At 66.6% G+C, this 57,235-nt stretch carries 49 protein-coding genes (1 of these 49 cut by a window edge); 15 read left to right on the top strand and 34 right to left on the bottom strand.

Annotated features, from left to right (window positions below):
* Both ACQR1F_RS27270 and ACQR1F_RS27265 read right to left on the bottom strand, forming a co-directional pair.
* Positions 1-1,506, bottom strand: the 5' portion of a protein-coding gene (locus ACQR1F_RS27270) for a regulator (protein ID WP_315802471.1). The gene continues 150 nt to the left of window position 1, outside the view; only the first 1,506 of its 1,656 coding nucleotides appear in the window; the start codon lies at positions 1,504-1,506; its stop codon lies beyond the left edge, outside the window.
* Positions 1,507-1,578: 72 nt separating this feature from the next.
* Positions 1,579-2,265, bottom strand: coding sequence for a cysteine hydrolase family protein (locus ACQR1F_RS27265; RefSeq protein ID WP_316218347.1), 687 nt, complete (start codon positions 2,263-2,265; stop codon positions 1,579-1,581).
* A gap of 125 nt (positions 2,266-2,390) precedes the next feature.
* On the opposite strand from ACQR1F_RS27265, the gene ACQR1F_RS27260 reads away from it, so the two are divergent.
* Entirely contained in the window at positions 2,391-2,657 is a 267-nt protein-coding gene (locus ACQR1F_RS27260) for a hypothetical protein (protein ID WP_316183523.1), read from the top strand.
* A gap of 773 nt (positions 2,658-3,430) precedes the next feature.
* On the opposite strand, the gene ACQR1F_RS27255 is transcribed toward ACQR1F_RS27260, so the two are convergent.
* Positions 3,431-4,468, bottom strand: a complete 1,038-nt coding sequence (locus ACQR1F_RS27255) for a S1C family serine protease (protein ID WP_316218344.1) — start codon at positions 4,466-4,468, stop codon at positions 3,431-3,433.
* Positions 4,469-4,815: 347 nt separating this feature from the next.
* Between ACQR1F_RS27255 and ACQR1F_RS27250 the strand changes: the two genes are divergently transcribed.
* Complete coding sequence (locus tag ACQR1F_RS27250) at positions 4,816-5,583, top strand: thermonuclease family protein (protein WP_315802468.1); 768 nt, start codon at positions 4,816-4,818, stop codon at positions 5,581-5,583.
* A gap of 43 nt (positions 5,584-5,626) precedes the next feature.
* Here ACQR1F_RS27250 and ACQR1F_RS27245 read toward each other — a convergent pair whose 3' ends face one another.
* The 3 genes from ACQR1F_RS27245 to ACQR1F_RS27235 all read right to left on the bottom strand — a co-directional run bounded on the left by ACQR1F_RS27245 (position 5,627) and on the right by ACQR1F_RS27235 (position 10,309).
* Positions 5,627-6,955, bottom strand: coding sequence for a PQQ-dependent sugar dehydrogenase (locus ACQR1F_RS27245; RefSeq protein WP_315802467.1), 1,329 nt, complete (start codon positions 6,953-6,955; stop codon positions 5,627-5,629).
* A gap of 81 nt (positions 6,956-7,036) precedes the next feature.
* Positions 7,037-8,824 carry a chloride channel protein gene (locus ACQR1F_RS27240; RefSeq protein WP_316218342.1) on the bottom strand — a complete coding sequence of 596 codons (1,788 nt, stop codon included), beginning with the start codon at positions 8,822-8,824 and terminating at the stop codon, positions 7,037-7,039.
* Between the two features lie 252 nt (positions 8,825-9,076).
* Positions 9,077-10,309 carry an acetyl-CoA C-acetyltransferase gene (locus ACQR1F_RS27235; RefSeq protein ID WP_434914179.1) on the bottom strand — a complete coding sequence of 411 codons (1,233 nt, stop codon included), beginning with the start codon at positions 10,307-10,309 and terminating at the stop codon, positions 9,077-9,079.
* Positions 10,310-10,876: 567 nt separating this feature from the next.
* Between ACQR1F_RS27235 and ACQR1F_RS27230 the strand changes: the two genes are divergently transcribed.
* The 7 genes from ACQR1F_RS27230 (at position 10,877) to ACQR1F_RS27200 (ending at position 21,338) form a co-directional block, all read left to right on the top strand.
* Positions 10,877-11,848 carry an amidohydrolase family protein gene (locus tag ACQR1F_RS27230; RefSeq protein ID WP_315802464.1) on the top strand — a complete coding sequence of 324 codons (972 nt, stop codon included), beginning with the start codon at positions 10,877-10,879 and terminating at the stop codon, positions 11,846-11,848.
* Between the two features lie 46 nt (positions 11,849-11,894).
* Positions 11,895-13,208, top strand: a complete 1,314-nt coding sequence (gene dctA, locus ACQR1F_RS27225; protein WP_316218340.1) for a C4-dicarboxylate transporter DctA — start codon at positions 11,895-11,897, stop codon at positions 13,206-13,208.
* A 244-nt stretch (positions 13,209-13,452) separates the two neighbouring features.
* The gene (locus ACQR1F_RS27220) at positions 13,453-14,373 is read left to right on the top strand and encodes a PepSY domain-containing protein (protein WP_434893371.1); all 921 of its coding nucleotides are present in this window, start codon (positions 13,453-13,455) and stop codon (positions 14,371-14,373) included.
* A 345-nt stretch (positions 14,374-14,718) separates the two neighbouring features.
* Positions 14,719-16,299, top strand: a complete 1,581-nt coding sequence (locus tag ACQR1F_RS27215; RefSeq protein ID WP_316183261.1) for an efflux transporter outer membrane subunit — start codon at positions 14,719-14,721, stop codon at positions 16,297-16,299.
* Positions 16,299-17,414, top strand: a complete 1,116-nt coding sequence (locus ACQR1F_RS27210; RefSeq protein ID WP_434914178.1) for an efflux RND transporter periplasmic adaptor subunit — start codon at positions 16,299-16,301, stop codon at positions 17,412-17,414. Before ACQR1F_RS27215 ends, ACQR1F_RS27210 begins: the two co-directional genes overlap by 1 nt.
* A gap of 34 nt (positions 17,415-17,448) precedes the next feature.
* Positions 17,449-20,526 carry an efflux RND transporter permease subunit gene (locus ACQR1F_RS27205; RefSeq protein ID WP_434914177.1) on the top strand — a complete coding sequence of 1,026 codons (3,078 nt, stop codon included), beginning with the start codon at positions 17,449-17,451 and terminating at the stop codon, positions 20,524-20,526.
* Positions 20,527-20,648: 122 nt separating this feature from the next.
* Positions 20,649-21,338, top strand: coding sequence for a PadR family transcriptional regulator (locus ACQR1F_RS27200; RefSeq protein WP_315802458.1), 690 nt, complete (start codon positions 20,649-20,651; stop codon positions 21,336-21,338).
* A 412-nt stretch (positions 21,339-21,750) separates the two neighbouring features.
* Here the strand turns inward: ACQR1F_RS27200 and ACQR1F_RS27195 are convergent, their stop codons facing one another.
* On the bottom strand, positions 21,751-22,587 hold the full coding sequence (locus tag ACQR1F_RS27195; protein ID WP_316239007.1) for a class III extradiol dioxygenase family protein: 837 nt from the start codon (positions 22,585-22,587) through the stop codon (positions 21,751-21,753).
* Between the two features lie 5 nt (positions 22,588-22,592).
* Positions 22,593-22,946: a protocatechuate 4,5-dioxygenase subunit alpha gene (locus ACQR1F_RS27190; protein ID WP_315782786.1), complete on the bottom strand. Its 354-nt coding sequence runs from the start codon at positions 22,944-22,946 to the stop codon at positions 22,593-22,595.
* A gap of 122 nt (positions 22,947-23,068) precedes the next feature.
* On the opposite strand from ACQR1F_RS27190, the gene ACQR1F_RS27185 reads away from it, so the two are divergent.
* Positions 23,069-24,001 carry a LysR family transcriptional regulator gene (locus tag ACQR1F_RS27185; protein ID WP_434839742.1) on the top strand — a complete coding sequence of 311 codons (933 nt, stop codon included), beginning with the start codon at positions 23,069-23,071 and terminating at the stop codon, positions 23,999-24,001.
* A gap of 24 nt (positions 24,002-24,025) precedes the next feature.
* Here the strand turns inward: ACQR1F_RS27185 and ACQR1F_RS27180 are convergent, their stop codons facing one another.
* The 3 genes from ACQR1F_RS27180 to ACQR1F_RS27170 form a co-directional block, all read right to left on the bottom strand.
* A complete protein-coding gene (locus ACQR1F_RS27180; protein ID WP_434839743.1) occupies positions 24,026-24,412 on the bottom strand; it encodes a VOC family protein in 387 nt (128 codons plus the stop codon).
* A 74-nt stretch (positions 24,413-24,486) separates the two neighbouring features.
* The gene (locus tag ACQR1F_RS27175; protein ID WP_434914176.1) at positions 24,487-25,764 is read right to left on the bottom strand and encodes a flavin monoamine oxidase family protein; all 1,278 of its coding nucleotides are present in this window, start codon (positions 25,762-25,764) and stop codon (positions 24,487-24,489) included.
* Positions 25,757-26,476 (bottom strand): RibD family protein, encoded by a 720-nt coding sequence (locus tag ACQR1F_RS27170; protein ID WP_316218333.1) that lies wholly within the window; start codon positions 26,474-26,476, stop codon positions 25,757-25,759. Before ACQR1F_RS27170 ends, ACQR1F_RS27175 begins: the two co-directional genes overlap by 8 nt.
* A gap of 165 nt (positions 26,477-26,641) precedes the next feature.
* On the opposite strand from ACQR1F_RS27170, the gene ACQR1F_RS27165 reads away from it, so the two are divergent.
* Positions 26,642-28,168: an alpha/beta hydrolase gene (locus ACQR1F_RS27165; protein ID WP_434914175.1), complete on the top strand. Its 1,527-nt coding sequence runs from the start codon at positions 26,642-26,644 to the stop codon at positions 28,166-28,168.
* Between the two features lie 65 nt (positions 28,169-28,233).
* Positions 28,234-28,587 carry a DUF2200 domain-containing protein gene (locus ACQR1F_RS27160; protein ID WP_315802451.1) on the top strand — a complete coding sequence of 118 codons (354 nt, stop codon included), beginning with the start codon at positions 28,234-28,236 and terminating at the stop codon, positions 28,585-28,587.
* A 38-nt stretch (positions 28,588-28,625) separates the two neighbouring features.
* On the opposite strand, the gene ACQR1F_RS27155 is transcribed toward ACQR1F_RS27160, so the two are convergent.
* Positions 28,626-29,543 carry a PaaI family thioesterase gene (locus tag ACQR1F_RS27155; protein ID WP_434884464.1) on the bottom strand — a complete coding sequence of 306 codons (918 nt, stop codon included), beginning with the start codon at positions 29,541-29,543 and terminating at the stop codon, positions 28,626-28,628.
* Between the two features lie 310 nt (positions 29,544-29,853).
* On the opposite strand from ACQR1F_RS27155, the gene ACQR1F_RS27150 reads away from it, so the two are divergent.
* Positions 29,854-30,522, top strand: a complete 669-nt coding sequence (locus ACQR1F_RS27150; protein ID WP_315802449.1) for a hypothetical protein — start codon at positions 29,854-29,856, stop codon at positions 30,520-30,522.
* A 56-nt stretch (positions 30,523-30,578) separates the two neighbouring features.
* Here ACQR1F_RS27150 and ACQR1F_RS27145 read toward each other — a convergent pair whose 3' ends face one another.
* The 11 genes from ACQR1F_RS27145 to ACQR1F_RS27095 form a co-directional block, all read right to left on the bottom strand.
* Entirely contained in the window at positions 30,579-32,126 is a 1,548-nt protein-coding gene (locus ACQR1F_RS27145; protein ID WP_434898301.1) for a L,D-transpeptidase, read from the bottom strand.
* Positions 32,127-32,423: 297 nt separating this feature from the next.
* Entirely contained in the window at positions 32,424-33,302 is an 879-nt protein-coding gene (locus ACQR1F_RS27140; RefSeq protein ID WP_434898300.1) for a bifunctional helix-turn-helix transcriptional regulator/GNAT family N-acetyltransferase, read from the bottom strand.
* Between the two features lie 131 nt (positions 33,303-33,433).
* Positions 33,434-34,369: a sugar-binding protein gene (locus ACQR1F_RS27135; protein WP_434898299.1), complete on the bottom strand. Its 936-nt coding sequence runs from the start codon at positions 34,367-34,369 to the stop codon at positions 33,434-33,436.
* Between the two features lie 82 nt (positions 34,370-34,451).
* The gene (locus ACQR1F_RS27130; RefSeq protein ID WP_434898298.1) at positions 34,452-35,549 is read right to left on the bottom strand and encodes an ABC transporter permease; all 1,098 of its coding nucleotides are present in this window, start codon (positions 35,547-35,549) and stop codon (positions 34,452-34,454) included.
* Entirely contained in the window at positions 35,549-36,334 is a 786-nt protein-coding gene (locus ACQR1F_RS27125; RefSeq protein WP_434898297.1) for an ATP-binding cassette domain-containing protein, read from the bottom strand. The genes ACQR1F_RS27130 and ACQR1F_RS27125 overlap by 1 nt, the downstream gene beginning before the upstream one ends.
* Before the next feature lie 16 nt (positions 36,335-36,350).
* Complete coding sequence (xylA, locus tag ACQR1F_RS27120; protein WP_434898296.1) at positions 36,351-37,673, bottom strand: xylose isomerase; 1,323 nt, start codon at positions 37,671-37,673, stop codon at positions 36,351-36,353.
* Positions 37,670-39,127 carry a xylulokinase gene (gene xylB / locus ACQR1F_RS27115; protein WP_434898295.1) on the bottom strand — a complete coding sequence of 486 codons (1,458 nt, stop codon included), beginning with the start codon at positions 39,125-39,127 and terminating at the stop codon, positions 37,670-37,672. Before xylB ends, xylA begins: the two co-directional genes overlap by 4 nt.
* 116 nt (positions 39,128-39,243) lie before the next feature.
* Positions 39,244-40,272, bottom strand: coding sequence for a LacI family DNA-binding transcriptional regulator (locus ACQR1F_RS27110; RefSeq protein ID WP_315802441.1), 1,029 nt, complete (start codon positions 40,270-40,272; stop codon positions 39,244-39,246).
* A 101-nt stretch (positions 40,273-40,373) separates the two neighbouring features.
* Positions 40,374-41,588: a sensor domain-containing diguanylate cyclase gene (locus ACQR1F_RS27105; RefSeq protein WP_434898294.1), complete on the bottom strand. Its 1,215-nt coding sequence runs from the start codon at positions 41,586-41,588 to the stop codon at positions 40,374-40,376.
* A gap of 881 nt (positions 41,589-42,469) precedes the next feature.
* Positions 42,470-43,642 carry a 4-hydroxybenzoate 3-monooxygenase gene (gene pobA / locus ACQR1F_RS27100; protein ID WP_315802439.1) on the bottom strand — a complete coding sequence of 391 codons (1,173 nt, stop codon included), beginning with the start codon at positions 43,640-43,642 and terminating at the stop codon, positions 42,470-42,472.
* Between the two features lie 171 nt (positions 43,643-43,813).
* Positions 43,814-44,734: a helix-turn-helix domain-containing protein gene (locus ACQR1F_RS27095; protein WP_316183242.1), complete on the bottom strand. Its 921-nt coding sequence runs from the start codon at positions 44,732-44,734 to the stop codon at positions 43,814-43,816.
* A gap of 133 nt (positions 44,735-44,867) precedes the next feature.
* On the opposite strand from ACQR1F_RS27095, the gene ACQR1F_RS27090 reads away from it, so the two are divergent.
* On the top strand, positions 44,868-46,031 hold the full coding sequence (locus ACQR1F_RS27090; RefSeq protein ID WP_316183241.1) for a cytochrome P450: 1,164 nt from the start codon (positions 44,868-44,870) through the stop codon (positions 46,029-46,031).
* Between the two features lie 242 nt (positions 46,032-46,273).
* Here ACQR1F_RS27090 and ACQR1F_RS27085 read toward each other — a convergent pair whose 3' ends face one another.
* The gene (locus ACQR1F_RS27085) at positions 46,274-47,392 is read right to left on the bottom strand and encodes an NADH:flavin oxidoreductase (RefSeq protein WP_316183240.1); all 1,119 of its coding nucleotides are present in this window, start codon (positions 47,390-47,392) and stop codon (positions 46,274-46,276) included.
* 180 nt (positions 47,393-47,572) lie between these two features.
* Between ACQR1F_RS27085 and ACQR1F_RS27080 the strand changes: the two genes are divergently transcribed.
* Positions 47,573-47,896 carry a winged helix-turn-helix transcriptional regulator gene (locus tag ACQR1F_RS27080; protein ID WP_409997925.1) on the top strand — a complete coding sequence of 108 codons (324 nt, stop codon included), beginning with the start codon at positions 47,573-47,575 and terminating at the stop codon, positions 47,894-47,896.
* A gap of 20 nt (positions 47,897-47,916) precedes the next feature.
* Here ACQR1F_RS27080 and ACQR1F_RS27075 read toward each other — a convergent pair whose 3' ends face one another.
* From ACQR1F_RS27075 to ACQR1F_RS27030, 10 genes are all read right to left on the bottom strand, one after another.
* A complete protein-coding gene (locus ACQR1F_RS27075; protein ID WP_316239048.1) occupies positions 47,917-49,413 on the bottom strand; it encodes an AMP nucleosidase in 1,497 nt (498 codons plus the stop codon).
* A gap of 117 nt (positions 49,414-49,530) precedes the next feature.
* Positions 49,531-50,490 carry a Gfo/Idh/MocA family oxidoreductase gene (locus ACQR1F_RS27070; protein ID WP_315802434.1) on the bottom strand — a complete coding sequence of 320 codons (960 nt, stop codon included), beginning with the start codon at positions 50,488-50,490 and terminating at the stop codon, positions 49,531-49,533.
* Positions 50,491-51,354, bottom strand: a complete 864-nt coding sequence (locus tag ACQR1F_RS27065; protein WP_315802433.1) for a class III extradiol dioxygenase subunit beta — start codon at positions 51,352-51,354, stop codon at positions 50,491-50,493.
* Positions 51,355-51,744, bottom strand: a complete 390-nt coding sequence (gene ligA, locus ACQR1F_RS27060) for a protocatechuate 4,5-dioxygenase subunit alpha (RefSeq protein ID WP_257168873.1) — start codon at positions 51,742-51,744, stop codon at positions 51,355-51,357.
* A 12-nt stretch (positions 51,745-51,756) separates the two neighbouring features.
* On the bottom strand, positions 51,757-52,671 hold the full coding sequence (locus ACQR1F_RS27055) for an amidohydrolase family protein (protein WP_434906957.1): 915 nt from the start codon (positions 52,669-52,671) through the stop codon (positions 51,757-51,759).
* A gap of 8 nt (positions 52,672-52,679) precedes the next feature.
* The gene (locus tag ACQR1F_RS27050) at positions 52,680-53,603 is read right to left on the bottom strand and encodes a DUF1932 domain-containing protein (RefSeq protein WP_316183235.1); all 924 of its coding nucleotides are present in this window, start codon (positions 53,601-53,603) and stop codon (positions 52,680-52,682) included.
* 6 nt (positions 53,604-53,609) lie between these two features.
* On the bottom strand, positions 53,610-54,305 hold the full coding sequence (ligK, locus tag ACQR1F_RS27045; protein ID WP_434895982.1) for a 4-carboxy-4-hydroxy-2-oxoadipate aldolase/oxaloacetate decarboxylase: 696 nt from the start codon (positions 54,303-54,305) through the stop codon (positions 53,610-53,612).
* A gap of 17 nt (positions 54,306-54,322) precedes the next feature.
* Complete coding sequence (locus ACQR1F_RS27040) at positions 54,323-55,348, bottom strand: amidohydrolase family protein (RefSeq protein WP_316183233.1); 1,026 nt, start codon at positions 55,346-55,348, stop codon at positions 54,323-54,325.
* Positions 55,349-55,391: 43 nt separating this feature from the next.
* Positions 55,392-56,768: an MFS transporter gene (locus ACQR1F_RS27035; protein ID WP_434914174.1), complete on the bottom strand. Its 1,377-nt coding sequence runs from the start codon at positions 56,766-56,768 to the stop codon at positions 55,392-55,394.
* Between the two features lie 218 nt (positions 56,769-56,986).
* Positions 56,987-57,235 (bottom strand): hypothetical protein (locus ACQR1F_RS27030; RefSeq protein ID WP_434914173.1); only part of this gene is annotated, 249 nt, incomplete at its 5' end.

Here is a 57,235-nt window from a genome sequence, read left to right as displayed (position 1 = left end):
CTCACCATGCATGAAGCCGAAATAGGTCATGACCGCACCGGCGAGCGCGAACGCCGCCGCCTTGGTGAAGTCGCGCTCGATGACGAACACACCGATGGCGCCCAGCACGAGGCCGGCGAGGATCGAGCCGCCACCCATCACTTCCAGGCCGTGATACAGCACGCCCTGCTGCGGCAGCGCGGCGATCGCGGCGGTCTTCACCGCGTCCACCTTGTCGGCAGCGAGCCCGCCGACAGCCTGCGCCGCCGTCACCGTCGAGGCCAGCATGGTGTCGATCTGCAGCTTGGCCCAGGCGGCGAGATGCGGCGTGAACGCGAGCACGATCGCCGGCGCGTGCTTGACCGGCGTCGTCTGGAACGCCTGCGCGCCGATCAGCATGCCGATGTAGAGCAGGATCGGCGAGATCGCGACCACCGGCACCAGCGCCAGCAGCACCGAGATGATGCCGAGCCAGGACAGCACGATCACCATCAGCCCGGTCGCCGCGGAGTAGCCGATGCGGCCGCCCATCGCCTTCCAGCCGGGATGGCCGATGTAGACGGCGTTGATGAAGGGATTGCCCATCATGCAGCCGATCAGGCTGACGACGCCGTCGGCGGTCAGCACGCGCGTCGTCGGATACTCGTCGCCCGCGGCTTCCGCGCTCTCGACATTGTCCATGGCCTCGACGAGGTCGTAGATGCCGAACGGGATCGCGGTCACCAGGATCACGCCGAGATATTCGAAGCCGGAGAACACCGTGCCGAACGCCGGCAGCGGCACCGAGAAGCCAAAGTTGGCGAAGGCATCGCCGACGCCCTTCACGCTGAGCCCGCCGAGGCCGAGGCCGAACAGGTTGGAGCCCCAGGCGATGACCATGCCGACCGCGATCGCCACGAGACCGGCCGGCAGGCCTTTCGGATATTTCACGCCGCCGAACCAGCTGACCAGGATGATCGCGAAGCACACCAGCCCGATCTGCGGCGTCATGTACATCTCGAGCGCCGGCCGCATCGAGATGAAGGTGACCGAGACGCCGGCGAGCGTGCCGAGCAGCGCCGCCCTCGGCGTGATCTTGCGGATATAGGGCGCGACGAAACCGCCGATCATCAGGATGAAGCTCTGGAAGAACACCCAGACGAGGCCGGCCGACCAGCCCTTCAGGGGATCGCCGGTCTTCAAGGTGACCGGCAGCATGATCACGAAGGTCACGATGAACATGTGCGGGACGCTGACGCCCGAGGGCAGCGCGCAGACGTCGCTGCGTCCGGTCTTCTGCGCCAGCCGATAGGCGAGGAACGCGTAGTACAAGGTCGACAGGCACATCATCAGGCCGAGCGCCGGCAGGATGCGGCCGAACACCAGGCTGTCCGGCATCTTCAGCACGAAGCGCAACAGCCCGGTGAGGACGAGCATGTTGACGAGGATGTTGGTGCCGAAACCGAAGAACGCGTTCCAGTCCCCTTGTGTCCAGAGCACCGGTTTGAAATCCGCACTTGTCGAGCTTGCCGTCCCGCTTCCGCTCATCGCCTTGCTCCCCTGTTGCCTGCAGCGACTACATGATCAAACTCATCCGTCTCAGATCTTTCAGCTCGTCTCTCAGATCATGGCCTTCAGCACCGCGGCCGAGTCCGCGACCCAGCCGAAGATGCCGCCCTGGGCCTTGATCATCTTCAGCCCCATCTCGTGGAATTCCGGGAAGTAGGACGCGCAGCCATCGGAGATGACGACGCAGCGATAGCCGCGGTCATTGGCCTCGCGTACGGTGGTGTTGACGCAGACCTCGGTGGTGACGCCGCACACCAGCAGATTGGCGATGCCATGGAGCTTCAGCACCTCGCCCAACTCGGTCGCGTAGAAGGCACCCTTCCCCGGCTTGTCGATCACGACCTCGCCATCGACGGGATAGAGCGCGGGAATGATGTCGTGCCCGGCCTCGCCGCGGATGAGGATGCGCCCCATCGGACCGGGATCGCCGATGCGAAGCGACGGCGCGCCGCGCTCGACCTTGGCCGGCGGCGCATCCGACAAATCCGGCTCGTGGCCCTCACGGGTGTGAATGACCAGCATGCCGGCCTCGCGTGCCGCCGCCAGCACATTCGCGATCGGCTCGACCGCGCGGGCAAGCTGCGACACGTCATTGCCCAGTGTCTCGCCGAACCCGCCCGGCTCCATGAAGTCGCGCTGCATGTCGATGATGACCAGCGCGGTCTTGGACAGATCGAGCGTGATCGGCTCCGGCTCGGCGATGATCGTCGCGGTTGCCGCTGCAGATGAGTTCGCCATGTCAGCCGCCTGCCTCCCCGCGAGAATGTCTCGCAACTGATGAAGCAAGCGGTGTGCCATTGTGTACAATGCGGCGAGGCGCGACGGCCCTGGCGAAGCACGAACTAATTCAAGGGGTTGAGAAGATGGCCGACATTGCCCGGTTGCTGGGCAGGCTCGTTCGGCGCGAACTCAGCCCATTTCATGAGCGATCATTGCATGCAATGATCGCCATGCTGCATCGCCTTGCGCCAAGGAAGGAGATTGAGCTTCACCTCGTCCCGCCTGTGCGCAGCATGACCACCGATCGCGCCAAACCGACAAATGTCGGGTCAAGCCCGGGACGACGGCGGGAGAACGTCACATCACCTTCCGATAAAAATAATCTTCTTGCTATTTTTCGGAAATCATGATTGTCTATGCGCATCCCGCCTCATCGCAGAGGGGCGTAGCGCGCGATCGTCACGACACGCGAGGCGGGGAAGCGATGGCCGCGAGAGATCGCAGCGTCCTCTTTCGAGGGCGCGGACGAACGATGGCTTGCGGACGTGAAGTCGCAGCGTCCTGACACCCCGACGCTGGTGTCACCCGCGCAATGCGCAAGCATTGTCGCGGCATGGTGGCCAACAAGCCCGGCGCACCAGGGAGACTGCGTATAAGCGTGAAGACCGTCGCGCAGGGAATGCCGGAGTGTTCGGCTTTGCCTGTGGTACCTGCCGCCTGCATTTTTTTCGCAGGCGGGCCATGGGTGAGGCCTTCACCCGGCATTCCCTGCGCCCTCTGCATGATTTGCGAGGGGCGAATTGAATGTAGAACTCGGGCGCGACGCGCCGCGAGGCTGAGATGTCGTGTCCCGTGCTGTTTGAGACTGTGAATTAGATGAACGGAGACACCTCTGCCGTGCAACAGCTGGATTCAATAGCGCCGCTTGACGACGGAGAAGATGCGACATGCTGATGACTGCGCCCTCTCCCCTTGTGGGAGAGGGCATGTACGACAGTGTGACAAGGACGGTCGGGTGAGGGGTATCTCTCCAAAAACGCCAATCGCGGAGAGATACCCCTCACCCGAACGAGTATGCGGAGAGGCTATACATGCCCTCTCCCACAAGGGGAGAGGGCACTATATCACACAGCTCGACTTGTCGAGCCAATCGTCGCCAGCACTATGCGCTCATGTAGCAAGCTTATCCAGCCGCCTGCCGCGCCGCAGGCTTGCGCTCCACCGGGTGGATGTCGATGCCGCGCAGCCTTCCCAGCCGCAGCACATCCATCGCGACGGTGCGGCCGATGCGATCGCGGTCGAGCACGCGGATCAGGTCGTCGACGCCGTTGATGTCGGCGCCGTCGAGGCTGATCACGACATCGCCCGGCAGCAGGCCGGCACGCGCCGCCGGGCCATCCGGCTCGATCTGCATCAAGAGCGCGCCCATCTTGTTCTCGACGCCGGCGAGCAGCGCGTGACGCCGCGGCACCGGCGCGGTCTGCCCGGAGACGCCGATATAGGCGCGGCGGACATAGCCGTGGCGGATGATTTCCGACAGCACGAACTGCGCGGTGTTGCTCGCGACCGCAAAGCAGATGCCTTGCGCCCCCTGGATGATGGCGGTGTTGATGCCGATCACCTCCGCGGCCGAGGACACCAGCGCCCCGCCGGAATTGCCGGGGTTGAGCGCCGCATCGGTCTGGATGACGTCCTCGATCATCCGGCCCGAGACCGAGCGAATCGAGCGCCCCAGCGCCGACACCACGCCGGCCGTCACGGTCGATTCGAAGCCGAGCGGGTTGCCGATCGCGACCACGAGCTGGCCGCGCCGCAGGCTCTTGGAGTTGCCGAGCGCGGCGTAGCGCAGGTCGCGCGCGTGATTGGCGCGCAGCAAAGCGAGATCGGTGTCGGGATCGACGCCCAGCACCTGCGCATCGGTGACGACGCCCTCGACGTCGCGCAGCCGGATGGCCTTCGACGAGCCGACCACATGGCTGTTGGTCAGCACCAGCCCGTCGGGCGAGATCACGATGCCCGAGCCGAGGCCGCCGCGCTCGGCGCGGGAGCCGGCTTTGGGGCCAGTCTCGACACGCACGACCGCAGGGCCGACGCGCTCGGTGACGTCGATGACGGCATTGGAATAGGCGTCGAGCAGCGCCCGGTCATCGGCCGGGGCAGCAGACGACGCTTGCGCCGGCGACAGCGCGTCGCCGGCGAGATCGGAGGTAAAGTCCAACATGGCAAGATTTCCTTCGGCCGCTCAGATGGGTAGCAGCCTGCCCCGGCGCAAGGTGGCGGTCTGTCCCGTTCGCAAGGCGGGCGAGCTGATCCGCACTTGCGGCCGTCGTTCGAGACGCCCGCCTCCGGCAGGCTCCTCAGGACGAGGACCGGCTGCGCGGCAATATCTCAAACCCTCATGGTGAGAAGCGCCGCACGCCAAAATGAGCCAAGCAGTCGGTCCAGATGGCGGTGCGTCTCGAACCATGAGGCCGAGACGCCGGATCCCAAGCCGCACTTGCCGTGACTCACGAGCGATGTGATAGGACTGGACGCGGATATTTGATGCAATTGATTGCGGGAGAAAACATGCGGCTGCGAGACCGGCTGTTGTCGTTGTGTGGGGCCATTGTGCTGGGAGCCGGCATGACCGGCGCATCGCTGGCGGCGAGCGCCACGGTGCGCAGCGGCGACACGATCCAGCTCGGCGACACTGTGTTCCGGCTCGACGGCATCGATGCGCCGGAGGTCGACCAGCTCTGCATCGACGATCACGCCGATTCCTGGAGCTGCGGCGTCGAGGCGCGCGAGCAGCTCGGCAAGCTGATCGGCGGGCGCTCGGTGCGCTGCGACGATCTCGGTCCCGACAAGCCGCTCAAGACCCGCAGGATCGGCCTCTGCACCATCGACGGCGACAAGGTCAGCCTCAACCAACAGGTCGCGCGCGCGGGCTACGCCATGAGCGCGGATCCGGCGATCAAGTATCGCGCCAAGGACGATGTCGCCGCGGCCAAGGAGGCGGTGCGCGGGCTGTGGAAGGGATGCTTCGTCGCGCCCTCAGAGTTCCGCGCCGACAAGAAGGACGGCGCCCTGCTCGGCGCCGCCTGCCGCGCCGACCGCGACCGCGAGATCCGTGCGGTGCTGTTCCCGGACGCGCCGAGCGCGCCGCCGGGCTGCAGCATCAAGGGCAAGTTCGCGGTGCGCGCCCGCGTGACCGGCAACATCGGCATCTACCATCTGCAGGGCTGCCCGAGCTATCCCGCGACCACCGAGCCCGACCGCTGGTTCTGCTCGGAGGACGACGCACGCGCCGCCGGCTTCCGCCGTGCGTTCAACTGCCGCGCACCGAAGAAGTGAGGACGGCCCGCTCGTGCTTCTCAATGCCGCATCAGCTGGTCCATCAGCGGCTGACGCGCCAGATCGTGCCGTTGCCGTCTTCGGAGATGAGCAGGCTGCCGTCGCGCGCCACGGTGACGCCGACCGGCCGCCCCCAGACCTCGCGATCGTTGACGACGAATCCGGTGACGAAATCCTCGTATTCGCCGGTGGGCGCGCCGTCCTTGAGCCTGATCCGGATCACCTTGTAGCCGGTGCGCTTCGACCGGTTCCACGAGCCGTGCTCGGCGGCGAAGGCATCGCCGCGATACTCCGGCGGAAACAGATTTCCGTCGTAGAACGTCAGACCGAGCGATGCCGAATGCGGCTGCAGCAGCACGTCGGGCACGGTGATCCTGCCCTTCAGGTCGGGGCGCTCGCCGGCATGGCGCGGGTCGGGGTTGTCGCCGATGTAGTACCAGGGCCAGCCATAGAAGCCGCCCTCCTTCACCCGCGTGACATAATCCGGCACCAGATCGTCGCCGAGCCCGTCGCGCTCGTTGGTCGAGCACCACGGCGCTCCGGTTGCCGGCTGGATGGCGAGGCCGACGCAGTTGCGGATGCCGGTGGCGAACAGGCTGCGGTTCTGGCCGTCGGGATCGAATGCCAGCACGCCGGCACGGTCGGTCTCTCCGCCCCAGCCCGCGCCGAGCGGATGCGCCTTGATCCAGGCACTGATTCCGCCGGCTGGCTCTCCCAGCGCTTCGCCGACATTGCCGGCGGAGCCGACCGACACCAGCATGCGCTTGTCGTCCCTGGTGAAGACGATATCGCGCGTCGAATGGCCGTAGCCGGCCGGCAGATCGGCGATCGTCTGGGCCGCGGCCGACGCCTTCATGTCGCCAGCCCGATAGGGAAAGCGCATGACGCGCTCGGTGCTTGCGACATAGACCCATTGCGGATCGCGGCTCGGATAGAACGCGATGCCGAAGGGATGGCCGAGACGGTCGGCAAAGATCTCGCTGGAGGCGACCTTGCTGCCGTCCTCGCTCGGGCGCAGCACGCGGACGCGCCCGGCCCGGGTCTCGGCGACGAAGATGTCGCCATTCGGCGCGGTGCGGAGGATGCGCGGCCCGTTCAGCCCCTCGGCGAACAGCGCGACCTTGAAACCGTCGACGACCTTCGGCACGGCGGAGGCCGGTCGTTGCACCACGCGGGACACGTTCGCGGCGGACGCCGTCGCCCCCGGCTTGGGCAGGTCTTCAGGGCGGATCAGCCTGATCGTGCCCGGTGCATCACCCTGCCAGCTGCCGAACGCGTCCTTGCCTTTCAGCACAGCAGGTTCGGCTGCGGCGGCGGTCGCCGCCAGCGCGCTCAAGGTCGCCACGACAGCCGTGCTCATCAGTCTCGTCATGCAGTCCTCGCGCGTCTCGAACAGCCGGCAGTCTACCCCGGTCGAGGACCGGCGATCACGTGTCGCGGCGATGGGACGCGATCACGACAGCGCCCCGAGCACACCGCGCGTCGCCTGGTCGATCTCCTCGACATAACGTCGGCGCGCGAAGGACTCGGTCAGGAAGCCGATCACCTTGCGGCTGTTCTCCGATTCCAGCACCGCCAGCTCTTCCGCGCCGGAATCGTCGAAGATCTTCATCGCCGTCTTGACGTTCATTTCGGGCAACAGCGCGACCTCGAAATATTTAGCGAGCTCGACCACCTGGATCTCGTCGGCAATGGAGTCCAGTTCGCCCGAGAACAAATCGGGCAAGGAGACCAGCCCGCAATAATCGTCGCTGTTGTTCACCACCACCACCGCCTGGCGCGTGCCCAGCGCGAACTCGCGCCGGCAGGCCGCGATGCTGGTCGTGGTCGGCACCTTGGCGACGTCGGAGCGCATCAGCCGCTCGACCGTGAGGTTGCGCAGCCAACCGACGTCATTGGCGCTGCGGATGGTCTCGCCGCGCAGATGCAGTCGCCAAGTCGAGAACGAGTGGCCGAACAGGACGCGGACGCACACCGACGTCACGATGCAGGCGCCCAGCACGACGGCCGTGACGTCGACGCTGCGGGTCATTTCCAGCACCAGGAACGACATCGTCAGCGGCCCGCCGACGATGGCGACACCGAGCGTCGCCATGCCGGTGAGCATCGCCACCAGCGGGTCGATCGCGAGCCCGAGGCCGGCCAGCGCGAGCAGTCCCGCAAACAGCTTGCCGAGCAGGCTGCCGACGAACAGCGAGGCGAAGAACAGACCGCCGCGGAAGCCCGAGGCCAGCGAGATCAGGCAGGCGGCGAGCTTGAGCACGATGATGGTGGCGATCATGCCGACCGCCATCTCGCGATGCAGATCGAGCAGCATCGCGCCGTGGCCAGCCGCCAGCACCTGCGGCGTCACGATCGCCATGGCGCCGACACAGACCCCGCCGATCACCGGGCGCAGCCAGACCGGGATGCGGACGAACAGCCGCTCGACCGCCGGCGAGGCGCGCATCACCACGATGCCGATGCCGGCGACGAGGAGCGCCAGCACGAACAGCGCGATATATTGCTCGAAGCCGACCGCGCCGACCTTGGCGATCTCCAGCGAATACGGCGCGCCGGCGAGATATTGCGAGGTCAGCGCACCTGCCAGCGACGCCGCCAGAATCGGCGCCGCGCTGCCCACGGAGTAGACGCCGACGATCAGCTCACAGGCATAGAACGCGCCGGTGATCGGCGCGCCGAAGGCGGCCGCAATGGCTGCCGCCGCACCGCAGCCGAGGATGAGGCGCAGATCGTTGCGGCGGAGTGTGAGATACTGCCCGAGCAGCGAGGCGACGCCGGCGCCGATCTGGGTGTAGCCGGCCTCAAGCCCGACCGACGCGCCGGAGCCGTTGGAGACCAGGGTCTGGCCGCTCACCACGATGCTGTCCCGCATCGACAGCCGTCCGCCGCGCAGCGCATTGGCCTCGACGGGGTCGACCGCGGCCGCGATCTTCCAGCGCCGCCGCAGCCATTCCATGATCCCGAGCGCGAGGCCGCCGCAGGCGGGTGCGATCAGCGCGACCGCCGGGTTGACCCAGGTATGAGCGCTGAGCCGGACATCGATCGGAATGCCATAGATGACCACATGCGCGACCTGCGCGATCAGGCTCATCACCGTCACGATCGCACCCGTCGCGACGCCGATCACCAGCGCCAGCGGTATCAGGTAGAACTCGTTGCTGCGCAGCAGGGCCCGCAGCCGCGTGACCACCCGGTTCGAAGCCTTGCGATCGATGATATGCGACAGCGTCGACAGCACGGAGAGCCATTTCTTCTACGATGAGGCCTCGCCGTGGCAATAACCTGTCGCAACTAGCGGAACAAGCGCGAATTCCTGTCCAGTCGAAACGTGGTTGACCGGTCCGGAAAGTGGAACCGCCGCGGCCCGCGCGATCCTACGCCTCCGCGCGGCACCGCTGAGGTCACAAGCAGCCCAAGTTTAAAACGACGGCGCCCGCCACGGGAGACTCCGCAACGGGCGCGTGCAACTCAAATCGAGGAGATCGACCGTTCAGACCCGCTCGATGATGATCGCGGGTGCCATGCCACCGGCCGCGCACATCGTGACCAGGCCGCGCTTGAGATCGCGCCGCTCGAGTTCGTCGAGCAGCGTCCCGATCAGGATGGAGCCGGTGGCGCCGATCGGATGTCCGAGCGCGATCGAGCCGCCGTTCACATTGACCTTGGCGCGATCGAGCTCGAGGTCGCGGATGTACTTCTCGGCGACGACGGCGAACGCCTCGTTGATCTCGAACAGGTCGATGTCATCAAGCTTGAGCCCGGCCTTGGCCAGCACCTTGCGCGTCGCCGGCACCGGGGCGTTCAGCATCAGGGTCGGGTCGTCGCCCATGTTGGCCATCGCCACGACGCGTGCCCGCGGCTTCAGACCATGAGCCTTGGCATAAGACGGCGACGCCAGCAGGATCGCTGCCGCACCGTCGACCACGCCCGAGGAGTTGCCGGCGTGATGGACGAAGTCGATCTCGAGGTCGGGATAGCGCTGCAGGATCAGGTTGCGATAGGTCGTGCCCTTCTCGTCAAGCGCGTAGTCGGCGATCGCCGGAAACGCCGGCTTCAGCCCGGCGAGCGCCTCCGCCGTGGTCTGCGGCCTGGGATATTCTTCGTGGTCGAGCGCGAGGCTGCCGTCCTCGCGACGTACCGGCACCAGGCTCTTCTTGAAGTGGCCGGCAGCGATCGCCGCCGCCGCGCGCTTCTGGCTCTCCAGCCCGAGCGCGTCGACGTCGGCGCGGGTGATGCCTTCCATCGTGGCGATGGCGTCGGCACAGACGCCCTGGTGCGACTGCGGGTGCAGCGCGCGCAGATGCAGATTGCCGGCATCCATCATCAGCGGCCCCTCGCCGCGCCGGCCCTCCATCGACATCATCTCGCAGCCGCCGGCGACGACGAGATCCTCCTGCCCTGCCATGATCGAGGCGGCGGCGATGTTGACGCTGGTGATGCCGGAGCCGCAGAAGCGGTCGAGCGTGACGCCGGAGGCGCGGATGTCGTAGCCGGCATCGAGCGCCGACATGCGGCCGAGGTCGCCGCTCTGCGGGCCGCGCTGCGACGAGCAGCCCCAGATGATGTCGTCGACATCGCCGGTGTCGATGCCGGTGCGCTCGGCCAGCGCACGCAGCACGGTGGCGCCGAGATGCTGCGGATGCAGCCCGGCGAGCGCGCCCTTGCCGGCCTTGCCGATACCGCGTGGCGTCCTGCAGGCATCGATGATGAGCGCGTCGACCATGGTGTTTCCTTTGCCCGATGTTGCTGTGCGCTGACAGCGCGCAGCGTCTCGGCGGCCGCACGCTCTCTTTGTTGTCGCATAGCATTGCGCATGCGGTCTTCACAACGGCGCTTGAAGCTGCCGGCGCATGACCAAAACGCACGCCATGTCGTTGATGCAACTCACCTTTCCGTCGCACGAACAATTCCGCGGATCTGCGCGCTCACGCGGCCTTCTCGCAGACTGGTTGAAGAGCAGCCGATCTCGCCCAGCCGCGCTGCAACGCAGCTCGAACGGAGGGTCTCGGCAACGTTGGCAGTTGGACTGCGGAGCATTGTCCAAGCAAGCGAACTGTCCGTTCACCCAATGCTTCTTGTCGTGCCGCAGAGGCTGCAAGATCCTCGATCGGGAACGACCGGGATCACAGCGATCCGCCGGCTCCGGATCCGGAGCACTCATGATCACGACGCCACGTTGAAATGTCGCCTGACCTCGCCATTGTGGCGTGACGATAGCAAACACGAACGATGCCGGCGCCTGGCAGGCGACGCCTGCCGTGACCGCGGCCATCCCGAGGAGGACGCTCTGATGTTGAGACGAGACCTGCTGGCCACCATGGCCGGACTGGGAGCGGCGAGCGTGCTCGGCGCGGTCCCCGCGCAACTCTCCGCCGAAGAGGCCAAGATCCCCAACATCGCCGGGCCGGATCCGGCACCGAAGACCCCAAGCTTCAGGGCGCCACCGGGCAGCGTCGATACCCACACCCATATCTTCGGACCGGCCGCGACCTATCCGTTCTCGCCCACCCGCCCCTACACGCCGCCCGACGCATCGCTGGAGATGTTCCGGGCGCTGCACGCCAAGATCGGCGTCGAGCGCGCCGTCATCGTCAACGCCACCGTCCACGGCACCGACAATCGGGTCGTGACCGATGCGATCGCGCAGAGCAACGGCAACTACAAGGGCGTCGCCAACATCAATGCGGCGATGTCCGATGCCGACCTCGCGGCGCTCGGCAAGGCCGGCATCTGCGCCTGCCGGTTCGCCTTCCTCCGCCGCCTCGGCGGCGTCGGCGACATGAACGTCTTCCGCAGCCTCGTGGACCGCGTCGCGGCGATCGGCTGGCACGTCGACATCTATCTCGAGGCCGGAACGATCCAGGAATTCGTGCCGATCCTGAAGGCGCTGCCGGTCACCTATGTGATCGACCACATGGGCACGATCAGCGCCGCCAAGGGGATCGACGATGCCGGGTTCAAGGCGCTGCTCGACCTGCAGGCGAGCGACGACAAGTGCTGGATCAAGATCACCGGTCCCGAGCGCGCTTCGGCCTCCGGCCCCCCATTCCACGACGCGGTCCCGTTCGCCCGCAAGCTGATCGACAACGCGCCGGATCGCGTCATCTGGGGCACCGACTGGCCGCATCCGAACGTCAAGATCATGCCCAATGACGGCGATCTGGTCGATCTGATCCCACTCTACGCCCCGGATCCGGCCATGCAGCGAAAGCTGCTTGTCAGCAATCCCGAACGGCTGTTCAAGTTCGAGCCCAAGAGCTGAGTCACCGCCAGCTGCGACTTCGAACCTTTCAGCGACAGGACCGATCATGACCGCCACGACCCTCACCGCCGACAGCAAGCCAGGCGCCCGCCGAGGCTGGTGGAAGGAGCTTTGGGTCCAGGTCATGATCGCGATGGCAGCGGGCATCCTGCTCGGTGCCATCAAGCCGGATCTCGGCGCCCAGATGCAGCCGCTCGGCGACGCCTTCATCAAGGCGATCCGGATGCTGATCGCGCCGATCATCTTCTGCACGGTGGTCAACGGCATCGCCCACATGGCCGACATGGCCAAGGTCGGCCGCGTCGCGATCAAGGCGCTGATCTATTTCGAGGCCATCACGACGCTGGCGCTGATCATCGGCTTGACCGCGGTGAACCTGTTTCAACCCGGCGTCGGCATGAACGTCGACCCGGCAACGATCAACTCCGCAACGATCGAGCCCTATGTCAAGCAGACCGCTGCGGTCGGCTTCGTGCCGTTCCTGCTCAACATCATCCCGCAGACCTTCGTTGGCGCCTTTGCCGAGGGCAATATCCTGCAGGTGCTGTTCATCTCGGTGATGTCAGGCTTTGCGCTGATCTGGCTCGGCGATCGCGCCAAGCCGGTGACGGACGTGATCGAGGTCGCCGGGCAGATGATCTTCGGCGTCGTCCGGATCGTGATGTGGGCAGCGCCGCTCGGCGCCTTCGGGGCAATCGCCTTCACCGTCGGCAAGTTCGGCATCGGCTCGCTCGCCAAGCTCGGCCTGCTGCTCGGCAGCTTCTACCTGACCTGCCTGATCTTCATCGCCGCCGTGCTCGGACCGATCGCCGCCTTCACCGGCTTCAGCCTGTGGAAGCTGATCCGCTACCTCAGGGACGAGGTGCTGGTCTGCATCGCCACCACGTCATCGGAGACCGTGCTGCCGCGCATGCTGGCGAAGCTCGAAGCCGCCGGCTGCGAACGCAGCATCGTCGGTCTCGTCATCCCCACCGGCTATTCGTTCAATCTCGACGGCACCTGCCTCTACCTCGCCACCGCCGCGGTGTTCCTGGCGCAGGCGACCAACACGCATCTCGACGTCAGTCACCAGATCGGGCTGCTGCTGATCCTGCTGGTGACGTCGAAGGGCGCAGCCGGCATCGCCGGCGCCGCTTTCGTCGTGCTGGCCGCAACGCTGGCCGCGACCGGAACGATTCCGGTTGCCAGTGTCGCCTTGGTGCTGGGCATTCACCGGCTGATGTCGCAGGGGCTGACGCCGACGAACCTGATAGGTAACGCGGTCGCCACCATCGTCATCGCGAGGTGGGAGAATGGCTTGGACGCGACGCGCCTGCGCGAGGTGCTCGATGGCGTCATGACGGCATCTGATGCAAATTGAAATCATTGAAGCAGACGTGAAGCGAGTCTCGCCGCATTGACGCCGATCAAACGGCGCATGACCTAAAATTAATAGTTGTCTTCTTTCGTCTCGCTGCTGTGCTCAGCTAATGAAGCGCAGCGGACGACGTGTCGATATCCCCGCGTCGTCCAGCAAGAACGATCAGAAACGTTCACGGAGCAAGCGCCTGAGGACCACCGGTCCCGCATGACACGGTGCGCGAGACGATCAATCGGAGACGATCATGAACAAGCAGCTTCTGCTCAAACTTCACCGTTGGATCAGCCTCGTCTTCGCGCTGCCATTGCTTGTCATCATCGTGACCGGGATGATCCTCTCCTTCGAGCCGATGGCACAGGTCGCCGCCGTCAAGCCGCACAGCGTCGATCCGGCGCGCGTGGTCGCGCTGATCAAGCAGTACGATCCCGACGGCAAGGCACGCGGCCTGTCAATCGACGCCTCCATGCAGCACCTGACCTTGCAGGGGGTGCCAGGCACCGAGGTCGACATGACGACCGGCGCCGCGGTCGAGAGGCCGGCGATGGCCAGCGTCTTCTCGTGGGCGCGCAGGACCCACGAGCATCTGATCGGAATCCCCGGCCTCACCCTGATCTCGACCGTCGCCATGGTCGGCATCATGATCATCGGCATCCTGATGGGACTGCCGCGGCTACGCAACACGCTGTCCGGCTGGCACAAGGGCACGGCCTGGTTCACGCTGCCGCTGATTTTGCTCAGCCCGCTCACCGGACTCTGCCTCGAGCTCGGCCTCACCTTCGCAGGCAGCGCGCCGCCCGCAGCGGCCAAGCGCATCTCGCTGCCTGAGGCCGTCAGCATCGTCTCCAGGGACCACGACCTGTCGTCGGTGAACTCGATCGGCAATCGCGGCGGGCGGATGATGGCGAGGATCATCGAGGACGATGAGCTCAGGGCCTATGCGGTCACGTCCGACGGGCTCTCCGCATTGCCGCGCAACTGGCCGCGCCTGCTGCACGAAGGCAACTGGTCGCTGATCGGCAGCGCGGCCAACGTGCTGATCTCGGTCGCGCTGTTCGCGCTGCTGGTCACCGGCGTGCTGATCTGGACGCAGCGCCGGCTCCGGCGTCCGAGCCGCGCGCGCAGCGTGCCGTCGAAGCCGGTGGTCGCATCCTCGATGCCGTCCTGACGACCGCGGTCATCGCGTGGAGCCGGCTCGCTCTGCGGGCCGGCTCAGTTACGACCTTGCGCGCGATCTGCGCGCTGCTTCGCGACAACATGGGCTCGGCAGCAGAGCTCTCCCGATCATTATGACGAGCGACGTCGGCCCCCGCCAATACGGGACGAGCAGCGGCGTTCTCGGGGTTCGTCGCAGAACTGTCATGCGCGAGTCCGGCGCAGGCGGGCACCGACGCCGCGCGGACGGTGCCCGAGACGTCAAGGTGTGAGCAAGCCCGTCCTGTCATCAACGTGACTTGACCTGATCGGCACCGCCACGCATCGTCAGCAACAGAAAACGAAACGGTTTAGTTTCATGTCTGATGATGTCCAATTGTTTCACGGCTGTTCGGGACCAGTCCCAAGACGCAGCGCATTGCCCTTGCGGCTCGGCCTGCTCGGCTGGAGCATGCTGCTCGCGTCCTGCGCCGTCGGTCCGGACTTCATGTCTCCCGACGCGCCGGCCGCAACCGGTTATGTGGCCGAACGTCGGCTCGCCGCGACCGCCAACGCCTCGACACCGGGCGGCAATGTGCAGAGCTTCGCGCCCGGAGGCGATCTGCCCGGCACTTGGTGGGCGCTGTTTCATTCCCGGCAGATCAACGCCTTCGTCGAGGAGGCGATTCGCAACCACCCGGACATCGAGGCCGCACAATTGGCGCTGCGTGCTGCGCGCGAGAACGCTCTGTCGCAGCAGGGCGCGCTGTTTCCGCAGCTGAGCGCGAGCGGGTCGGCCGAGCGTACGCAGGCCTCCAGCACGCAGCAGGGACAATGGCCTGGCCAGACGTCGCTCTACACGCTCTACGGTAGCTCCGTCAGCGTCAGCTACGCGCTCGACCTATGGGGCGGTACGCGGCGTCAGGTCGAGGCGCTGCAGGCCCAGGCCGACTACCAGGGGTTCAAGATGGAGGCGACGTATCTCGCGCTGACCGCCAATGTGGTGACCGCCGCGATCACCGACGCCTCGCTGCGCGACCAGATCGCGGCGACCGAGGAGATCATCAGGGCCGAGACCGATCAGCTCGGCCGCATCCAGCGCCAGTTCGACGTCGGCGCGATCTCCAAATCCGACGTGCTGGCGCAGGAGGCAACGCTGGCGCAGGCCAAGGCGACGTTGGCACCACTGCAGAAGCAACTGGCGCAACAGCGCAATCAACTGATGGCCTATCTCGGCCGGCTGCCGAGCCAGGACCGCGGCGAGCACGTGACGCTCGCGGAGCTGAAGCTGCCGCGCAAGCTGCCGGTCTCCCTGCCCTCGTCGCTCGTCCGGCAGCGTCCCGACATCCGGCAGGCCGAGGCGACCTTGCACCAGGCGACTGCGACCGTCGGCGTCGGGATCGCCAACCTGCTGCCGCAGGTGACGCTGTCCGGCAGCTACGGCGCGAGCGGGCCGGAGCGGCTGTTCTCGCCGACGACGCTGGTATGGGATGCCGCCTCGAGCGTCAGCCAGAAGCTGATCGACGGCGGCACGCTGTACCACACCAAGGAGGCCGACGTCGCCACGTTCGAGCAGGATTTGTCGCTCTACAAGAGCACGGTCATCACGGCGTTCCAGAACGTCGCGGATTCGCTGCGCGCCATCCAGTACGACGCCGAGGCGCTGAAGGCGCAGGCCGCCGCCGAGAAGGCCACGGCCGACAGCCTTGCAATGTCGGTCGAGCAGTTCAAGACCGGCGCCGTTCCCTACGCCAACGTCATCACCGCGCAGCAATCCTATCTCAACGCCCGGGTCTCCCGCATCAAGTCGCAGGCCACGCGCTTCACCGACACCGCGGCGCTGTTCCAAGCGCTCGGCGGCGGCTGGTGGAATCGGCAGGACGAGACACCGGCGGCGCTGCCGCGCGCCAATCCCGGCTATTTCGCCGGTCCCAATCGTACGACCCAGGAAGCAATGTAATGAAGAAGCGCATGGTCATCATGCTGGCCGCCATGGCCGCTCTGTTCGGCGGCCTGTACGGCTTCCAGACCTTCAAGGGCATCATGATCGCCAAGGCGATCGGCGCCATGGCGAACCCGCCGCAGACGATCTCGACCACGGTCGCGGCGAACGCGCCGTGGCGCTCCAATCTCACCGCAGTCGGCTCGCTGCGCGCCGTTAACGGCGCCGATCTGTCACTGCAGGTCTCGGGCATCGTACAGAGCATCCAGTTCAATTCGGGTGATGCCGTCGAATCCGGCCAGTCCCTGCTGCAACTGGTCGCCACCGACGACGTCGCCAAGCTGCAATCGCTGCAGGCGACCGCCGAGAACAACGCCATCGTCGTCAAGCGCGACGAGGAGCAGATCAAGTTCAACGCCGTCAGCCAGGCGACGCTCGACAGCGACCGCGCCAACCTGAAGAACGCGCAGGCCCTGGTCGCGCAGCAGAAGGCGGTCGTCGAGCAGAAGACCCTGAAGGCGCCGTTCGCCGGCCGCCTCGGCATCCGCGCCGTCGATCTCGGACAATTTCTCAGCGCGGGCACCACCATCGTGACCTTGCAGAGCCTCGATCCCATCTTCGTCGACTTCTATCTGCCGCAACAATCGCTCGCCGACATCCGCATCGGCCAGGACATCACCATCGTGGTCGATGCCTTCCCTGCCGAGCGTTTCGCCGGCCAGATCTCGGCCATCAACGCCAAGGTCGATTCCACCAGCCGCAACGTCCAGGTCCGCGCCACGCTGCACAACGCGGCGGCGCGGCTGCTGCCGGGCATGTTCGCCAAGGTCGAGATCGCGACCGGACAGCCCGAGCAGCTCGTCACCCTGCCGCTGACGGCTGTCGTCAGCAATCCCTACGGCGACCTCGTCTATGTCGTCGACGATCTCAAGGACGGCCAGGGCAGAGCGCGGCAGACCTTCGTCAAGAGCAAGCCGGCCAAGGGCGACCGGATCGCGATCACCGACGGCATCAAGCCGGGCGAGACGGTGGTGATCGCGGGCCAGATCAAGCTGCGCAACGGCAGCCCGGTGAGAATCGACAACTCGCACGTCCCGGTCGCCGAGGCCGCGCCTGACGTCGTCGATCAGTAATTCGCGAAAAGCCTCCGACCTTCAGAGCCCGCCCATGCGCTTCACAGACATCTTCATCCGTCGGCCGGTGCTGGCGCTCGTGGTCAGCGCGCTGATCCTCGTGCTCGGCCTGCGTTCGATGACGACGCTCGCCATCCTGCAATATCCGCGCACGCAGAACGCCATCGTCACGGTCAGCACGGCCTATGCCGGCGCCGATAGCGATATCATCGCCGGCTTCATCACCACGCCGCTGGAGAATGCGATCGCCCAGGCCAACGGCATCGACTACATGACGTCGACCAGCGTCACCGGCAGCAGCACCATCACGGTGAACCTGCGGCTCAACTACGATTCCGGCAAGGCGATGACCGAGATCAACGCCAAGGTGAACTCGGTGCTGAACCAGTTGCCGACCGGCACGCAGCAGCCGACCTTGACCCTGAAGGTCGGACAGACCATCGACGCGATGTATATCGGCTTCGCCAGCGACGTGCTGGCGCCGAACCAGATCACCGACTATCTGACGCGCGTGGTTCAGCCGAAGCTGCAGGCGGTCTCCGGCGTGCAGACCGCCGAATTGCTCGGCGCCAAGAAGTTCGCGCTGCGCGCCTGGCTCGATCCCGACAAGCTCGCGGCCTATGGCCTGACGGCGACCGACGTGTCGACGGCGCTGTCGGGCAACGACTACATCTCCGGGCTCGGCACCACCAAGGGCCGCCTCGTGCAGGTCGACCTCGCCGCCGCGACCAACCTGCATTCGCTGGAGCAATACCGCAACCTCGTCGTCAAGCAGGTCAATGGCGCCATCATCCGCCTGCGCGACGTCGCCAATGTCACGCTCGGCAATGACGACTACGACAGCGCGACGCGTTTCAACGGCAAGACCGCGGTCTATATCGGCGTCCAGGTGGCGCCGACCGCGAACCTGCTCGACGTCATCAACGGCGTGAAGGCGGTCTATCCGGAGCTGCAGCGGCAATTGCCGAACGGCATCACCAGCGAGATCCTCTACGACTCCACCGACTTCGTGAACTCGTCGATCGACGAGGTGATCCACACGCTGGTGGAGGCCATCGGGATCGTGATCGTCGTGGTTTTCATGTTCTTAGGCTCGTGGCGCTCGGTGCTGATCCCGGTGATCGCCATTCCGTTGTCGTTGATCGGCACCTTCGGCCTGATGCTGCTGATGGGCTTCTCCATCAACCTGCTGACCCTGCTGGCCCTGGTGCTCGCGATCGGCCTCGTCGTCGACGACGCCATCATCGTGGTCGAGAGCGTGCACCGCCTGATCGACGAGGGCGTGCCGCCGGTCGAGGCGGCGATCCAGTCGGCGCGGGCGCTGGCGAGCCCGATCATCGCGATGACCGTGGTTCTGATTGCGGTGTACGTGCCCGTCGGCTTCCAGGGCGGCCTCACCGGCGCGCTGTTCACCGAATTCGCCTTCACCCTCGCCGGCGCCGTCACCGTCTCGGCGGTGATCGCCCTGACCTTGTCGCCGATGAATTGCGCCTGGCTGCTGCGCCGGACCGAGCGCGATGCCACGACGCTGGAGGCTCGGCTGGTCCGCACCATCGACCGCGTGCTCGAACGTCTCGCCCACGGCTATCGCCGCGGGCTGGAAAGTGTGTTCGCGACCAAGCCGGTAGTGGTGGTGTTCGCGCTGCTGCTGCTCGCGATGATCCCCTGGCTCTATGTCAGCTCCACCAGCGAGCTCGCGCCGGACGAGGATCAGGGCATCGTATTGTCGCTGACGAATTCCGCGCCCTCGGCCACGCTCGAGCAGCGCCAGTTCTACGGCCAGCAGCTTTACGGCCTGATCGCGCAGCGGCAGGAGACACGCACCGTATTCCAGATCGACACCCCGACGCAGGCGATCGGCGGCTGGGTGCTGAAGCCGTGGGATCAGCGCAAGGCGACGACCAAGACCCTGCAGCCGGAATTCCAGCAGCTCTTGAACAGCATCGCCGGCGCCCGTTCCGTCGCCTTCCAGCCCTCGCCGCTGCCGGGCAGCAACGGCCTGCCGGTCCAGTTCGTGATCGGCACCACGGGGTCCTTCAACGAGCTCAACGACGTGTCGCGGGATTTCATGACCAAGGCGCTGGCGAGCGGCAGGTTCATCTTCCTCGACAGCGACCTGAAGATCGACAAGCCGCAGACCACCGTGGTGTTCGACCGCGACAAGGCCGCCGATCTCGGCCTCAAGATGAGCGATCTCGGCGGCGCGCTCGCGACCATGCTCGGCGGCAACTATCTCGACTATTTCAGCCTGGAGGGCCGCTCCTACAAGGTGATCCCGCAGGTCCGGCAGAACGATCGCCTCACCGACACGCAGCTGCTCGACTATTCGATCCGCACCAGCGGCAACGCCATGGTGCCACTGTCGACCGTGGCCCGGCTCGAGCGCAAGACGATCCCCGAGTCGCTCAACCACTTCCAGCAGATCAACGCGGCGACCATCTCCGGCGTGGCGATGCCGGGCATCGCGATGGGTGACGCGCTCGCCACCCTGAAGGAGATCGCGAAGTCGCTGCCCTCGGGCTACTCGATCGACTATGGCGGCGCGTCGCGGCAGCTGATGCAGGAATCCGGCGGCTTCGTCACGACCTTCGTGTTCGCGCTGATCATCATCTTCCTGGCGCTCGCCGCGCTGTTCAACAGCTTCGTCGATCCGATCATCATCCTGGTGTCGGTGCCGATGTCGCTGGCGGGCGCGCTGATCTTCATCAGCCTCGGCATCGGCGGCGCCAGCATCAACATCTACACCCAGGTCGGCCTCGTCACCCTGATGGGCCTCGTCAGCAAGCACGGCATCCTGATGGTCGAGGTCGCCAACGAGCTGCGCGAACACGGCAAGGGCCGCACCGAGGCGATCATCGACGCGGCCACCGTCCGCCTGCGCCCGATCCTGATGACCACGGCGGCAATGGTGCTCGGCGTGATCCCGCTGATCGCCGCGAGCGGCGCCGGCGCGGTGTCGCGCTTCAACATGGGGCTGGTGATCGCCACCGGGCTCGCCATCGGCACCCTGTTCACGCTGTTCGTGGTCCCCGTCGCCTATGCGCTGATCGCCCATCGGGGTACGGCGCACGAGACGCCGGCCCAGGCTGCCGGGGCGACAGCCGCTCCTTAAACGGCTTACAAAACAACGAAATATCAGAAGCTTAGGCGAAGACCCTACAATCGAGCAGCCCGGCATTGACAAACGATATACGTAAACGATATATCGTTTGTACGAACGGGAGATCATATCGTATGAGACATCATCATTGGAAATTCGGACCTTCTCGCCGCGACGACGAAGAGCGCGGTTGGGCGCAACGCGGACGGCATGAGCGGCATGGCTTCGGCGAGACCTGCGAGGACATCCGGCTCAGCGGGCGCGGCCCCGGATTCGGCCGCCATCGCGGTCCCGGCCTGTTCGAACGGGACGGTCGCCGTGGCGGGCGCGAGGAATTCGGACGTGGCGGCGGGCGCTTCTTCGGCCCCGGCGACCTGCGCAGCCTGCTGCTGTGGCTGATCGGCGAGAAGCCGCGCCATGGCTACGAGCTGATCAAGGCGGTCGAGCAGCTGGTCGGCGGCGCCTATTCGCCGAGCCCGGGCTCGGTCTATCCGATCCTCAATCTGCTCGAGGACATGGGCCAGATCGAAGCCGCCTCAAGCGAGGGTGGCAAGAAGCTGTTCGCGATCACCGACGCCGGACGCCAGGCGCTGAAGGACGACGAGGCGGCGATCGAAGGTCTGCTCAGCCGGCTGCGCATCATGGCCCGCACTATGGGCGGCATGCGTCCGCCGGAGCAGGTGCTGCAGAGCGTGCAGACGCTGAAGATGGCGCTCAAGATGCACCGCCCCGGCTGGAGCGAGGACGAGGCCAAGCGCGTCAGCGACATCCTCACCCGCGCCATCGCCGAGATCCAGGGCGACGACGACGGCGCGGCGAGCTGACATCAACATCAGCCAGAAGCGGAGGCGTAGCAGCCGGAATTGATATCCGTGCTCGCGCCGTGCAGACGGTGCGCTCCCTCTCCCCGTTCTTCACAGGGAGAGGGGCAGCCACGCGGGAAGCGTCGGTTGAGAAACCATACTCCCCTCATCCAAAACATCTGCTGTCGTCCCGGCCTTTAGCCAAGACTGCTAACGTCGGGTCGCGATGAGACAGGCGACTGATAGCGACGTTCCTCGATAGCATCCGCGGTATGGGTCCCGGCGTTCGCCGGGACGACACCGTTGATGCGGCCTAGTCGAGCCAAACACACTGCTGTCGTCCCGGCCTTGCGCCGGGACCCGTACCGCGTGATGGTCATTGGCGGAACGGCTCTCGGTCATCACCGTCCGCACCAGGATCCCGCAAGAGCCGCTACACCGGCTCCAGCACCATCAGTCCCGTCGCCGTGTTGGAGATCGGGATGTGATAGTTGGAATGCTCCTTGCGGACCTTCTCCGGCAAGGTGCCGCGCGCCACCATCCAGTTCAGCAACTCGACGCCCTGCGTGCCCGACAGCTCGACCAGCTCGGTGGTCGAATACTTCGTCGCCCACGAGGGATCGTCGATCATGCTGGCCATGAACTTCTCATCGAAATCCTTGTTGATGAAGCCGGCCCGCTCGCCGTCGAGCTGGTGCGACAGGCCGCCGGTGCCCATCACGACGACGCGCTCATCCCCAGGCCAGGATTCGATCGCCCGCGCCAGCGCCTGACCGAGCTTGTAGCAGCGTGCAGCCGATGGCAGCGGCGCCTGCACCGTGTTGACGACGACCGGCACCACCCGCACCGGCCATTTCTGATCCGGCCAGCACAGCGCCATCGGCAGGGTGAAGGCGTGATCGACCACCATCTCCTGGCAGGTCGTGAGGTCGAAATCCTCCTTCACCAGATGCTCGATCAGGTGCCACGACAATTCGCTGTCGCCCTTGAACGGCGCGGTCTGCGGAATGCCCCAGCCCTCGTCGGCATTGCTGTAGCTGTCGGCCGCGCCGATCGCGAAAGTCGGCATCTTGTCGAGGAAGAAGTTCAGGCCATGGTCGTTGTAGACCAGCACCACGACATCCGGCTTCACCTTGGCGAGCCATTCGCGCACATGCGGGAAACCGTCGAAGAACGGTTTCCAATACGGATCCTGTTGCAGGCCCTTGGCGATTGCGCCGCCGATGGCCGGAACGTGGGAGGTGGTGATGCAGCCGACGATCTTTGCCATGACGATTACCCCCTCGCCGCCAGAAGCTTGGCCTTGAACTGCTCTTTCGTCAGCCCGGTCTGCTGCGCGCCGATGTCCTGCATGTCGAGCCCGAAGATGCCGGCGAACTTGGCGAGGTAGTAGGCGTTGCCGCCGGCCTCGATCAGCTCGAGCACGTTGCGGTTCTTGATCGCCGCGCGCTGCTGGGCATTGAGGCCATATTTGGCGCAATAGCCGTCCTCGTCGGCGACGAAGGCCTTGCGGTTGGCGGCATCGTTGAACGAGTAGCACATCTTGTTGAGCGCGTAGCCTTTGCGCGCCTGCTCGCCGTCGAAGATGGTGGTGCCGGGCACGGGCTGCCGGGCTGACGTGGCGGACATCGTCGCCTCCCCTGTTCGTGTTACGACGACCACGCTTGATCTGGATCAAACGCGGCGCCGGTTCGTGCCGCCAGTATCGCCGACAGACATCCCCGATAAAGGCCGCGCGGCCGATCTGATCCATGAGCCAATTCGATCATTTGGACCTCGACGGCCACCTGCTGCAGCTGCTGCTCGCCGTCATCGAGGAAGGCTCGGTGACGCGCGCCGCGCAGCGGCTCGGCGTCACGCAGTCGGCCGTCAGCCATCTGCTCGACAAGCTGCGCGCGATCACCGGCGATCCGCTGTTCGTGAAGTCCGGCCGCGGCATCGTGCCGACCGCGCATGCGCAGCTCCTGGCGTTGCGCGCCCGCGCGCTGCTCGACGATCTCCGGAGCTTCTCGCACACCGCCGCGTTCGAGCCGGCGAAAATCTCCGCGCAGGTGACGATCGCGGCCAATGATCTGCAGCGCGACCTGCTGCTGCCGTCCCTGCTCCGCTACGCCCGCGCGCAGGCGCCGGGCCTCAGCCTGCGGGTGATCCCTTCAGGCGCACCGGTGCCGGAAATGCTGCGCGAAGAACACTGCCAGCTGATCATCACGCCGCGCCCGCCCGAGGGCAGCGACATCCTGCAGAAGCGGCTGTTCGAGGACAGCTATCGCGTGTTCTACGATGCGGGCCAGCGCGAGCCGCCGGAAAGCCTGGAAGACTATCTCGCCAGCGACCATGTCACCGTGCTGTACGAGCCGCGACGCCGGCTCGACATCGACGAGGTCCTCGCCGAACGCGGCATCGTCCGGCGCTTCGCGGCGCAGGTTCCCGGCTTCGGCGGCATCGGGCCGTTCCTGCGCGGCAGCCGCATGATCGCGACCCTGCCGAGCCTGCTGCGCGCCTACATGCTGCGCGGCCTCGCGGTCGCGCCGGTGCCGGTCCCCTGCCCGGCGATGCCGATGTACATGGTCTGGCACCTGCGCCACCACGAGGATCCGATGCACCGCTGGCTGCGCCAGCAGCTAGAGATCGTGGTCGCGCCGAGCCTCGCCGCTGCGGCCGAGCACATGCCCATCATGGCGTGACTCATCCCGAGAGGTGAGCGGCCCTCACCCCGGCGTATGGCACACCGCCTCGATGTTGTTGCCGTCGGCGTCGCGCACGAACGCGCCGTAATAGTTCTCGTGATAATGCGGCCGCAGTCCAGGCGCGCCGTTGTCGCGTCCGCCTGCCGCGATCGCCGCCTGATAGAATGCATCGACCGTGGCGCGATCCTTGGCGTGGAACGCGACATGCGTCGAGGTCGCGGCCGTTCCGCCGGTGCCGATCCAGAAATCCGGACGGCCGTCGCCGAAGCCGGCGTGATCACCGTGGCCGCCGGTCTGCGCGTCGGTGATCTCCATCATCAGAACGTAGCCGAGCGGCGCCAGCGCCGCCGCATAGAACGCCTTGGCGCGGGCAAAGTCGGAAACGGGGAAGCCGACGTGGTCGAGCATGGCGATCCTCATCGATGATGTCGTTCGAATGCTAGCTCCGCGGGCAGGACGGCGCAACGATGGACACGGCACGCTCACATCGCGAGGATGCGCCGCGCCGTCCGTTGCCCACTCGCCAGCGCCGCCTCGACCGTTCCCATGTCGCGGCCGCGATACAACGCCTCGCCGGAGATCAGCACCCGTCCGCCATCCCGGCGCGAAAGCGTGTCCTGCGCCTCGCGGGATTTCAGCGTCGCGTAGGAATAGGCGCCGCGCGCGAACGGATCCTTCGCCCAATCCGTGACATGCGACGCGACGAGCTGCCGCTTCAGGGAGCCCACGGGTCGTGAGAAGATGTCCGCGAGCGCCGAAAGCCCTCTTTCGATCAGCGCGTCCTCGTCGCACGCAGCGAAGGCAGCGGCCGGCGGCCCGGCGAGCCAGCCGGTCAGCACCGCGTCATCGTTCGGATGCTGCGTCCACCACACCGGCACGTCGGCATCGGACAGCACGAACAGCATGTCCGAAAGATCCTCCGTCCGGGCCTCGCGCCACCACCGCCGCTCGAAGCGCAGCAGCAGCTTGATGACGTTGCCGAAGCCGATGGTTTCGGCGGCGGCCAATTGCGGACGCATGGAAGGCGGCAGCGCGATGGTTCGCAGCAGCGGCAGCGGCACGGTCAGGATGACGCGATCGCCGCGCTGCGCGCGGCCGTCGGCGCAGCGCACGACGACACCATCATCGGCGCTCTCCACCGCGCGCACCACCGCCTCGAGCTGCATCGCCACGCCATGCGCCCGGCACTCCGCCAGGAGATGATCGAGCAGCGCCGCGTAGCCGCCGACGATGCGCGCCTGAGCGCCGCGCTCGCCGCCCATCCATTCGTCGCGCAGCGCGAACACGCTGGCACGGCCAGGATCGGCGGCGTCATAGCCCTGCACCATCCCGAGCACGGATTTGCGCAGGGCGGCGAACTCCGCACCGGCGAAATGCCGGTCGAGCAGCGCCGTCACGGTCATGTCCTCGTCGAGTTGCCGCGCCACGCGGTGCAACTGGCGCATCTGCCGATCGGCGGGATCGTCGCGCAAGAACGCGCCGTCCGTCACGTACCAGCGCGCGCCATCGACCGGCGTCGAGGCCAGCCCCGCCTCCGCCATCAGCGAATGGGTGACCGGCGCCTCGCCATGGATGAATTCCGCGCCGGCATCCGCGCGATATCCGAACCTGCTCGCGGGCAGCGGATGGATGCGTCCGCCGCAGCGGGCACGCGCTTCCAGCAGCGTCACCCGCTGGCCGGCGCGGGCCAGCTCGCGCGCCGCCATCAGGCCTGCGGCACCGGCACCGACGATGATGATGTGCATTGGCCGCTCAGCCATGACTTGCCTGGGCCGGCATGGCCGAGCCGTTGGTGATCTTGTAGCGCAGCCACAGCGCGCCGCCCTCCAGCGCCGTGCTGCTTTCGAGCGTCATCGCCGTGATCGGCGCGCGCATGCCGGACTCGGCTTCCGTCGAATCGAACACGCTGGGCGCCCCCTTGGCGCCATCCACCGCCGGACACAGAACGAGGTTGAACTCGTCGACCAGACCGGCGCGCAGGAACGCGCCGTTGGCGCCGCCGCCGCCTTCGAGCAGCAGCCGTTTCACGCCGAGCTCCTGCGCGACGATGTCGAGCACGCGCGAAAGATCGAGCTTCGCCTGCCCAGCGAAAACATAGGACACGCCCTCGCCGCGCAGGCCCGCGAGATGCGCATCGGACACGGCCTCGGTCAGCACGACGACGATCGGATCGCCGCCGATGTCGGAGCGGCCCCAGCAGATCTTGCCATGGGGATCGAGCACGATGCCGTAGGCCTTGGCACCGCGTCGCGCGATCCAATGGGTGCGCGGGAAGCGCTCGGTGGTCTCGGCGGGATAGGCCGAGCCCTTGGCGAATTCCTGGCCGGTGACGCGGCCGATCAGCCAGGCGTCGCCGCCGAGCTGGTCATGCACCTGCTCGAACAGATCGCCCGATCCCTTCGGACGCCAGCGGCTCGGCAACGTGCGGCCGTCGACGCTCGACGCCATCAGGCAGATGACTTCCGGTTTCATGCATCCTCCTTGTCGCCGCCAAACGGGGGTCACCGAATATCGGTGCGGCGGCGTTGTCAACGAAGCGGCGTGCGTTTCGTTCGATCGCGGCCACGCCGCTCGCCTGCGCCGTCGTTGTTATGGCGCACATTCCTGCGCTAGTTTCGGCTGCAAACGGAGCCGATCATGGACGCTGCGACGCGCAGACGGGACGCCATCGGTTTGCGCGGGGCAGCCCTGCTGGCTGCAGCGCTTGCCGGCCTCGCGCTCTGCGTCGCCGGACTCTGGCGCCTCGAAGCCGAGCGCATGGGCATCTCGATCACCCCGCTGCAGGCGGGCTCCACTCCCGTCACCGTCTATCGGCGCGACGGAGCGGCTGCGTCGCCCGTCGTCGTCATTGCCCACGGCTTTGCGGGCTCGCGCCAATTCATGGAAGCCTATGCGCTGACCTTGGCGCGCGCCGGCTATGTCGCGGTCTCGTTCGATTTCGAGGGGCATGGCCGCAATCCGACGCCGATGTCGGGCGACGTCACCCGCATCGACGGCACGACGAGGAAGCTGATGAGCGAGATCGGCCGCGTCACCGACGCCGCGCTGTCCCTGCCGGGCAATGACGGCCGGGTGGCCCTGCTCGGGCACTCGATGGCTTCCGACATCATCGTACGCCAGGCCCTGGCCGACCCACGGATCAGGGCAACGGTGGCGATCTCGATGTTTTCCGAGGCCGTCACGCCGAGCGCGCCGCGCAATCTGCTGATCATCACCGGCGAATGGGAGACGGCCCTGCGCAGGGACGCGCTGCGTAACCTCCGGCTCGCCGATCCCGCCGCGCGCGAGGGCGACACCGTGGGCGATCCCGCGGACAACGGCGGACGCCGCGCCGTCGTCGCGCCCGGAGTCGAACACGTGAGCGTGCTGTATTCGACGACCGCGCTGCGCGAGGCGCGCGACTGGCTGGATCGCGTGTTCGGGCGCACCAGCAGCGGGCCGGTGACGGCGACCGGCGGCCCGATCGCGCTGCTGCTGGCCGGCATCGTACTGTTGGCCTGGCCGTTGGCCGCGCTGCTGCCGAAGGGCGATGCGCCGCCGCCTTCGATTCCGCCGCGTCAGCTTGCGATCGCCACGCTCGTGCCCGCGGCAGTCACTCCGGTCGTGCTGCGATTCGTCGACACGCATTTCCTGCCCGTGCTCGTCGCCGACTACCTCGCCGTTCATCTCTTCGTATACGGCGCGCTGTCGCTGTCGCTGCTGCGCATGCAGGGTGTTCGCTTCGGCCGCGTAGCCCGGCTCGCGGCGCTGGTGCTGGCCGCCTATGGCATCTTCGGTTTCGGTGGCGCGCTCGACCGCTACGTCGCCTCGTTCATGCCGATCGCCGCCCGCCTGCCGATCATCGCGGCGATCGCCGTGGGCGCAGTGCCCTGCATGCTGGCCGACAGCATCGCCAACCAGGGCGGGCACGCCGCGCTGTGGCGCACGGTGTGGATCCGGACCGCGTTACTGGCCTCGCTCGGCGGCGCGGTCGCGCTCGATTTCAGGCGGCTGTTCTTCCTGCTCATCATCGTCCCGGTGATCGTGCTGTTCTTCGTCGTGTTCGGACTGATCGGCGGCTGCGTCGGCCGCCGGACCGGCTCGCCGATGGCCGAGGGCATCGGTCTCGGCCTGATCCTGGCGTGGTCGCTCGGAGTGTCGTTTCCGATGTTCCTGCCGGGCTAGCGCTCCGGTTTCCCCGGTGCACGAAGGGGCTGCATCATGATACCAATGACGGACAGGGAGCACTCATGGCGAAACACCGCATCTACACGACGAGCTTCGCGAGCGTGTACCGGCTCTACGTCGCGAAGGGGGAAAAGAAAGGACGAACCAAGGCCGAGGTCGATCAGATCATCTGCTGGCTGACGGGCTACGATCAGAAACAGCTCGACGCCGAGGTGGACCGACAGACGGACTTCGAGACCTTCTTTACGCGGGCGCCGGCCATGAATCCGGCGCGCTCCCTGATCAAGGGCGTGGTCTGCGGCGTCCGCGTGGAGGACGTCGAGGAGCCGACGATGCGCGAGATCCGCTACCTGGACAAGCTGGTCGATGAGCTGGCGCGCGGAAAGGCGATGGACAAGATCCTGCGCACGCCGTGAGCGCCAAGCGCGCGGCGGCGGTCGTGCAAACCCAAGCCTCAGTCCTGCTCCTGCCCCGGCGCCTGCCGCAGCATGAAATGCCCGAATGCGGTGGCAATCGGCTTCGTATCATCGTCCTGCCAGGCGCGGGCCTCGAAGGCGACGACGCGGCGGCCCTGCTTGACGATCGACGCCGACGCGATGCTGTCGAGCGCGCGCCCCGAACGGAGATAGTTGATGGTGAGGCCGATCGGCTTCGGCGGCGCCGACGCGCCGAGCTCGCGCATCACGGTGATGATCGCCGCGGTTTCGAGGAATGCGCCGGTCATGCCGCCGTGGATCGCCGGCAACACGGGATTGCCGATGATCTGCTGCGAGAACGGCATCATCAGCGTCTCGTTCTCGGCGAGACGAATGCCGAGACAGCGCGCGAACGGACTGGTGGCGAACGGCCCCGTCGGATCCTCAGGCGCCTCGAGCGGTGGCGGCGCGCCGGTGAACGCCGGGCGATCGGTCAGCATGTTGGTGCGGTTGGCGCCGATCATGAAACAGGCCGTCGCGGTCGCGACCGGTTCGCTTTCTTCCTCCTGATAGGCGGTGGCGCGCACGAAGGCGATCGAGCGCGTGACGCGGAAGCATACGGCATGCGCCTTGATGTCGAGCCCGGGGGTCGCCGGCTTCTGATAGTCGATGCGCAGATCGAGCGTGGCGATCGCCCGGCTGCCGTCGAGCGCGAGCTGCACCGCCATTCCGCAGCTCTCGTCGAGCATCGCCGTGACCACGCCGCCATGGATGACGCCGGTCTCGCTGTCGCCGACGAACACGGGACGATAAGGCAGGGTCGACCAGGCTTCCCCGGGCGCGAAGCGGTCCATCCTGAGCCCGCTGATATGGCCATAGACCGAGCGGCGATTCCTGATGGCCCCGGCGAGCGCGTCGAATGCCGGCGGTGCGGCGGTGGGCGGAATGTGGGACATGCGCGATTTAGAGCATGATCGCACGGAGGCACGAAGTCTTTTTCCGGCACATCTGCTTTGTGTGCGAACGATCCGCCCCGGACCACCGCTGCTCCCGCCTCTGCACCGTTCTGCACCGCCGACCACGTTCACGACGCGCGCCGCGAGACCGACGTGCAGCAGCGCGCACCGCACGGCCTTGCAGCTCGGCGCCGGGACCGCATTCCGCAAAACTACGTGGATGAAATGTTCCACCGGCGCGGCGCGCTTAGAACATTGGCAACCTTAATATGATCATAATTGTCTCCATCAAATCCCGGAGACCCCGTCGATGCGCAGATCCACCAAGACGCCGGACGCCCCGCCGAGCAGCGGCACGGCCTCTCTACGAATTGTCCTGAGCCTGGCGCTCGTTGCCAGCGCCGGCGCGATGTGGTGGAGCAGCGGCGGCGCCAACAGCTTCTCCTTCGGTAACGGAGCGCCTTCGCTCGAGACCCGCGTCGCCACGCTGACATCGGAGCTGGCCCAGCTCAAGGCCGAGACCGCCCAGTTGCGCGACCGCCAGAGCGACACCTCCGGCGAGCTCATGCAATTGCGCGCCAGCCTCACCACGACCGAGACCGGCCTGGCCACTCTGCGCACCGCCGCCGACGAGACCGAGGCGCGCCGCCGCGATACGGCCGACAAGATCGAGTCCGATCTCGCGCTGCTGAAGCGCCAGGCGGTCCGCCTCCGCGGCGCCCAGGAAGATGCGGCGACCGAGCTGAGCGGGCTGCGCACCGCCGCCGCGAACAGCGACATGTCCATCGAGCAGCTCCGGACCTCCACCGGCGAGATGCGTCAGCAGTTGGCGCGCATCGAGACCGCGCGCGAAGCGACCAGCTCGATCTCCCGCAGGCCTCACCGTGTCAGGCGCGTAGCGCGCGCGGCCGAGGCGCAGCACGAGCCGCAGCCCTTCCTGATGCAGTGGCCCGGCGTCCTCCCCGCAGGCCGCAACTGATTTGAAGTGCCACCCGGCCTGACCCGCGAATCGCGGTCAGGCATCAGCCCGGCTGGTCACCACCAGCCCGGCTGCACCGGCCGGTAGTAGGTCGGAGGCGGCCCGCGACGACGCGGAGCCGCGACGGGCTGGCCATCCCAGCTGCGCTGGAAGAAGCTGCCGAAGCCGTCGTCATATTCGTCCCCGCTGGCGACGACATCGGCATTGGTCGTCGGCCGCCGCGTGATGAAGCCGCCCTGCGGCTGGTTGCTCAGCACCGCCACGAACTCGGTCCGGTAGTTGGTCTCGCTCGACAGCGGCTCGTCCGAGACGATGATCGAGGAGCGCGGCACCGCCGTCGGCGCGATGCGGTCGAGCACGTCCTTCGGAATGGTGATGCGGTCGAGCGCGTCCTTGGCGGTGTCGCCGTCGTCGATGGTCACCGCCGTCCAGCGCAGCCCCGCGCCGTCCTGCGCCACCGCGGTGAACACATGCGTTCCGATCGGCCGGTCGGGATCACGGATGGTCACCGGGGCCTCGATCGAGGTGTCGAACACCTCGCCGCCGCCATCGGGGGCCGGCTTGTGCGTGTTGCGCCTGACATAGAGCATCTGCGTCGACCGGCTGATATAGACCGAGACCGGCTCGGTCGCGAGCCTGGCGTCGGTCGCGGTCTTGCTCGTCTCGGTCTTCCTGGCCGCCGCCGCCTTGGCGGCGTCCTTGGTCGAGGTCGCCGCTGCGAGCTTCACGGTCGCGTCCGACTTCGCGGCCTCGAGCTGCGCTGCCGCGTCGGTCGCCTTGGCGGCGGCCTTCTGCTTCGCATCCTCGGCCAGCGTCCTGGCCTGATCGGTCTTGGCGGCAGCCAGCTTCCTGTCGGCGAATTTGAGCTCGGCCTCGGCGCGTGCCTTGGCCTGCTCCAGCTTGCGCAAGGACGTCTTCAGCGCCTTGGCCTCGCGCTCGGCCGCGGCGGCCGCCGCCTTGGCCTCGTCGGCGCTCTTGGCGGCGTCCTCGGCTTCGTGGCCAAGCGTCGCGGCCCGCGACGGCACCGCGGCGAGCGCCTGCGCATTTGGTACGAACAAGGCGGGATGGGAGAACTCGACCGGCGCCGGGTCACCCGGCGCGATGATCACCCGCATGCCGATCCAGGTCCGGTCGAACAGCTTCTCGGCAAAGCCATAGGGCATGCGGACGCAGCCATGCGAGGCGGCATAGCCAGGCAGCGGCCCGCCGTGCAGCGCCACACCATTCCAGGTGATGCGCTGCATGTTCGGCATCCAGGCATCGTCGTAGAGCGTCGAGTGGTGGTCCTTGTCCTTCTCGATGATGGCGAACACGCCGGCCGGCGTCTCGCGGCCGGAGACGCCGGTCGAGACCGGCGCGCGCCAGATCCAGCCATCGGCGTCGTAGAACGTCACCTTCTGCGCCTTGATCGACACGATCGCCATGATCGGATCGCCATGCGCGCGCGGCGCCGTCGCCTCGGTCACCGGCGCCGGACGCGCCTGCCGCGCAGCGGCCTCGGATCCGGCCAGCGCCAGCACGGTGGCGGCTGCGAGAGTCGTCAGGACCGTTCCCCGACGCCGCATCGCTGCAAGGTTCTGAGCCGCCTTGGATCGTGTCACCATGCTGTTTCCCGATTCGTCATTGCTGTTCCGCCGGCGCGATCGGCGCAGGACGATCTATACGCTCGATCATGTCTTGGGGTGAAGTGAGGCGAAGGCGCGTCCTGATGTCATCGGCTTTCCGCTCGCCGCAATTGGGGCAGGATCGGGCAACGAATCGGACTCGGGACGCGCCCTTCCGTCGCACGCCCCCAAGACCCGCATTCCACCACCCCACCGGTTGCCCATCGCTTAACGCCGAACAGGGCGATCGGGTCCGTGGCTCGGCCTGGAGAACCGCAAGGCGCAGGCGCCGCGAGATCAATCTGAAATCCGCTTCTCGAAGAACAAGTCCGGATAGGGGTCGTCGTTGAAGCGGTCGATCTCGGTCCAGCCGGTGCGACGATAGAGCTGCATGGCCTCGGCGAGCGCGCTGTTGGTGTCGAGGCGAAGAAGGCTGATCGAGAGCTTGCGCGCAGCCGCTTCGGCCGCATCCATCAGGCGGCGGCCGAGGCCGAGGCCGCGCGCGGCGGGCGCGACCCAGAGCCGCTTGATCTCGGCGGCATCGCCGCCGCTGCCCTTCAGCCCGACGCAGCCGAGCGGCAGGCCGTCCGACAACGCGACGAAGAAGGCGCCGCGCGGCGCCATCATGTCCAAGGCGTCGGGATCGCGCGACAGCGAAACATCGAAGCCGCGCTCGAAACGGCGTGACAGCTCGGCGTAGTATTCGCCGAGGCAGTAGCGCGCCTGCTCGCTCCTGGGATCGGTCTCCTCGATGGTGATGCGGCTACGCCCGAGCGCGGCCGCGACCATGTCCATCGCGGCAAGCAACGCCTGGGGCTGGCCATGGCGCGCCAGCATCGACTCCGCCTGAGCGTTGGAGAGCGTCTCATAGGCCTCGAATTCGCGCCGGCCGCCTGCGGTGAGCCTGGCGATGCGGCGGCGCGCGTCGTCGGGATGCGGCCGGGTCGTCACCAGCCCCTCCTCCTCCAGGCCGCGCAGCAGCCGGCTCATCAGCCCGGAATCGAGCGCGAGATAGTCGCGCAACTCGGCGACGTCGCTGCGGCCGTGGCCGATCGCGTTGAGCACGCGGGCCGCGCCGAGCGGCCGACCCCGCCCGAGAAACGAGGTGTCGAGCGCGCCGACCTCCGAGGTGACGGCGCGGTTGAAGCGGCGGATGCGGGAAACGGGGTCGAGCATGATATCTGACCTAAGTCAGATAACTCGCGATGTCAACGCGGCCACAACCGCGCCGCCCCCAAACAAAAAAGGGCGGCCCAGCCGCCGGCCGAAGCCGGATGCCGGACCGCCAGGTTTTCCCCGGGAGGAACTCAGTTCAGAAGCTTGGCGACGTTGTCCTTGGTGACGAGGTCGAGACCCGTGTAGATCACCTCAGGCACCTTCTCGCCCTTCTTGATCGCGAGCAGCGTGTCCATCGCCTTCTCGCCCATCTCGAACGGACGCTGGCCGGTCAGCGCGTTGGAATAGCCGTCGCGCAGCAGCTCGAGCTGCATCTTCAGCGTATCGGCAACGACCAGCGTCAGCTTGCCGGCGTCGATGTCCTTCTTGTTCTTGTTGACGAAGGCCTTGTAGCCCTCGGGTGCGAACATCGGCCAGCCGCCGATCGGCACGATGGCGCCGAGGTCCGGCGTCGCGGTGCGCAGGTCGGCCATCTGCTGCACGGCGAGCGCGGGATCGTCGTTGCAGAAGGTCGGCGAACCGGCCACTTCCGTCCACTTCGAGCCCTTCAGCGCCTCGCGCACGCCGTCGACACGCTCGGCGAGGTTCTTGGCGCCGGGACCGCCGGAGACGATGGCGTACTTGCCGCCGTCAGGCCGGAGCTCCCGCAGCTGCTTGCCGAGCGCGAGACCGAAGTCCTTGTTGTTGGTGCCGATATAGGCGAGGCGCTTGGAGCCCGGCGCATCGGCGTCGAAAGTGATGACGGGAATGCCGGCGGCGGTCGCCGCCTCGATCGATTTCGTCATCGATGGAACGTCGGCGACCGAGATGGCGAGGCCGTCGACCTTCTGGGTGATGAAGTCCTGGATGATCTGCGCCTGCGTGGCCGGCTCGTGCTCGACCGGGCCCTTGTAGATGCACTCGACATCGCCGAGCTCCTTGGCGCGCTTCAAACAGCCGTCGCGCGCGACGTCGAAGAACGGGTTGTTCATCGCCTTCGGCACGATGGCGAAGCGGTACTTGGTCTCGGCCTGCGCCGGGGCCAGCATGATCGCGAGCGACGCGACCGCAAAGAGCAGCTTCTTCATGGGTTCCCTCGTCCATGTCTATCCCTGATGATTGTCTGTTCCGGGTGAGGATAGACGTGATTGTCATCCCGGCCAGTATTCGTCACAGCAGGCGGGCGCGGATGCGGTCGACCAGCACGGCGGCGATGATGATCACGCCGACCAGGGTCTGCTGCCAGTAGGAGTTGACCTGGGCCAGCACCAGGCCGTTCCGGATCACCTCGAGCAGCACGCAGCCGACGATGGCGCCGAGCGGGCCGCCGAGGCCGCCGGCGAGGTTGGCGCCGCCGATCACGGCCGCCGCGATCACGTTGAGCTCGTAGGACGTTGCCATGTTGGCAGGCGCCGAGCCGAGCCAGCCGGAGATGATGATGCCCTGCAGGCCGGCTGCCAGCGCGCCGATCACATAGACCTCGATCTTCACGCGGGGCACGGAGACGCCGGTGAGCTCCGCGGCCTTCTCGTTGCCGCCGATCGCGAACACGTGGCGGCCGAACGCGGTGTGGTGCAGCACCAGCGCCATCACCAGCGCCAGCGCCATCAGATAGATGAAGGGCGCCGGCACGCCGTACACGTCACCCTGCGTCAGCGCGTAGAAATAATCGGCGTCCGGCCCGCCGGGGAAGCTGCCCTTGCCGTTCGAGATCACGTAGCTCAGGCCGCGCACGATCGACAGCATGCCGAGCGTGGTCACGAACGGCGACAGCCCGAGCAAGGCGATGCAGACGCCGTTGATGAGGCCGACGACCAGCGAGACCGCAAGGCCGGCCAGCACCGAGACGATCAGGATCAGGCCGGGCACGTTGGCGACGACGGTCTTGCCGTCCGCGGCGAGATGCACGAACAGCGAGGACAACGGCATGCCCGGCGTCGACAGCGTCGTCATCACCATCGAGGTGATCATCGCCGCGAAGCACATCATCGAGCCGACCGACAGGTCGATGCCGCCGGTGATGATCACGAAGGTGATGCCGAGCGTCGCGATGGCGATGAAGGAGAAGTTCTTGGCGACGTTCTGCAGATTGCCTTCGGTCAGGAAATAGGGACTGGCGAAGCTCATCACGATGATGAGGGCGATGAGCGCCAGCGTGACGTAGGCCGTCTGCGAGGCGAACACGCCGCGATGCCACCATCTGATGGCGCCGACATTGGTGAAGGTGACGTCGGTGCCGGCGGAGCTGGTCCCGGATGGAACGGACATCACGCCGCCTCCTTGGCGCCGGTGATCAGCGCGGTCACTTCCTCGGGGCTGGTCTCGCCGACCGGCTTGTCGGCCTTCTTCTCGCCGCGGCGCATCACCACGACGCGATCGCAGACCGCGAAGATGTCGGGCATGCGGTGCGAGATCAGGATCACCGCGATGCCCTGCTCCTTCAGCCGATGGATCAGGCTCAGCACCTGCTCGACCTGGCGCACCGAGATCGCCGCGGTCGGCTCGTCCATCATCACCAGCTTGGCGTTCGACAGCCGCGTGCGCGCGATCGCCACCGCCTGGCGCTGGCCGCCCGACATGTCCTTGACGAGATCGTGCGGCCGCGTCTCCGAGCGCAGCTCGCGGAACAGCTCCAGCGCGCGCGCCTCCATGCCCTTGTGGTCGAGCAGCACGAGGGGACCGAAATTGCGCTTCAGCTCGCGGCCGAGAAACACGTTGGCGGCGGCGGTGAGATTGTTGGCCAGCGCGAGGTCCTGGTACACGACCTCGATGCCGACGCTGCGCGAATCCATCGGGCGATGGAAATGCACCTCGCGGCCGTCGAAATGGATGGCGCCCTGGCTCGGCGGAAAGTTGCCGGCGATGATGCGCACCAGGGTGGACTTGCCGGCGCCGTTGTCGCCCATCAGGCCGACGACCTCGCCGGCGCCGATTGTCAGATCCACGCCCTGCAGCGCGCGGATCGCGCCGAACTGCTTGCCGAGGCCCTTCAGCTCCAGCACCGGCTGCGCGGCGGTGCTCATCGCGGCGCGCCCAGCCTCGTTCGTGGACATGCGCAGGCTGCTGTCGTCAGACATAGCGGTTCACCACGCTTTCGAGATATTCCTGCCGGCCGGAGCGAGGCTGCGGATCGAGGCCGGTGTCGGCGGCGCGGTCGGCGAGTTCGGCAAGCGAGCGGCGGCCGGCGAGGATCGCCTGCCCCTCCTCGCCGTCCCAGCCGGCGTAGCGGGCTGCGAGCGGCGCCGTCAGCGCACTGTCGGTCAGCATCTCGTCGGCCGCGATCAGCGCCCGCGCGCAGGCGTCCATCGAGCCGACATGGGCGTGCAGCAGATCATCCGGATCGATCGACTGCCGCCGGATCTTGGCATCGAAGTTCAGCCCGCCGGTGGTGAAGCCGCCGGCCTTGAGCATGTCGTGGAACACCAGCGCCAGCTCCGGCACGTTCATCGCGAACTGGTCGGTGTCCCAGCCCAGCAGATCGTCGCCGCGGTTGATGTCGAGGGAGCCGAACACGCCGAGCGCCTGCGCCAGCGCGATCTCGTGCTGGAACGAATGACCGGCGAGGATGGCGTGGTTCTGCTCGATATTGAGCTTGACGTCGTCGAGCAGGTCATAGCGCTGCAGGAAGCCGTAGCAGGTGGCGACGTCGAAATCATATTGATGCTTTGTCGGCTCCTTCGGCTTCGGCTCGATCAAGAGCGGTCCCTTGAAGCCGATCTTGTGCTTGTGCTCGACGACCAGCGAGACGAAGCGACCGAGCTGGTCGAGCTCGCGCCTCATGTCGGTGTTGAGCAGGGTCTCGTAGCCTTCGCGGCCGCCCCACAGCACGTAGTTGGCGCCGCCGAGGCGGTGCGTCAGCTCGAGCGCGGCGCGCACCTGCCCGGCGGCATAGGCGAAGACATCGGGATCCGGATTGGTCGCGGCGCCCGCCATGTAGCGGCGGTGCGAGAACAGATTGGCCGTGCCCCATAGCAGCCGCACCTTGGCAGACGCCATCTTCTGCTCGAACAGGTCGCCGATCGCATTGAGATTGGCGACCGACTCCTTCAGCGTCGCGCCTTCCGGCGCGGCGTCGACGTCGTGGAAGGTGAAGAACGGCACGTCGAGCAGCCGGAACAAGTCGAACGCGACATCGGCCTTGGCGCGCGCCATCGCCAGCGCATCGTCGCCATGCTGCCACGGCCGCAGGAAGGTCTCGCCACCGAACGGATCGCTGCCCGGCCAGCAGAACGAATGCCAGTAGCAGACGGCGAAGCGCAGATGATCCTCCATCCGCTTGCCCCGGATGACACGGTCCTTGTCGTACCAGCGGAACGACAGCGGGCTGCGTGACTCGGGCCCGACATAGCTGACGGTCGCGCCGGTCTGGAAGAAGGGAGCCTGGACGTTCACGAGATGCACTCCTTGAGAGCGGGATAGAGCTTGCGCCATTGCGCGTAGGCGTCGTCGTAGGCGGCGCGCTGCGGCGCGCGGGGTTCGAAACTCTGCAGCCGCTGTGGCTTGCGGCAGACATCGGCCGGGGCTTCGCCGGTCGCGGCCAGACGGCCGAGCCTGGACGCACCGATGGCGGCGCCGACCTCGCCCTCCTCGACGCGATGCACGGTGACGCCGAGCACGTCGGCCATGATCTGCGCCCACAACAAAGAGCGCGAGCCGCCGCCGACGAGATCGAGCTCTGTGATCGGCTGCGCGCTGCGCGCGAGCGCGGCGAACATGTCGCGTGAGGCGAACGCCACGCCCTCCAGCACCGCCTGCACCAGATCAGCGCGGCCGGCGGCGCTGCGCAGCCCGACCAGGGCGCCGGCCGCGTGGGCATCGTTGTGCGGCGTGCGTTCGCCGTCGAGATAAGGCAGGAACTGCACCGGGCTCGGGCGATCGACGCTGCTACCGAGCGGCGCCAGCAGCGCGGCTTCCGGCGTCTCGAGAATGCGCGCCAGCCACGCCAGCGAGGCCGCGGCCGACAGCATCACGCCCATCTGGTGCCAGAGCCCGCCGAGCGCATGGCAGAACGCATGCACGGCCGCTTGCGGCGCCGGCGCGAAGCGGTCGGTCACCCGGAACAGCACGCCCGATGTGCCGAGCGACAGGAAGGCATCGCCGGGCGTGATGGCGCCGAGCCCGATCGCGCTCGCCGCGTTGTCGCCGGCGCCGCCCGCGATCACGACGTCAGCCCCCATGCCCCAGCGCCGCGCCAGTTCGAGCGACAACACGGCACTGCGCTCATTGCCTTCGACCAGGCGCGGCATGTGATCGAGACCGAGCCCGGTCGCCGCCAGCAGTTTTTCCGACCAGCGCCGCGCGCCGACGTCGAGCCACAGGGTGCCGGCCGCATCCGACATGTCCTCGACCATCTCGCCGGACAGCCGATAGCGCACATAGGCCTTCGGCAGCAGCACCTTCGCCACCTCGGCGAAGATCTTCGGCTCGTGCTTCGCCACCCAGACGAGCTTCGGCGCGGTGAAGCCGGGCATCGCGAGGTTGCCGGCGATCGCATGCAGCTCGGGACAGCGGCGTTCGAGCTCGGCGCATTCGGCCTGCGAGCGGCCGTCATTCCACAGGATCGCCGGCCGCAGCGGCCGGCCGTCGCGGTTCAGCAAGGTCGCGCCGTGCATCTGGCCGGACAGGCCGATGCCGCGGACGACCGCGGTCTCGCGCGGACGCTCCCGCGCGAGATCATCGACCGCGCCGATGACGGCCTCGACCCAGTGATCCGGATTCTGCTCGGACCACAGCGGCTGCGGATGCGACAGCGCCAGCGGACGCCCGGCGCTCGCGATCAGCGCGCCCGCCTCGTCCTCCAGCACGGCCTTCACGCCGGATGTGCCGACATCCAGTCCGAGAAACACGACTCCACTCCTCCCACCGACCGCCAGGCGCTTCGGCGATCTGCTGTCGCCTCGAAACCAGCACCTCGGTCTTTCTCGTTCCGTACGCAAACGACCGCGTCACCGCGGCCGCCCGCTCACGGCAGATTGTCCCGCATCACGATGTCGATGCGGATCGTCTCCTGTTCGCTCAGGATCGGCTCGCCGCGCGCCAGCGCCAGCAGCACGCGCACCGCGGAGCGCGCCTCGTGGCCCGGGTTCTGCGAAATCGCCGCGTCCATCACGCCGTTCAACAGCAGCTTGCGCGTCAGTGCCGTTACGTCGTGGCCGACGAACACGATGTCGTCGGCGCGCCCCGACTCGGTCAGCGCTTTGGCGACGCCGGCCGTGCCGGCGCCGACATTGTAGAGCCCGACGATGTCGCGGTGCTCGGTCAGCAGCTTGCGCATGAGGTGCTCTGAGCGATCGTCCACGTCATGCCCCTCAGCAACCGGCAAAACCTCAAGTTGCCGAAACTCCGCCGCGAGAACCTGGCCGAAGCCGAAGATGCGCTCGGCATGATCGCGCAGGCCTTGCGAGCCCGCCATGATCGCGATCCGCCCCGCCTTGCCGCCGGCGAAGCGTCCGACCAGCGCCCCCGCGGTGCGGCCAGCGGCGATGTTGTCGATGCCGACATAATGCTGCCGCCGCGACGATGGCACGTCCGACACCAGCGTCACCACCTTGGCGCCGGACTCGACGAGATCGTTGATCGCCGCGCGCACGCCCGGATGATCGAGCGCCACCACCGCGACGCCGTCGACCTGACCGACGAGCTGCTCGAGCTTCGCGGCCAGCACGGCGGCATCGAACACGTCGGTCGTGACGACATCGACCGTGAGCCGGCGCGCGGCCATCCAGCTCGCCAGATCGCCGAGATGCGCCTGAATCTGCTGCATGAAGGGATTGATGCCGGACGGCATCACGAAGGCAAAGCGCCGCGCGCGGGCACGGGCGAGTTCGGAGGCCGCCGCATGCGGCTGGAACGCGCTACGCGCCATGGCGTCCTTGACGCGTCGCACCGTGTCCGGGCGCACGCCCGGCCGGTTGTGCAGCACGCGGTCGACGGTGGCGAGGCTCACACCCGCCTGTCGCGCAATGTCCCGCAATGTCAGCGGCGCGTTCATGGTCCTCCCCTTTGGGTTGAGGACCATAACGCGGTTTTTGAGGTGCGCAACTCATTTTTGAGGGGCGGCGCGCCCGGCCGCGCCTGGAAGCCCCGAGGGAGCTAGACGAAAGCGACCTCGATCCGCTTGTCGGACCGCGCCGTCATGCGGCAGGCACGTGAGAAACCGTCGCTGGCGATCGCGAGCTTGAAGTTCTCCGGCAAGTCGGCCGTGGAGATCACGTCCATTGCAGCCGCGCGTTCGGACAACGCACGGACCGTGCAGTCGAGCGTCGAACGTCCGGCGTTGAACGCGATCTGCCCCGCCTTGAACACGCGGCGCAGCGCAGGCGCGATCGACGGTGACGCCTCCACCCAGGCGATGACCTGATTGCGGCCGTTGTTCTTGGCGGAGTACATCGCCATGTCCGCCCGCTCCTGCATGGCATCGAAGCCCAGACGGGAAGTCAGATCCGCGGCGCCGAAGCTGGCGGTGACCCTGATCGGTCCGCACGGCGTGTCGATCGACAGGCCGGCAGCCGCCGACCGCATCTTCTCCAACACCGCCAGCCCGTCGTGCAGGCCCGTATGCGGCAGCAGGATGCCGAACTCCTCGCCGCCGAGACGGCCGATGACGTCGGAGCTCCGCAGCACCGACCGCCAGGTCTCGACCAGCCTGGACAGGACGAGATCGCCGACGGCATGGCCGTAAGTGTCGTTCACCGACTTGAAGTGATCGACGTCGACCATGGCATATGTCAGCTTGTGGCCGTGACGCTCGGCCAGCGCCCGCAACCGCTCGCCTTCGTTGTGAAAGGCGCGGCGCGACAGCGCGCCGGTCAGGGCGTCGCGCATGCTCAGCTTGCGCAGCATCAGCTCGTCGACGGCGATCGCGGCGAGGTCCTTGAGCACATCGACATCGTGCGCACTGAACTCGCGCGGCGTCGTGTCCATCGCGCATAGCGTGCCGACGTTCACGCCGGAGATGCGAAGCTGCGCACCAGCGTAGAACCGAATGAACGGCTTGCCATGGACGAGGACGTTGTCCACCAGCCGCGCATCCTGATGCGTGTCGGGGATGATCAGCGGCTCGCTTTCCTGAATGGCATAGTTGCACAGCGCGGGCCGCCGCTCGCCCTCACGGTCGGCCATCCCTGTGGCCGCCTTGAACCATTGGCGATGGCCGTCGATGAGGGTGAGTGTCGACATCGGGACGCCAAAGACCTTCCGGCACAGGCCGGTGAGACGGTCGAAGGCGAGCTCGCTGGGTGTATCAAGGATGTCGAGTTCGGCAAGGGCTTCCAGGCGGCGGGCATCGTCGTGGTGGTCGGCTGACATCGGCAACTCCTCGCCGACAGCTTCTCGCGGAGGGACTTAACGCCGGATTGAGGAGGAGAATGAGTAAATTCCTAACAGGAAGCACGACGTCCAGCAGGGAACCCGCCCGAGGGCCGGCCTGCCTGCCATCGGCCGGCCAGCCGGCGTCATCTTCCGATAAAAATAATCACCTTGCCATTTATCCGAATTCGTGATTATCTCCCGCCATCCCGCCTCAACGAGAGGGGCGTTGCGCGCGATCGTCACGACACGCGAGGCGGGGATGCGGTGGCCGCGAGAGATCGCAGCATTCTCTTTCACGAGGGTGCGGACGAACGATCGCTTGCGGACGTGAAGTCGCAGCGGCCTGACACCCCGAAGCTGGTGTCAACCTGGCGCAATGCTAACGCATTGCGTTGGGGATGGTGGCCAACAAGCCCGGCGCACCAGGGCGACTGCGTATAAGCGTGAAGACACCGCGCAGGGAATGCCGGATGCTCGGCTGCACCTGTGGTACCTGCCGCCTGCATTTTTTTCGCAGGCGGGCCATGGGTGAGGCCTTCACCCGGCATTCCCTGCGCCCTCTCACTTGGAGGGACGAACCAATTGCAGGCCTCGGGCATCAGATGCCGCGAGAACGCGCTGCTATGTCCTCGCTGTTTGAGCCGTGAAGCCTACCCCACCCACCACCGTCGTCCCGGGCAAGCCGTGACGCGCAAAGCGCGTCGCGGCGCCGACCCGGGACCCATGGTCCGCGGCGGGTGTGAGGCGCGGGATGGCCGACGCGCCTGCCCCGAACTATGCCCTGTGATTATGGGTCCCGGCTCAAGGCCGGGACGACAGGAGAGTTTGCTGATGCGGTTACGCCATCAGTTGACGCCGACGAAGCGCGCCGCGCTCGCTCAGAACGGCAGCCCGACATAGTTCTCCGCCAGCGACCGCTGCGCGGCCTCGGACGAGAACAGATAGGCGAGCTCGGTGTCCTGCAGCCTGTCGTCGTAGGACAGCCGGTCGGGGAAGCGATGCAGCAGCGTTGTCATCCACCACGAGAAGCGCTGCGCCTTCCAGATCCGCGCCAGCGCGCGCTGGGAGTAGCCGTCGATGCCGGCGTCGTCGCCCTTTTTGTAGTGATCGAGCAGCGCATGATAGAGATAGTAGATGTCGGACGCCGCCGAGTTCAGCCCGCGCGCGCCGGTCGGCGGCACGATGTGGGCGGCGTCGCCGGCCAGGAACAGCCGGCCGTAGCGCATCGGCTCGGCGACGAAGCTGCGCAGCGGCGCGATGCTCTTCTCGATCGACGGGCCAGTGATCAGCTTGGCCGCGATCTCATTGGGCAGGCGGCGCTTCAGCTCCTCCCAGAACGCATCGTCGCTCCAGTCCTCGACCTTGTCGGTGAGCGGCACCTGGACGTAATAGCGACTCAGCACCTGGGAGCGCAGCGAGCACAGCGCGAAGCCACGCTCGTGCTTGGCATAGATCAGCTCCGGCGACACCGGCTTGGTGCGCGACAGCACGCCGAGCCAGCCGAACGGGTACACCCGCTCGTATTCCGTCAGCTTGTCGTGCGGGATCGACTTGCGGCTGACGCCATGAAAGCCGTCGGCGCCGATGATGTAGTCGCAGTCGACGCGGATCACCTCCTCGCCGCTGCGATAGGTGACGTAGGGCTTGTCGGAGGCGATGTCGTGCGGCGTGACGTCGGCCGCGTTGTGCACGACCTTGCCGCCGAGCTTGTCGCGGGCCTCGTAGAGATCGCGCGTCAGCTCGGTCTGGCCGTAGACCATCACCGAGTTGCCGCCGGAATATTTGTGCAGGTCGACGCGGTCGAGCTTGCCGTCATGGGCGATGTAGAAGCCGTGATGGATCTCGCCCTCGCGATCCATGCGCTCGCCGCACTGCGCCTCGCGCATCAGCTCGGCAAAGCCGTGCTCGAGCACGCCGGCACGGATGCGCGACAGCACGTAGTCGCGGCTGGATTTCTCCAGGATGATCGTATCGATGCCCTGCAGATGCAGGAGCTGCGACAGCATCAGCCCCGACGGGCCTCCGCCGATGATGCAGACTTGGACTTTCATGGGCGTGTTCTCCCGGATTCGCAGACGCAGGTTTGTTGGGTATGCTTTTCAGTGGCGGATTTTACCAAGAAATGCGCAGGATCAGTTGGATGGACGCGGCATTCTCTTGTACTTTTCCAACACCATGCCGCGACGCAAAACGAATGCGACGGTGGTATCGGGCGGCGCCGGTCAGCCGGCCGGCGGCGCCGCGCCGTCTCCCACGCCCATCGCGCGCCGATAGTCGCGCGGGCTGGCCCCGGTGTGGCGCTTGAAGAAGCGGCAGAAATAGGCCGGGTCCTTGAAACCGAGCTCGAACGCCAGCTTCGACACCGGCGCTGCAATATAGGTCAGCCGACGACAGGCCTCACGGGCCAGACGCGCATGCACGATGTCGAGCGCGGACTGGCCGGTCTCGGCCCGCGTCAACCGATTGAGCCGCTCCGGCGTCATGCCGAGCTCGTCGGCGTAGCGCGCCACCGACCAGTGATCGCGGTGATGCGCCTCAACCAGCACGATGAAGCGGGTGAACAGATCAGCGTGCCCACTGCCGCGCCGCCCGCCTTGCGACTGCCGCGCGCTCTGCTGCGCCAGCCGCCACACGATCGAGCGCCCGAGCCAGTGCGGCACCGGGGAGGCCGCGGAATCGGCCGCGGCGAACTCGCCGGCGAGGTCGACGAACAGCGTGCCGATCCGGCCCGTCGCAACGGCTTGCGGCTCCAGATGCAGGATTTGCGGCGCTGCAAACAGGTCGCGCAGCGCCTCGCCGGTCGCCGGCACGTCGCCCTCCACCACCGCCCGCGGATTGAAGGTGAGCACGTAGCCGTCGGTCTCGCGCGAGAAGCGGAAGGCATGGACCACGCCGGGCGGAATGATCACCGCCACCGGGCCGGTGCAGCGCTCGCGGCTTTCGTCCAAGGCGATCTCGGCCGGGCCGGAGGCGACCCAGAGGATCTGATGCAGGCCCTGGTGCGTATGCGCCTCGATTTCCCAGCGATACAGCTTGCTGCGCACCTGGATCGGCTCGACATGCAGCATGTCCGGCTGCGCGGCGGAGGCTTCGCCGTACAGCGCGAAGGCCGGGATCGACGGCTTGGTGCGAAAGCGGGGCATGAGCGAGAGCTAACCCCGAATGTCGGAAAAGTACAAGTCTTGACCGGCTTTCGTGTCTCACGCCGCGGCCACGGCTCGGCTAGATCAGTGAAAAGAACAACAACGACCACACTCAATGGAGAGGAGGCCCGACATGTTCACGTTCGACCCGTATTCGCCGGCGGTCGATGCCGACCCGTTCCCGTTCTACAAGACGCTGCGCGACGAGCACCCCTGCTTCTGGAGCCAGCAAGCCCAGATGTGGATCCTGTCGCGCTATGCCGACGTGGCAGCGGCGGGCACGAACTGGCAGACCTATTCGTCGGCTAAGGGCAACCTGATGACCGAGCTGCCGAACCGCGCCGGCGCGACGCTCGGCACCACCGATCCGCCGCGCCATGACCGGCTGCGTGGCCTCGTCCAGCATGCCTTCATGAAGCGCAATCTGGAGAGCCTGTCAGGCCCGATCCGCGACATCGCGCGCGACAGCGCCGAGGCGCTGCGCGGCCAGGACCGGTTCGACTTCATCGACGCCTTCTCGTCGAAGTTCACGGTGCGCGTGCTGTTCGCCGCACTCGGCCTGCCGCTCGGCGACGAGCAGACGGTGCGCGACAAGGCGGTGCTCATGGTGCAGAGCGATCCGGTGAGCCGCGCCAAGGGACCGCAGCACATCGCAGCCTACAACTGGATGCAGGACTATGCGGCCGGCATCATCGCGGAGCGCCGGGCGCGGCCGCAGAACGATCTGATCTCGCATTTCAGCATGGCCGAGATCGACGGCGACAAGCTAGACGAGCGCGAGGTGCTGCTGACGACGACCACGCTGATCATGGCCGGCATCGAGTCTCTCGGCGGCTTCATGACGATGCTGGCCTACAATCTCGCCGATCACGACGACGCCCGCCGTGCGGTCGTCGCCAATCCCGATCTGCTGGCGGACGCCGTCGAGGAGTCGCTGCGCTTCAACACCTCGGCGCAGCGTTTCCGCCGCTGCCTGCAGAAGGATCTCACCCTGCACGGCCAGACCATGCGCGAGGGCGACTTCGTCTGCCTCGCCTACGGCTCCGCCAATCGCGACGAGCGGCAGTTTCCCAATCCCGACGTCTACGACATCACGCGCAAGCCGCGCGGCCACCTCGGCTTCGGCGGCGGCGTGCATGCCTGCCTGGGATCGGCGATCGCGCGCATGGCGATCAGGATCGCGTTCGACGAGCTGCACAAGGTCGTGCCGGACTATCGCCGCACCCAGGAGCAACTGCCCTGGATGCCGTCATCGACCTTCCGCAGCCCGATGTACCTGGAGCTGACGGTGCATTAGTTGCGGGGGTTGCAAGCTCAGTCGAGCAAGGCGCAAGGTGACTGCCCCTCACGAAACAACAACAAGCGTTCCACTTCGTCGAGAGGAAGGACGAACGAGCGACAACGGCGGTGCACCCTCTCCCCTTGTGGGAGAGGGTGCACCGGGCTCGTAGCGACTACTCGAACTCAACTAACAGCGCAGATAGCCTGCTCTGCGAAAGGAGGACGCGAACAGACTGGATGAAGGAGCCGCGACACAGCTCACACCAGCGCGCCGAGATCCGCCGCGCTGAAGCCCTTCAGGCCGGCCTTGTCGCCGGACTTGATCTTGGCGACCCATTCGGCATCGCTGATCAGCGCGCGGCCGACCGCGATCAGGTCGAACTCCTCCTTGGCCATGCGCTCCAGCAGCGCATCGAGATCGGCTGTCGTCGACGGCTTGCCGGCGAACGCCGAGAAGAACTCGTCGGACAGGCCGACCGAGCCGACGCTGATGGTCGCGGCGCCCGTGATCTTCTTGGCCCAGCCGGCGAAGTTCAGGCCCTTCTCGCCGTCGACGTCCGGGAATTCCGGCTCCCAGAAACGGCGCTGCGAGCAGTGCAGGATGTCGACGCCGGCCGCGACCAGCGGCTGCAGCCAGTCGGCCATCAGCGCCGGCGTCTCTGCGAGGCGCGCCGCATAGTCCTGCTGCTTCCACTGGCTGACGCGCAGGATGATCGGAAAATCCGGCCCCACCGCCTTGCGGATCGCGGCGACGATTTCGCCGGCGAAGCGCGAGCGCTCCTTGATGCTGGCGCCGCCATAGCGATCCTCGCGCTGGTTGGTGCCGGACCAGAAGAACTCGTCGATCAGATAGCCGTGCGCACCGTGGATCTCGACGGTGTCGAAGCCGGTGCGCTTGGCGTCGGCCGCGGCCTGCGCGAATGCGGCGACGGTGTCGGCGATGTCGTTCTCGGTCATCGCGTTGCCGCGCGGCTTGCCAGGCGCAACCAGCCCGGACGGGCTCTCGACCGGCGCATCAGGCTCCCAGCGGCTCATGCCCTTGGTCGAGCCGGTGTGCCAGATCTGTGGCGCGATGCGGCCGCCGGCCGCGTGTACGGCGCTCGCCACGCTCCGCCAGCCAGCCAGGGCTGCGTCACCGTGGAAGAAGGGAATATTGGGCTCGTTGCGCGAGGCCGGACGGTTGACGACAGTGCCCTCGGTCAGGATCAGCCCCACGCCGCCTTCGGCGCGGCGACGGTAATAAGCGGCATTGGCCTCGCCGGGAACGCCATTCGGCGCCGCGTTGCGGGTCATCGGCGCCATGACGATGCGGTTCTTCAGCTCCAGCGACTTCAGGCGAAACGGACGAAACAGCACGCTGGTATCGAGGTCGGACATTCAGAGGGCTCCATTGCGTTCGGAACCGCTCCAGTATACTTCGTAAACCTGAAGTCAATCAGGCACCCGAAGTCGCTCAGGTATATCAGAGGAAACCGCGTCGTGACCGTCGCGTCGACATCAGAGACCGCCCCGCTCCGCTGCAAGCCGCAGCACTTCTCGTCGGAATGCCCGAGCCGGGTGCTGATCGACCAGATCGCCGACAAATGGTCGATGATGGTGCTGGCCGTGCTGGACGGCGGGCCGTTGCGCTTCAACGCGGTCAAGAAGCAGCTCGAGGGCGTCACCCAGAAGGCGCTGACGCAATGCCTGCGCCGGCTCGAGCGCAACGGCCTCGTCGCGCGGGAGGTAATCGCGGACTCGCCCGTTGCCGTCCAGTACGAGATCACGCCGCTCGGCCGGACCCTGCAGCCGCCATTCCGCGCGCTCTACGCCTGGACCATCGCCAAGATGCCCGAGGTCGAGCAGGCGCGTCAGGCCTTCGACGAGCGCCGCGGCCGCTGATCGGCGGCGGTCGCAGACCGCTATTGAAAGGCGACTTCGGCGAAGCTGCGCAGCTTGCGCGAATGCAGCCGCTCCGACTCCTGGTGCTTCAGCAGTTCCAGCGCCTTCAGCCCGATCTGGAGATGCTGGCCGACGCGCTGCCGGTAGAAGTCGCCGGCCATGCCGGCGAGCTTGATCTCGCCATGCAGCGGCTTGTCGGAGACGCAGAGCAAGGTGCCGTAGGGCACACGGAAGCGATAGCCGTTGGCGGCGATGGCGGCGGACTCCATGTCGAGCGCGACGGCGCGCGACTGCGACAAGCGGCGGATCACCCCAGGGCCGGAGATCTCCCAATTGCGGTTATCGACGCTGGCCACCGTGCCGGTCCGCATCACCCGCTTCAGCTCAAAGCCGGAATAGCCGGTCACCGTCTCCACGGCCTCTTCGAGCGCGACCTGCACCTCGGCCAGCGCGGGGATCGGCACCCAGGGCGGCAGCTCCTGGTCGAGCACGTGGTCCTCGCGGACGTAGCCGTGCGCGAGGACGTAGTCGCCGAGCCGCTGAGTGTTGCGCAGTCCCGCGCAGTGGCCGACCATCAGCCAGGCATGCGGCCGCAGCACCGCAATGTGGTCAGTGACGTTGCGCGCATTCGACGGGCCGGTGCCGATGTTGATCAGTGTGATCCCCTGATGGCCTGGCTCGACCAGATGAAGCGCCGGCATCTGTGGCGTGCGCGCCGGCGCGGAGCCCGTGGTGCCGCCGCCGAGCCGCGCGGTTCGCGTGATCACATTGCCCGGCTCGACGAAGGCCTCGGCTGCCCCCTGCGCGGCCGCCAGCTGCTGGCGGCCCCAATCGGCGAAGGCGTCGACATAGAACTGATAGTTCGTGAAGATCACGAAATTCTGGAAATGGTCCGGGTCGGTCCCGGTGTAGTGATAGAGCCGACGCAGCGAGTAGTCGACGCGCGCGGCGCGGAACAGCGACAGCGGCTCCGGCATGCCGGGCTTCAGCTCGAGCGTGCCGTCGGCGATCGCATCGTCCATGGTCGCGAGATCCGGAGCGTCGAACACGTCGCGCAGCGAGCGCGTCACCAACGGGCTCTCGTGGTGCGGAAGCGCCGTCTCGATGTTGATGTCGCGGCGATAGGCGAAATGCACCGGGATCGGCTCGGCCGACTCGCCGATCTCGACCGGCATGCCGTGGTTCTCCACCAGCAGACGGATCTGCTCGGTGAGATACGAACGGAACAGGTCTGGCCGCGTCACGCTGGTCTCGTGCACGCCGGGCCCTGCGACGAAGCCATAGGCCAGACGCGAGTCGAGCCGGGCATGACTTGCGGTCGTCAGCCGCACGAAGGGATAGGTGGCGCGGATCCGTGTCGCCGGCACGACGCCGTTGGCATAGGCCTCGAAATGGCCGCGCAGGAACGCCGTGTTGCGCTCGTAGATCTCCTCGAGCCGGGCCACCGCGGCGGCCGCGTCGGTAAAGCTTTCGGTCTGGAACGGTTGCGGCGATTGCACGGTCAAGGGCGGCCTCATCTTGCTGAAGCCGATGGTAAGCGAAGCCGCCATACGAGTGCAACGCTCGTCGGCGGATCTTCCAGGCGCCGCCGAGGGTCCCCTCCCCGCGCGCCGAGACGCGAGGAGGGAATCGGCTCAGCCCTTCGCGAGCTGCGCGTCGAGGTCGTGCAGCACCTGGTAGCAGGGCAGCACCTGGGCAACGGACGCGTTGGGCTCGCGGCCCTCGCGGATCGCGGCGAAGAACTCGCGGTCCTGCAGCTCGATGCCGTTCATGGAGACATCGACCTTGGAGACGTCGATCTTCTCCTCCTTGCCGTTCACCAGATCGTCGTAGCGCGCGATGTAGGTGCCGGTGTCGCCGATGTAGCGGAAGAAGGTACCGAGCGGGCCGTCATTGTTGAACGACAGCGACAAGGTGCAGATCGCGCCATTGGCGGCCTTGAGCTGGATCGACATGTCCATCGCGATGCCCAAGGTCGGATGGATCGGTCCCTGGATCGCATTGGCCTTCACGATCGGCGAGCCCGCCTGGTAGGCGAACAGGTCGACGGTGTGCGCGGCGTGGTGCCACAGCAGATGGTCCGTCCAGCTGCGCGGCTGGCCCAGCGCATTCATATTGGTGCGGCGGAAGAAGTAGGTCTGCACATCCATCTGCTGGATGTGAAATTCGCCGGCCTTGATCTTCTTGTGCACGAACTGGTGGCTCGGATTGAAGCGGCGGGTGTGACCGCACATCGCGACCAGCTTGGTCTCCTTCTGCAGCTCGACCACCTGCTGGGCGTCCTTCAAGGAGTCGGCGAGCGGAATCTCGACCTGCACGTGCTTGCCGGCCTTGAGGCAGTCGATCGCCTGCGCCGCATGCATCTGTGTCGGCGTGCAGAGAATGACGGCGTCGACCTCCGGCAGCTTGAGGCTGTCGGCGAGCTCAGTCGCGACGTGCTTGATGCCGTATTTGTCGGCGACTTCCTTGGTCTGGTCGAAGCGGCGGCCGACCAGCGACACCACCTCGACGCCGTCGATGTTCTTGATGCCGTCGAGATGCTTGATGCCGAAGGCGCCGGCGCCGGCGAGCGCGACCTTGATCGTCTTGGCCATTTAGTTGTTCTCCAGGATCAGATGGCCGACCGCGGTGTTGCTGGCCGGCACATGATAGAAGCGGTGGCGCACGGTCGGAGCGTTGCCCTTCTTGGTCTCGTTGACGTCGCTCATGGCGCCGCGCGCGATCAGCCACATCACGAGCTCGATGCCCTCGCTGCCGGCCTCGCGGACGTAGTCGATGTGCGGCACCTTGGACAGGCCTTCGGGATCGTTGATCAGCTTGTCCAGGAACATGTTGTCCCATTCCCGGTTGATCAGGCCGGCGCGCGGGCCCTGCAGCTGATGGCTCATGCCGCCGGTGCCCCAGATCTGCACGTTGAGCGGCTCGTCATAGCTCTCGATCGCCTTGCGGATCGCCTTGCCCAGCATGAAGCAGCGGCGGCCCGACGGCACCGGATATTGCACGACGTTGACGGCGAACGGGATCACCGGACACGGCCAGGCATCGACCTGGCCGAACACGAGGCTAAGCGGCACGGTCAGGCCGTGGTCGACATCCATCTTGTTGACGATGGTGAGATCGAAATCGTCCTGGATCACCGACTGCGCGATATGCGCGGCGAGCTTCGGGTGTCCGATCACCTTGGGCACCGGGCGCGGCCCCCAGCCCTCGTCGGCCGGCTGATATTCGGCTGCGGTGCCGATCGCGAACGTGGGAATCATGTCCAGGCTGAAGGCGGTCGCGTGGTCGTTGAAGACCAGGAACACCACGTCCGGCTTCTGCTCCTTCTCCCACTGCTTGGCGAAATCGTAGCCGGCGAACACCGGCTTCCAATAATCCTCGCCGGTCTTGCCGAGGTCGAGGGCGGCGCCGATCGCCGGCACGTGCGAGGTGAAAACGCTTGCGGAGATTTTTGCCATTTACTTCTTCTCCCCGGTGTAGCGGTTGCCCTCAACCGAGCGGCCGCCCTTGATCATCATCTCGCGATACTGGTCTTCAGTCATGCCGGTCATGCTGCCGGCCATTTGCTGAAAGCTCTTGCCGTCGGTCGCGCCGATCTTGGCGAGGAAGTAGATGTTGCCACCAAGCGCAATGCAGCGGTTGAGGTCGCGGTCGAGCACGGCCTGCTTCTGCTCCTCGCTCATCGGCCATTCGTCGAGATAGGCGCGCTCGTTGGCCTTGAAGCGGGCGCGGTTCTCCGCCTTCATCAGCGACATGCAGAACTGGTTGAGGTGATAGCCCATCCGCGACATGTCCGCGTCGAAGATGGTCGTGCCGGGAACGTCGGTATAGGGTTTGTCGAGCGACATCGCTTCCCTCCTTCAGGATTCTTCGGGCCAGTACAGCCGCATCGGATTGTCGACCAGGAGCTTCTGCTGCAGCTCCGCGGTGACGGCGATGTGGGGAATGAAATCGACCAGCAGGCCGTCGTCGGGCATGTGGTCCTTGAGGTTCGGATGCGGCCAGTCGGTGCCCCACAGCACGCGATCCGGGAACGTCTCGACGATGCGCTTCGCGAACGGCACCACGTCGCGATAGGCGTTCTGCTCACCGTTCAGCGCCGGCGGTCCCTTGACCGAGAGACGCTCCGGGCAGCTCACCTTGGACCAGACGTTGTGGTGCTCGCGCATGAACTTCACGAACAGCTCGAACTCCGGGCCATCGACCGGCTTGGTCACGTCGGGACGCCCCATATGGTCGACGACGACGGTGGTCGGCAGCGAGGTGAAGAAATCCCACAGCTCCGGCAGGTCGACGGCCTCGAAATAGATCACCACATGCCAGCCGAGCTTGTTGATGCGGCTGGCGATCTCGACCAGCTCGTCCTTGGGCGTGAAGTCGACCAGGCGCTTCACGAAGTTGAAACGGACGCCGCGCACGCCGGCGTCGTGCATCGCCTGCAACTCGGCGTCGGTGACGCTGCGCTTGACGGTGGCGACACCGCGCGCCTTGCCGTTGGAATGCACGAGCGCATCGACCATCGCGCGGTTGTCGGCGCCGTGACAGGTCGCCTGCACCACGACGTTGCGGGCGAAGCCGAGATGGTCGCGCAGCGCGTAGAGCTGGTGCTTGGAGGCATCGCAGGGCGTGTACTTGCGCTCGGGCGCATAGGGGAATTCGGCGCCAGGGCCGAACACGTGACAATGCGCATCGACGCTGCCGGCCGGCACCTTGAAGCGCGGCTTCGACGGGCCGTCATACCAGTCCAGCCATCCCGGGGTCTTCTGGAACTCCATGAGGTTCCCTACTCCTTGGACTTGATCTTGTTGATGATACGATCGGCCTCGGTGCGCCAGTCCGGGCTGCGCGCGAATTCCTTGGTGCCGCGCGTGCCGAACAGGCCGTCATCGGCGAGATCGGCGACCCAGGCCTGGCGCTCGGCGGTGCCTTCCGCCGACCACGGCGTCAGCCCGATGTCGCGTACGGTCTCGGCCACCTCCCTCACCTCCTCGGCGCGGCGGCGGCCATGCTCGATGACCCGCTGAAAGAAATAGGCGCCCTGCTTCTCCCAGTCGATCCCGGGAAAGGTCTCCTTCAGCGAGGCCAGCACCGCGTCCTCGACGCCATAGGCGCGGGCGGTGGTGAAGCTCTCGATCACCATCGCCTCCAGGCCCTTGATCATGATGCTGCGGCACATCTTTGTGGCCGAGGCCACGCCGAGCTTGTCGCTGGCGGGCTTCGCGGCAAAGCCCAGATCGTTGAGCAGCGGCGCCAGCTCGCGCGCGCCGGCGCCTCCCAGCAGCAGCGGCACCTTGATGCGATAGGGCGGCACCGAGGTCATCACCGCGCCTTCGACATAGCGGCCGCCGGCGCCGTCGATCAACGCGGCCGCGCGCTGCTTGGCGCCGGGCGAAGCCGAGTTGAAGTCGAGGAACCACGCGCCTGTTTTGATCTTCGGAGCGCAGGCTTCCGCCACCGCCACGTCCTGGCTGGCGGTCACTGCCGAGACGATGAAGTCGGCCTGCGCCGCCAGTTCGGCATGCGAGGCCGCGAGCGTCACGCCGATGCCGTCGGCATGGCTGCGCATGGCGTCGCCGCGGCTGTCGGCAAGCTTCACATCATAGGCCGAGACACGCACGCCGTCCTTGCGCAGATCCTCGGCGAGGATCTTGCCGACCTCGCCGTAGCCGATCAGCCCGACATGCCACTGGTTCGACGCCGCGGTCATCGCTGCTCAATCGACGTATTTGAGCCCGGCCTTCGCCAGCGGCTCGCGCATCTTGTACATGTCGAGGCCAAGCACGCCCGACGCCAGCTTCTCGCGCTTGTCGGCCTCGTTGGCCTCGCGCGCCGCGGCCGCGTCCGCCGCCTGGTGCGCGACAGCAGCCGGCACCACGACGATGCCGTCGACATCGGCGACAATCACGTCGCCGGGATTGACGGCTGCGCCGGCGCAGACGATCGGAATGTTGACCGAGCCGAGCGTCGCCTTGACCGTGCCGCGCGCGGAGATCGCGCGCGAGAACACCGGGAACTGCATGTCGGTGAGATCGGCGACGTCACGGACGCCGCCGTCGATGACGAGGCCCTGGGCGCCGCGGGCGCGGAAGCTGGTCGCCAGGAGATCGCCGAAGAAGCCGTCGGTGTTCTCGACCGTGCAGGCCGCGACGACGACGTCGCCGGGCTGGATCTGCTCGGCCGCGACATGCAGCATCCAGTTGTCGCCGGGCTGCAGCAGCACCGTGACGGCCGTGCCGCACATCTTCGCCGTCGGATAGATCGGGCGCATGTAGCATTGCATCAGGCCGACGCGGCCCATCGCCTCGTGGATGGTGGCGACGCCGAACTTCGACAGCTTCTCCACCGCCGCCTTGTCGGCGCGGTTGATCTTCGTCTTGACGATGCCGAGATTGTTCATGGGGGTGCTCATATCGCCTGCCCTTTAGATTACTTGCCCTTGGCCTTCAACGCGGCGTCGAGACGCGGGAACACGCGCCGCGCATTGCCTTCGTAGATCTGGTGGCGCTGCTCTGGGGTCAGCTTGGCGGCCTCGATGTAGCGCTTGGTGTCGTCGTAGTAGAAGCCGGTCTCCGGATCGATGCCGCGGACGGCGCCGATCATTTCCGACGCGAACAGGATGTTGTCGATCGGGATCACGCCGGTCAGGAGGTCGATGCCCGGCTGGTGATAGACGCAGGTGTCGAAGAAGATGTTGTTGAGCAGATGGTCCTTCAACAGCGGCTTCTTCAGCTCCTGGGCGAGGCCGCGGAACCGGCCCCAGTGATACGGCACCGCGCCGCCGCCATGCGGGATCAGGAACTTCAGGGTCGGGAAGTCCTTGAACAGGTCCGACGTCAGGCACTGCATGAACGCGGTGGTGTCGGCGTTGAGATAATGCGCGCCGGTGGTGTGGAAGCAGGCATTGCAGCTGGTCGAGACGTGGATCATCGCGGGGATGTCGAGCTCGACCATCTTCTCGTAGATCGGATACCAGTGCCGGTCCGACAGCGGCGGCGAGGTCCAGTGGCCGCCGGACGGGTCCGGGTTCAAATTGATGCCGACGAAGCCGTACTCCTTGATGCACTTCTCGAGCTCGGGAATGCAGGTCTTGGGGTCCACGCCCGGCGACTGCGGCAGCATCGCGACGCCGATGAAATTGTCCGGGAACAGCTTGCTGACGCGGTAGCAGAGCTCGTTGCAGATCCCAGCCCAGGTCGAGGACACCTGGAAGTCGCCGATATGGTGGGCCATGAAGCTCGCGCGCGGCGAGAACACGGTGAGGTCGCTGCCGCGCTCCTTCATCTTCTTGAGCTGGTTGCTCTCGATGCTCTCGCGCAGCTCGTCGTCGCTGATCGAAAGCTCCGACGCCTTGGGCATGACGGAGGGATCCTTGATGCCCGCGATCTGCCGGTTGCGCCACTCTTCGAGCGCCTTCGGAGCCGTCGTGTAATGGCCGTGCACGTCGATGATCACGTCAGTCTCTCCCTCAGATTGTCTCGCGAGCCAGCTAGCGCCTTCAATGCGCCGCCACGGGGGCGCCGACATCCTTGCCGCTGGCGCGGCCTCCCGGTCCCACGACCTGCTTTACCACAAGGGCGAGCGCCGCGATCAAGCCGGGAACAGCGATCACGGTGAAAATCTCGCTGAAGGTCAGGTGCCGCGCGGTCAATTCGGCGACCAGGAACGACCCGGCGATACCGCCGAAGCGACCGATGCCCATCATCCAGGCGACACCGGTGGCGCGGCCCTGGGTCGGATAGAACGCCGCGGCCAGCGCCGGCAGCGACGACTGCGCCGTGTTCATGACCACGCCGGCGACGAACACGATCACCACCAGGAAGCCCATGTTGCCGGCCGCCTGCCCGATAAGGAAGATCGTGACCGCCGTCAGCGCATAGCCGACCGCGACGATGCGGTTGGCGTTGAAGCGGTCCATCAGCAGGCCGAAGAACACCGCCCCGACGCCGCCGAGCGGGAACAGCGCCGAGATCAAGGTCGCGGTCTGCGGGTTCAGCCCGACATCCTTGAACAGGATCGGCATCCAGTTGATCAGCGAATAGAAGATCACCAGGCCCATGAAATAGGTGACCCACAGCATCAGCGAGCCCACACGCAGCACCGGCGACAGCACCATGCCGATGCCTGTGGCATTGACGCGCCGGGTGGTCTCGGCATGCTCCGGCTCCAGCATCACGAACTGCCCGACTTTGGAGGCGGCAGAGGAGACCCTGCGCATGACCTTACGGACACGGTCGACACTGGCGCCTCGCGACAACAGGTAGTGCACCGATTCCGGCAGGATCGCGATCAGCAGCACCGTCAGCACCAGCGGGGTGACGCCGCCGAGCACCAGCACGCTGCGCCAGCCCCATTGCGGGATCATCCACGCCGCGAGAAAGCCGCCGCATGCCGCGCCCAGCGGAAAGCCGCAGAACATCAAATTGGTCATGGTCGCGCGCAGCCGGCCCGGGCAGTACTCGCTGAGCAGGGTCACGGCATTCGGCATGGCGGCACCGAGGCCGATGCCGGTGACGCAGCGGAGCATGGTGAGCTCGGTGAGGTTGCTCGCGAACGCCGAGGCAAGACAGGCGATGCCGAAGATCAGCACGGAGCCGACCAGCACCAGCTTGCGGCCGAGACGATCGGCGATAGGCCCTGCGAACAGCGCCCCGCCGGCAAGGCCGAACAGCGCCGCGCTCAGCACCGGTCCCAGCGCCGACTTCTCGATGCCCCACTCCTTCAGGAGCGACGGCGCGATGAAGCCGATCGCCGCGGTGTCGAAGCCGTCGAGCAGCACGATGACGAAGCCGAGCGCGAAGATCAGCCACTGGAAGCCGGAAAACGGGTGGTCGTCGAGAAAGGCCTGGACGTCGACACGGGCTGTCGTTGGCATCGCTTCTGCTTCCTTGGGGTGCTGTTCTGGCGCGTCAACCGAGGTCCGCAGGCGCAGGTTCGTCGCGCGATCGGGTCCTGCAGCTTCGGCAGCTTGACAGGCTATGTGACGGACAGGGACAGCGCGCGCCAGCGCCCGGGGACTTCTATCAGCTATTCCGAAACGGCATAAGATCTCACATGAGCCATGCTGAATTTAGAATGGGTCTGGAGAGGCCGCTACAGCCGCTTGGGCGCAACGTCGAGGCTCACACCTCCACCTCCCCAGGCGACGCTGCTACACTTGAAGATCGGAGCTTTGCGCTCGCGTGTCTCCAAGTCGTCAGGGCCGGGCTTGTCCCGGCCATCGACGTTGGTCGGCATCCTGGGAATGACGTGGATGCCCGGGACGAGCCCACGGCTGTCCGGTTCAGACAGACTGGACATGGTGCATGGCGTGGATTCTTCTGCGGTCTTGAGCATCGCCAA

It is taken from the genome of Bradyrhizobium sp. HKCCYLS3013 (assembly GCF_051167615.1).
Lineage (GTDB): Bacteria > Pseudomonadota > Alphaproteobacteria > Rhizobiales > Xanthobacteraceae > Bradyrhizobium.
This window is presented reverse-complemented; position numbering and strand designations above follow the sequence as displayed.

Excerpts from the sequence above, each read along its gene's own strand:
- ACQR1F_RS27105 (WP_434898294.1), bottom strand. The coding sequence starts at position 41,588 with ATGTCAGCCGACCACCACGACGATGCCCGCCGCCTGGAAGCCCTTGCC.
- ACQR1F_RS27125 (WP_434898297.1), bottom strand. The coding sequence starts at position 36,334 with ATGTCCACGAACGAGGCTGGGCGCGCCGCGATGAGCACCGCCGCGCAG.
- ACQR1F_RS27055 (WP_434906957.1), bottom strand. The coding sequence starts at position 52,671 with ATGGAGTTCCAGAAGACCCCGGGATGGCTGGACTGGTATGACGGCCCG.
- ACQR1F_RS27235 (WP_434914179.1), bottom strand. The coding sequence starts at position 10,309 with ATGGTCGACGCGCTCATCATCGATGCCTGCAGGACGCCACGCGGTATC.
- ACQR1F_RS27085 (WP_316183240.1), bottom strand. The coding sequence starts at position 47,392 with ATGTCCGACCTCGATACCAGCGTGCTGTTTCGTCCGTTTCGCCTGAAG.
- ACQR1F_RS27155 (WP_434884464.1), bottom strand. The coding sequence starts at position 29,543 with ATGTCCCACATTCCGCCCACCGCCGCACCGCCGGCATTCGACGCGCTC.
- ACQR1F_RS27215 (WP_316183261.1), top strand. The coding sequence starts at position 14,719 with ATGTCTGATGATGTCCAATTGTTTCACGGCTGTTCGGGACCAGTCCCA.
- ACQR1F_RS27160 (WP_315802451.1), top strand. The coding sequence starts at position 28,234 with ATGGCGAAACACCGCATCTACACGACGAGCTTCGCGAGCGTGTACCGG.
- ACQR1F_RS27035 (WP_434914174.1), bottom strand. The coding sequence starts at position 56,768 with ATGCCAACGACAGCCCGTGTCGACGTCCAGGCCTTTCTCGACGACCAC.
- ACQR1F_RS27210 (WP_434914178.1), top strand. The coding sequence starts at position 16,299 with ATGAAGAAGCGCATGGTCATCATGCTGGCCGCCATGGCCGCTCTGTTC.
- ACQR1F_RS27200 (WP_315802458.1), top strand. The coding sequence starts at position 20,649 with ATGAGACATCATCATTGGAAATTCGGACCTTCTCGCCGCGACGACGAA.
- ACQR1F_RS27245 (WP_315802467.1), bottom strand. The coding sequence starts at position 6,955 with ATGACGAGACTGATGAGCACGGCTGTCGTGGCGACCTTGAGCGCGCTG.
- dctA (WP_316218340.1), top strand. The coding sequence starts at position 11,895 with ATGACCGCCACGACCCTCACCGCCGACAGCAAGCCAGGCGCCCGCCGA.
- ligK (WP_434895982.1), bottom strand. The coding sequence starts at position 54,305 with ATGAGCACCCCCATGAACAATCTCGGCATCGTCAAGACGAAGATCAAC.
- ACQR1F_RS27255 (WP_316218344.1), bottom strand. The coding sequence starts at position 4,468 with ATGTTGGACTTTACCTCCGATCTCGCCGGCGACGCGCTGTCGCCGGCG.
- ACQR1F_RS27150 (WP_315802449.1), top strand. The coding sequence starts at position 29,854 with ATGCGCAGATCCACCAAGACGCCGGACGCCCCGCCGAGCAGCGGCACG.
- ACQR1F_RS27140 (WP_434898300.1), bottom strand. The coding sequence starts at position 33,302 with ATGCTCGACCCCGTTTCCCGCATCCGCCGCTTCAACCGCGCCGTCACC.
- ACQR1F_RS27090 (WP_316183241.1), top strand. The coding sequence starts at position 44,868 with ATGTTCACGTTCGACCCGTATTCGCCGGCGGTCGATGCCGACCCGTTC.
- ACQR1F_RS27250 (WP_315802468.1), top strand. The coding sequence starts at position 4,816 with ATGCGGCTGCGAGACCGGCTGTTGTCGTTGTGTGGGGCCATTGTGCTG.
- ACQR1F_RS27230 (WP_315802464.1), top strand. The coding sequence starts at position 10,877 with ATGTTGAGACGAGACCTGCTGGCCACCATGGCCGGACTGGGAGCGGCG.
- ACQR1F_RS27195 (WP_316239007.1), bottom strand. The coding sequence starts at position 22,587 with ATGGCAAAGATCGTCGGCTGCATCACCACCTCCCACGTTCCGGCCATC.
- ACQR1F_RS27095 (WP_316183242.1), bottom strand. The coding sequence starts at position 44,734 with ATGCCCCGCTTTCGCACCAAGCCGTCGATCCCGGCCTTCGCGCTGTAC.
- ACQR1F_RS27075 (WP_316239048.1), bottom strand. The coding sequence starts at position 49,413 with ATGAGGCCGCCCTTGACCGTGCAATCGCCGCAACCGTTCCAGACCGAA.
- ACQR1F_RS27220 (WP_434893371.1), top strand. The coding sequence starts at position 13,453 with ATGAACAAGCAGCTTCTGCTCAAACTTCACCGTTGGATCAGCCTCGTC.
- ACQR1F_RS27205 (WP_434914177.1), top strand. The coding sequence starts at position 17,449 with ATGCGCTTCACAGACATCTTCATCCGTCGGCCGGTGCTGGCGCTCGTG.
- ACQR1F_RS27065 (WP_315802433.1), bottom strand. The coding sequence starts at position 51,354 with ATGGCAAAAATCTCCGCAAGCGTTTTCACCTCGCACGTGCCGGCGATC.
- ACQR1F_RS27265 (WP_316218347.1), bottom strand. The coding sequence starts at position 2,265 with ATGGCGAACTCATCTGCAGCGGCAACCGCGACGATCATCGCCGAGCCG.
- ligA (WP_257168873.1), bottom strand. The coding sequence starts at position 51,744 with ATGTCGCTCGACAAACCCTATACCGACGTTCCCGGCACGACCATCTTC.
- ACQR1F_RS27180 (WP_434839743.1), bottom strand. The coding sequence starts at position 24,412 with ATGCTCGACCACGTCGGCTTCCCCGTTTCCGACTTTGCCCGCGCCAAG.
- ACQR1F_RS27135 (WP_434898299.1), bottom strand. The coding sequence starts at position 34,369 with ATGAAGAAGCTGCTCTTTGCGGTCGCGTCGCTCGCGATCATGCTGGCC.
- ACQR1F_RS27190 (WP_315782786.1), bottom strand. The coding sequence starts at position 22,946 with ATGTCCGCCACGTCAGCCCGGCAGCCCGTGCCCGGCACCACCATCTTC.
- ACQR1F_RS27110 (WP_315802441.1), bottom strand. The coding sequence starts at position 40,272 with ATGAACGCGCCGCTGACATTGCGGGACATTGCGCGACAGGCGGGTGTG.
- ACQR1F_RS27070 (WP_315802434.1), bottom strand. The coding sequence starts at position 50,490 with ATGGCCAAGACGATCAAGGTCGCGCTCGCCGGCGCCGGCGCCTTCGGC.
- ACQR1F_RS27185 (WP_434839742.1), top strand. The coding sequence starts at position 23,069 with ATGAGCCAATTCGATCATTTGGACCTCGACGGCCACCTGCTGCAGCTG.
- ACQR1F_RS27260 (WP_316183523.1), top strand. The coding sequence starts at position 2,391 with ATGGCCGACATTGCCCGGTTGCTGGGCAGGCTCGTTCGGCGCGAACTC.
- ACQR1F_RS27050 (WP_316183235.1), bottom strand. The coding sequence starts at position 53,603 with ATGACCGCGGCGTCGAACCAGTGGCATGTCGGGCTGATCGGCTACGGC.
- pobA (WP_315802439.1), bottom strand. The coding sequence starts at position 43,642 with ATGAAAGTCCAAGTCTGCATCATCGGCGGAGGCCCGTCGGGGCTGATG.
- ACQR1F_RS27165 (WP_434914175.1), top strand. The coding sequence starts at position 26,642 with ATGGACGCTGCGACGCGCAGACGGGACGCCATCGGTTTGCGCGGGGCA.
- ACQR1F_RS27130 (WP_434898298.1), bottom strand. The coding sequence starts at position 35,549 with ATGTCCGTTCCATCCGGGACCAGCTCCGCCGGCACCGACGTCACCTTC.
- ACQR1F_RS27175 (WP_434914176.1), bottom strand. The coding sequence starts at position 25,764 with ATGGCTGAGCGGCCAATGCACATCATCATCGTCGGTGCCGGTGCCGCA.
- ACQR1F_RS27170 (WP_316218333.1), bottom strand. The coding sequence starts at position 26,476 with ATGAAACCGGAAGTCATCTGCCTGATGGCGTCGAGCGTCGACGGCCGC.
- ACQR1F_RS27145 (WP_434898301.1), bottom strand. The coding sequence starts at position 32,126 with ATGGTGACACGATCCAAGGCGGCTCAGAACCTTGCAGCGATGCGGCGT.